55 protein-coding genes and 1 pseudogene (1 of these 56 cut by a window edge) are annotated in these 53,904 nt (G+C 64.6%); 24 read left to right on the forward strand and 32 right to left on the reverse strand.

Features of this window, described 5'->3' with window-relative positions:
• The 4 genes from VM94_RS07395 to VM94_RS07410 form a co-directional block, all read right to left on the reverse strand.
• Positions 1–969, reverse strand: partial view of a cation acetate symporter gene (locus VM94_RS07395; RefSeq protein ID WP_138829107.1) — the 5' portion only. Its footprint begins 714 nt before the window's first position; 969 of the gene's 1,683 nt are visible here — the first part of the coding sequence; it begins with the start codon at positions 967–969; its stop codon lies beyond the left edge, outside the window.
• The gene (locus VM94_RS07400; RefSeq protein ID WP_046682872.1) at positions 966–1,274 is read right to left on the reverse strand and encodes a DUF485 domain-containing protein; all 309 of its coding nucleotides are present in this window, start codon (positions 1,272–1,274) and stop codon (positions 966–968) included. Before VM94_RS07400 ends, VM94_RS07395 begins: the two co-directional genes overlap by 4 nt.
• A gap of 129 nt (positions 1,275–1,403) precedes the next feature.
• The gene (gene hmpA / locus VM94_RS07405) at positions 1,404–2,585 is read right to left on the reverse strand and encodes an NO-inducible flavohemoprotein (protein WP_046682873.1); all 1,182 of its coding nucleotides are present in this window, start codon (positions 2,583–2,585) and stop codon (positions 1,404–1,406) included.
• Between the two features lie 33 nt (positions 2,586–2,618).
• Positions 2,619–3,032 (reverse strand): hemerythrin domain-containing protein, encoded by a 414-nt coding sequence (locus VM94_RS07410; RefSeq protein ID WP_046682874.1) that lies wholly within the window; start codon positions 3,030–3,032, stop codon positions 2,619–2,621.
• 226 nt (positions 3,033–3,258) lie between these two features.
• On the opposite strand from VM94_RS07410, the gene VM94_RS07415 reads away from it, so the two are divergent.
• From VM94_RS07415 to VM94_RS07445, 7 genes are all read left to right on the forward strand, one after another.
• Positions 3,259–4,137 (forward strand): STAS domain-containing protein, encoded by an 879-nt coding sequence (locus VM94_RS07415; protein WP_046683105.1) that lies wholly within the window; start codon positions 3,259–3,261, stop codon positions 4,135–4,137.
• A gap of 7 nt (positions 4,138–4,144) precedes the next feature.
• Positions 4,145–4,507, forward strand: a complete 363-nt coding sequence (locus VM94_RS07420) for an STAS domain-containing protein (protein WP_046682875.1) — start codon at positions 4,145–4,147, stop codon at positions 4,505–4,507.
• A 10-nt stretch (positions 4,508–4,517) separates the two neighbouring features.
• Entirely contained in the window at positions 4,518–4,964 is a 447-nt protein-coding gene (locus tag VM94_RS07425) for an ATP-binding protein (protein WP_235432867.1), read from the forward strand.
• The gene (locus VM94_RS07430; protein ID WP_235432868.1) at positions 4,961–6,046 is read left to right on the forward strand and encodes an ATP-binding SpoIIE family protein phosphatase; all 1,086 of its coding nucleotides are present in this window, start codon (positions 4,961–4,963) and stop codon (positions 6,044–6,046) included. The genes VM94_RS07425 and VM94_RS07430 overlap by 4 nt, the downstream gene beginning before the upstream one ends.
• Positions 6,043–7,866, forward strand: a complete 1,824-nt coding sequence (locus VM94_RS07435) for an ATP-binding protein (RefSeq protein WP_082127613.1) — start codon at positions 6,043–6,045, stop codon at positions 7,864–7,866. The genes VM94_RS07430 and VM94_RS07435 overlap by 4 nt, the downstream gene beginning before the upstream one ends.
• Complete coding sequence (locus tag VM94_RS07440; RefSeq protein WP_052755665.1) at positions 7,853–9,367, forward strand: ATP-binding response regulator; 1,515 nt, start codon at positions 7,853–7,855, stop codon at positions 9,365–9,367. The genes VM94_RS07435 and VM94_RS07440 overlap by 14 nt, the downstream gene beginning before the upstream one ends.
• Before the next feature lie 72 nt (positions 9,368–9,439).
• Positions 9,440–10,561: a metallophosphoesterase gene (locus tag VM94_RS07445; protein WP_046682879.1), complete on the forward strand. Its 1,122-nt coding sequence runs from the start codon at positions 9,440–9,442 to the stop codon at positions 10,559–10,561.
• 3 nt (positions 10,562–10,564) lie between these two features.
• Here the strand turns inward: VM94_RS07445 and VM94_RS07450 are convergent, their stop codons facing one another.
• Both VM94_RS07450 and VM94_RS07455 read right to left on the reverse strand, forming a co-directional pair.
• The gene (locus VM94_RS07450) at positions 10,565–11,317 is read right to left on the reverse strand and encodes a DUF4303 domain-containing protein (RefSeq protein WP_052755602.1); all 753 of its coding nucleotides are present in this window, start codon (positions 11,315–11,317) and stop codon (positions 10,565–10,567) included.
• 15 nt (positions 11,318–11,332) lie between these two features.
• A complete protein-coding gene (locus VM94_RS07455) occupies positions 11,333–12,256 on the reverse strand; it encodes a LysR family transcriptional regulator (protein WP_046682880.1) in 924 nt (307 codons plus the stop codon).
• Positions 12,257–12,378: 122 nt separating this feature from the next.
• Here VM94_RS07455 and VM94_RS07460 point away from each other — a divergent pair, with 122 nt between their 5' ends.
• Positions 12,379–13,146, forward strand: coding sequence for an SDR family oxidoreductase (locus VM94_RS07460; RefSeq protein WP_046682881.1), 768 nt, complete (start codon positions 12,379–12,381; stop codon positions 13,144–13,146).
• Here the strand turns inward: VM94_RS07460 and VM94_RS07465 are convergent.
• From VM94_RS07465 to VM94_RS07505, 9 genes are all read right to left on the reverse strand, one after another.
• Positions 13,074–14,063 carry an NAD(P)/FAD-dependent oxidoreductase gene (locus VM94_RS07465; RefSeq protein ID WP_082127615.1) on the reverse strand — a complete coding sequence of 330 codons (990 nt, stop codon included), beginning with the start codon at positions 14,061–14,063 and terminating at the stop codon, positions 13,074–13,076. The genes VM94_RS07460 and VM94_RS07465 overlap by 73 nt on opposite strands.
• Positions 14,050–14,502, reverse strand: a complete 453-nt coding sequence (locus tag VM94_RS07470) for an RrF2 family transcriptional regulator (protein WP_046682882.1) — start codon at positions 14,500–14,502, stop codon at positions 14,050–14,052. The genes VM94_RS07465 and VM94_RS07470 overlap by 14 nt, the downstream gene beginning before the upstream one ends.
• A 113-nt stretch (positions 14,503–14,615) precedes the next feature.
• On the reverse strand, positions 14,616–16,022 hold the full coding sequence (locus VM94_RS07475; protein ID WP_138829108.1) for a cytochrome c: 1,407 nt from the start codon (positions 16,020–16,022) through the stop codon (positions 14,616–14,618).
• Positions 16,019–17,629 (reverse strand): GMC family oxidoreductase, encoded by a 1,611-nt coding sequence (locus VM94_RS07480; protein ID WP_046682884.1) that lies wholly within the window; start codon positions 17,627–17,629, stop codon positions 16,019–16,021. The genes VM94_RS07475 and VM94_RS07480 overlap by 4 nt, the downstream gene beginning before the upstream one ends.
• Before the next feature lie 9 nt (positions 17,630–17,638).
• Entirely contained in the window at positions 17,639–18,163 is a 525-nt protein-coding gene (locus VM94_RS07485) for a sorbitol dehydrogenase family protein (RefSeq protein ID WP_235432869.1), read from the reverse strand.
• 28 nt (positions 18,164–18,191) lie between these two features.
• Positions 18,192–19,358, reverse strand: coding sequence for a porin (locus VM94_RS07490; protein ID WP_046682886.1), 1,167 nt, complete (start codon positions 19,356–19,358; stop codon positions 18,192–18,194).
• A gap of 316 nt (positions 19,359–19,674) precedes the next feature.
• Positions 19,675–20,130, reverse strand: a complete 456-nt coding sequence (gene hpaR / locus VM94_RS07495; protein ID WP_223278727.1) for a homoprotocatechuate degradation operon regulator HpaR — start codon at positions 20,128–20,130, stop codon at positions 19,675–19,677.
• Positions 20,131–20,232: 102 nt separating this feature from the next.
• Positions 20,233–22,041: a DUF885 domain-containing protein gene (locus tag VM94_RS07500; RefSeq protein WP_052755604.1), complete on the reverse strand. Its 1,809-nt coding sequence runs from the start codon at positions 22,039–22,041 to the stop codon at positions 20,233–20,235.
• Between the two features lie 66 nt (positions 22,042–22,107).
• Positions 22,108–23,157: a LacI family DNA-binding transcriptional regulator gene (locus VM94_RS07505; RefSeq protein ID WP_046683110.1), complete on the reverse strand. Its 1,050-nt coding sequence runs from the start codon at positions 23,155–23,157 to the stop codon at positions 22,108–22,110.
• A 105-nt stretch (positions 23,158–23,262) separates the two neighbouring features.
• Here VM94_RS07505 and VM94_RS07510 point away from each other — a divergent pair, with 105 nt between their 5' ends.
• Together VM94_RS07510 and VM94_RS07515 are read left to right on the forward strand one after the other, a co-directional pair.
• Positions 23,263–24,450: a phytanoyl-CoA dioxygenase family protein gene (locus VM94_RS07510; RefSeq protein WP_046682887.1), complete on the forward strand. Its 1,188-nt coding sequence runs from the start codon at positions 23,263–23,265 to the stop codon at positions 24,448–24,450.
• Between the two features lie 31 nt (positions 24,451–24,481).
• Complete coding sequence (locus VM94_RS07515; RefSeq protein WP_046682888.1) at positions 24,482–25,600, forward strand: Gfo/Idh/MocA family protein; 1,119 nt, start codon at positions 24,482–24,484, stop codon at positions 25,598–25,600.
• Positions 25,601–25,606: 6 nt separating this feature from the next.
• Here the strand turns inward: VM94_RS07515 and VM94_RS07520 are convergent, their stop codons facing one another.
• Positions 25,607–27,616 (reverse strand): glycoside hydrolase family 3 protein, encoded by a 2,010-nt coding sequence (locus VM94_RS07520; protein WP_046682889.1) that lies wholly within the window; start codon positions 27,614–27,616, stop codon positions 25,607–25,609.
• 226 nt (positions 27,617–27,842) lie between these two features.
• Between VM94_RS07520 and VM94_RS07525 the strand changes: the two genes are divergently transcribed.
• The gene (locus VM94_RS07525; protein ID WP_160309280.1) at positions 27,843–28,880 is read left to right on the forward strand and encodes a helix-turn-helix transcriptional regulator; all 1,038 of its coding nucleotides are present in this window, start codon (positions 27,843–27,845) and stop codon (positions 28,878–28,880) included.
• Between the two features lie 221 nt (positions 28,881–29,101).
• Here VM94_RS07525 and VM94_RS07530 read toward each other — a convergent pair whose 3' ends face one another.
• The 3 genes from VM94_RS07530 to VM94_RS07540 all read right to left on the reverse strand — a co-directional run bounded on the left by VM94_RS07530 (position 29,102) and on the right by VM94_RS07540 (position 33,983).
• A complete protein-coding gene (locus tag VM94_RS07530) occupies positions 29,102–32,176 on the reverse strand; it encodes an efflux RND transporter permease subunit (protein ID WP_046682891.1) in 3,075 nt (1,024 codons plus the stop codon).
• Entirely contained in the window at positions 32,173–33,279 is a 1,107-nt protein-coding gene (locus VM94_RS07535; protein WP_046682892.1) for an efflux RND transporter periplasmic adaptor subunit, read from the reverse strand. Before VM94_RS07535 ends, VM94_RS07530 begins: the two co-directional genes overlap by 4 nt.
• Positions 33,280–33,362: 83 nt before the next feature.
• Positions 33,363–33,983 (reverse strand): TetR/AcrR family transcriptional regulator, encoded by a 621-nt coding sequence (locus VM94_RS07540; protein WP_046682893.1) that lies wholly within the window; start codon positions 33,981–33,983, stop codon positions 33,363–33,365.
• A gap of 93 nt (positions 33,984–34,076) precedes the next feature.
• Between VM94_RS07540 and VM94_RS07545 the strand changes: the two genes are divergently transcribed.
• Both VM94_RS07545 and VM94_RS07550 read left to right on the forward strand, forming a co-directional pair.
• The gene (locus VM94_RS07545) at positions 34,077–35,555 is read left to right on the forward strand and encodes an efflux transporter outer membrane subunit (protein WP_046682894.1); all 1,479 of its coding nucleotides are present in this window, start codon (positions 34,077–34,079) and stop codon (positions 35,553–35,555) included.
• Between the two features lie 124 nt (positions 35,556–35,679).
• Positions 35,680–36,135, forward strand: a complete 456-nt coding sequence (locus VM94_RS07550) for a GNAT family N-acetyltransferase (protein ID WP_046683111.1) — start codon at positions 35,680–35,682, stop codon at positions 36,133–36,135.
• Here VM94_RS07550 and VM94_RS07555 read toward each other — a convergent pair.
• The gene (locus VM94_RS07555) at positions 36,132–36,527 is read right to left on the reverse strand and encodes a winged helix-turn-helix transcriptional regulator (protein WP_046683112.1); all 396 of its coding nucleotides are present in this window, start codon (positions 36,525–36,527) and stop codon (positions 36,132–36,134) included. The two genes, VM94_RS07550 and VM94_RS07555, sit on opposite strands and share 4 nt — an antisense overlap.
• A 162-nt stretch (positions 36,528–36,689) precedes the next feature.
• On the opposite strand from VM94_RS07555, the gene VM94_RS07560 reads away from it, so the two are divergent.
• From VM94_RS07560 to VM94_RS07575, 4 genes are all read left to right on the forward strand, one after another.
• Entirely contained in the window at positions 36,690–37,262 is a 573-nt protein-coding gene (locus VM94_RS07560) for an FMN-dependent NADH-azoreductase (protein WP_046682895.1), read from the forward strand.
• A gap of 108 nt (positions 37,263–37,370) precedes the next feature.
• Entirely contained in the window at positions 37,371–37,658 is a 288-nt protein-coding gene (locus tag VM94_RS07565) for a putative quinol monooxygenase (protein WP_046682896.1), read from the forward strand.
• A gap of 79 nt (positions 37,659–37,737) precedes the next feature.
• Entirely contained in the window at positions 37,738–38,310 is a 573-nt protein-coding gene (locus VM94_RS07570) for a hypothetical protein (RefSeq protein WP_046683113.1), read from the forward strand.
• Entirely contained in the window at positions 38,310–39,041 is a 732-nt protein-coding gene (locus tag VM94_RS07575; RefSeq protein ID WP_052755606.1) for a hypothetical protein, read from the forward strand. The genes VM94_RS07570 and VM94_RS07575 overlap by 1 nt, the downstream gene beginning before the upstream one ends.
• A gap of 31 nt (positions 39,042–39,072) precedes the next feature.
• Here VM94_RS07575 and VM94_RS07580 read toward each other — a convergent pair whose 3' ends face one another.
• Both VM94_RS07580 and VM94_RS27735 read right to left on the reverse strand, forming a co-directional pair.
• A complete protein-coding gene (locus VM94_RS07580; RefSeq protein ID WP_046682897.1) occupies positions 39,073–39,318 on the reverse strand; it encodes a hypothetical protein in 246 nt (81 codons plus the stop codon).
• A 73-nt stretch (positions 39,319–39,391) separates the two neighbouring features.
• On the reverse strand, positions 39,392–39,955 hold the full coding sequence (locus tag VM94_RS27735; RefSeq protein WP_160309281.1) for a sigma-70 family RNA polymerase sigma factor: 564 nt from the start codon (positions 39,953–39,955) through the stop codon (positions 39,392–39,394).
• 348 nt (positions 39,956–40,303) lie between these two features.
• On the opposite strand from VM94_RS27735, the gene VM94_RS28140 reads away from it, so the two are divergent.
• Positions 40,304–40,576 carry a hypothetical protein gene (locus tag VM94_RS28140; RefSeq protein ID WP_138829109.1) on the forward strand — a complete coding sequence of 91 codons (273 nt, stop codon included), beginning with the start codon at positions 40,304–40,306 and terminating at the stop codon, positions 40,574–40,576.
• A gap of 14 nt (positions 40,577–40,590) precedes the next feature.
• Here the strand turns inward: VM94_RS28140 and VM94_RS07590 are convergent.
• The 6 genes and pseudogenes from VM94_RS07590 to folE2 form a co-directional block, all read right to left on the reverse strand.
• Positions 40,591–42,132, reverse strand: a pseudogene (locus VM94_RS07590) (cryptochrome/photolyase family protein).
• A 42-nt stretch (positions 42,133–42,174) separates the two neighbouring features.
• The gene (locus VM94_RS07595; protein WP_046682899.1) at positions 42,175–44,634 is read right to left on the reverse strand and encodes a penicillin-binding protein 1A; all 2,460 of its coding nucleotides are present in this window, start codon (positions 44,632–44,634) and stop codon (positions 42,175–42,177) included.
• 74 nt (positions 44,635–44,708) lie between these two features.
• Positions 44,709–45,104 carry a hypothetical protein gene (locus tag VM94_RS07600; RefSeq protein ID WP_052755607.1) on the reverse strand — a complete coding sequence of 132 codons (396 nt, stop codon included), beginning with the start codon at positions 45,102–45,104 and terminating at the stop codon, positions 44,709–44,711.
• Positions 45,101–45,919: a class D beta-lactamase gene (gene blaOXA / locus VM94_RS07605; protein WP_046682900.1), complete on the reverse strand. Its 819-nt coding sequence runs from the start codon at positions 45,917–45,919 to the stop codon at positions 45,101–45,103. Before blaOXA ends, VM94_RS07600 begins: the two co-directional genes overlap by 4 nt.
• Positions 45,920–46,014: 95 nt before the next feature.
• A complete protein-coding gene (locus VM94_RS28485) occupies positions 46,015–46,173 on the reverse strand; it encodes a hypothetical protein (RefSeq protein WP_160309282.1) in 159 nt (52 codons plus the stop codon).
• 33 nt (positions 46,174–46,206) lie between these two features.
• Positions 46,207–47,124, reverse strand: coding sequence for a GTP cyclohydrolase FolE2 (gene folE2 / locus VM94_RS07610; protein ID WP_138829110.1), 918 nt, complete (start codon positions 47,122–47,124; stop codon positions 46,207–46,209).
• Between the two features lie 121 nt (positions 47,125–47,245).
• On the opposite strand from folE2, the gene VM94_RS07615 reads away from it, so the two are divergent.
• Genes VM94_RS07615 through VM94_RS07625 form a run of 3 tightly spaced genes read left to right on the forward strand, consistent with a single transcriptional unit; the run spans position 47,246 to position 48,320 of the window.
• Positions 47,246–47,581, forward strand: a complete 336-nt coding sequence (locus VM94_RS07615) for an ArsR/SmtB family transcription factor (protein ID WP_046682901.1) — start codon at positions 47,246–47,248, stop codon at positions 47,579–47,581.
• Between the two features lie 15 nt (positions 47,582–47,596).
• The gene (locus VM94_RS07620) at positions 47,597–47,854 is read left to right on the forward strand and encodes a hypothetical protein (RefSeq protein WP_046682902.1); all 258 of its coding nucleotides are present in this window, start codon (positions 47,597–47,599) and stop codon (positions 47,852–47,854) included.
• A 34-nt stretch (positions 47,855–47,888) separates the two neighbouring features.
• Positions 47,889–48,320, forward strand: coding sequence for a hypothetical protein (locus tag VM94_RS07625; RefSeq protein WP_046682903.1), 432 nt, complete (start codon positions 47,889–47,891; stop codon positions 48,318–48,320).
• Here VM94_RS07625 and alkB read toward each other — a convergent pair.
• Positions 48,292–48,954 (reverse strand): DNA oxidative demethylase AlkB, encoded by a 663-nt coding sequence (gene alkB / locus VM94_RS07630; protein WP_046682904.1) that lies wholly within the window; start codon positions 48,952–48,954, stop codon positions 48,292–48,294. The genes VM94_RS07625 and alkB overlap by 29 nt on opposite strands.
• Positions 48,955–49,048: 94 nt before the next feature.
• Between alkB and VM94_RS07635 the strand changes: the two genes are divergently transcribed.
• A complete protein-coding gene (locus VM94_RS07635; RefSeq protein WP_046682905.1) occupies positions 49,049–49,519 on the forward strand; it encodes a heme-degrading domain-containing protein in 471 nt (156 codons plus the stop codon).
• Here VM94_RS07635 and VM94_RS07640 read toward each other — a convergent pair.
• Genes VM94_RS07640 through VM94_RS07650 form a run of 3 tightly spaced genes read right to left on the reverse strand, consistent with a single transcriptional unit; the run spans position 49,516 to position 51,678 of the window.
• Complete coding sequence (locus tag VM94_RS07640; protein ID WP_046682906.1) at positions 49,516–50,208, reverse strand: aspartate/glutamate racemase family protein; 693 nt, start codon at positions 50,206–50,208, stop codon at positions 49,516–49,518. The genes VM94_RS07635 and VM94_RS07640 overlap by 4 nt on opposite strands.
• A gap of 14 nt (positions 50,209–50,222) precedes the next feature.
• Positions 50,223–50,969, reverse strand: a complete 747-nt coding sequence (locus VM94_RS07645; protein ID WP_046682907.1) for an SDR family NAD(P)-dependent oxidoreductase — start codon at positions 50,967–50,969, stop codon at positions 50,223–50,225.
• Positions 50,953–51,678, reverse strand: coding sequence for a GntR family transcriptional regulator (locus VM94_RS07650; RefSeq protein WP_046682908.1), 726 nt, complete (start codon positions 51,676–51,678; stop codon positions 50,953–50,955). The genes VM94_RS07645 and VM94_RS07650 overlap by 17 nt, the downstream gene beginning before the upstream one ends.
• Before the next feature lie 135 nt (positions 51,679–51,813).
• Here VM94_RS07650 and VM94_RS07655 point away from each other — a divergent pair, with 135 nt between their 5' ends.
• Complete coding sequence (locus VM94_RS07655) at positions 51,814–52,269, forward strand: acyl-CoA thioesterase (RefSeq protein WP_200899202.1); 456 nt, start codon at positions 51,814–51,816, stop codon at positions 52,267–52,269.
• 138 nt (positions 52,270–52,407) lie between these two features.
• Complete coding sequence (locus tag VM94_RS07660; protein WP_046682909.1) at positions 52,408–53,772, forward strand: amino acid permease; 1,365 nt, start codon at positions 52,408–52,410, stop codon at positions 53,770–53,772.
• Positions 53,773–53,904: the final 132 nt, after the last annotated feature.

The raw sequence follows: 53,904 nt of genomic DNA on the forward strand, positions 1-53,904 counted from the left end.
GAAGGTCAGAATGTAGAAATAGGCGATCCAGGTGGTGGCCCAAAACACGGATTTGCGCGCTTCCTTGGCGCTCGGCACCGTGAAGAAACGCATCAAAATGTGCGGCAGGCCGGCCGTGCCGAACATCAGCGCCATGCCGAACGAGATGGCCGAAATCGGGTCCTTGATGAAGGAACCCGGGCCCATGATGGCTTCCTTGGTGGCGTGCACGTCCACCGACTTGGCGAACAGCGCTTCCGGGCTGAAGTTGAATTGCGCCAACACGGCCACTGCCATGAAGGTGGCGCCGCCCAGCAGCATCACGGCCTTGATGATCTGCACCCAGGTGGTGGCCGTCATGCCGCCGAACAGCACGTAAATCATCATCAATGTACCGACCAGGACAACAGCGATCCAGTATTCGAGGCCGAACAGCAGCTTGATCAGCTGGCCCGCGCCCACCATCTGCGCGATCAGGTAAAAGGCCACGACGACGAGGGTGCCGGAAGCCGAGAAAATGCGGATCGGCGCCTGCTTGAAACGGTAGGCGGCCACGTCGGCAAAGGTGAAGCGGCCCAGGTTGCGCAGGCGCTCGGCCATGAGGAAGGTGATGACGGGCCAGCCGACGAGAAAGCCGATGGCGTAGATCAGGCCATCGTAGCCGTTCAAAAAGACGGCGGCGGAAATGCCGAGAAACGATGCGGCCGACATATAGTCGCCCGCGATGGCCAGGCCGTTCTGGAAGCCCGTGATGCCGCCGCCGGCCGTGTAGAAATCGGAGGCCGATTTGGTCTTCTTGGCCGCCCACTTGGTGACGAACAGGGTGAAGATGACGAAGGCGGCGAACATGATGATCGCCGTCCAGTTGGTCGGTTGCTTGACTGCCTGGCCCAGGTCGGCGCCGGCCGCGAATGCGGCATTGCTGGCACCCAGCAATGCCAGGACACTCAGGCAAGACATGCCGCGCAGCGCATGCTTGGCGGCGCTCATGCCTGCACCCGTGCCTGGATGGCGCTGGTCAGGTCGTCGAATTGCTTGTTGGCGCGGCGCACATAGATGCCGGTGACGAGCACGGTAAATACGATGACGAACAGGCCGATCGGCATGCCCCAGGTCATCACGCCGGCGCCCGTTTTCGTGGCCAGGAATTCCTTGTTGAAGGCGATGAGCAGGATGTAGCCGTAGTACACGAGCATCATCAGGCCCGTCAGCGCCCAGCCGAAGCGGGAACGCACCTTGACCAGCTGATGGTAACTGGGGTCGCTCTTGATTTTTTGAACTAGATCGTCATGCATTGTGTTGCCTCCTGTTATGTAAAAGCGTGCTCTTTTGTGTGAGCTTGGATTCACAGTACAGCGCGAGGCTTACCCGCCCCTTACGGCAGCGTTTTTTCTCGCGGCGGCAACACAAGGCAGACAGAAAAATCAGTTCAATGCGGCAGCCGGTCCGAAGAATTCATGGTGCGTCTGCTGCTCCGGCACGCCCAGTTCGCGCAGGTATTGCTTGACGGCCCGCATGAATGGCTGCGGTCCCAGGAAATAGGCGTCGACGTCGCGCGAGGCCGGCAACCAGTTTTTCAGCTGCTCTTTATTCAGCAAGCCGACGGCGTCCGGCGCGTCCTGTTCACCGCCATGCTCCGCATAGCAGTAATAGCGCTGCAGCTGCGGATGTTGCGCGGCCAGTTCGTCGATCTGCGCGCGGAACGCATGCACGCCGTGGTTGCGCGCCGCATGGATGAAATGCACGGGACGCTTGCCGCGCAGGGCCGCCGTCAGCATGGCCAGGGTCGGCGTGATGCCCACGCCGCCGCTGATCAGCACGAGCGGCTTGTCGCCATCCCTCAGCACGAAGTCGCCCGATGGCGGCGTCAGCTGCACGGTGTCGCCCGCCTGCACGTGGTCGTGGAAGAAATTCGACACCTTGCCGCCCGCTTCGCGCTTGACGCTGATGCGGTAGGTCTGGCCATTGCTGGCGGCCGACAAGGAGTACTGGCGGCGCATGGGCACGCCATCGACGTTGGCCAGCACGCCGATATACTGGCCGGGCGCAAAGTCCAGCACGGGCTGGCCATCGGCGGGCGCCAGCAGGAAGGACGTGATCTCGCCGCTTTCCACCGTCTTGCTGCGCACCAGAAAATCGCGCGCGCCGCTCCAGCCGCCCGGTGCGGCCGCCTGCGCCTTGTAGATGCGTCCTTCCTCGCCGGCCAGGATGTCGGCCAGCTGGCCGTAGGCGGCGCCCCAGGCGTCGATGACGGCGTCGCTGGCGACCTCTTCGCCCAGCACTTCGCGGATCGCCTGCAGCAGGCTGGCGCCCACCAGCGGATAGTGCTCGGCGCGGATCTGCAAGGCCACGTGCTTGTTGACGATGGTGGCCACCAGGTCGCCCAGCGCATCCAGTTGATCGATATGTTTGGCATACATCAGCACGCCATTGGCCAGCGCGCGCTGCTGGTCGCCGCTGTGCTGGTGCGCCTGGTTAAAGTACGGCAGCACTTCGGGATGGTCGCGGAACAGATTCTTGTAGAAGTGGCGCGTCAGCGCTTCGCCACCCTGCTCGAGGATGGGGACGGTCGCGGTGATGATGGCGCGTTGTTCTTGGGTCAGCATGTAAAACTCCTGTGGGGATATGGGTAAGCGATCTCAGGCCAGAGATTCGATGGCCGGGTACAAATCATGGTCTTCGCGGCGCATGCGCTGGAACAGCGCGTGCAGGACGGTATTGGCTTCGCTGCGGAAGGCATCCGGCTCGGCTTCCAGGCGCACGGGCGTATTCCAGCGGCCGGCGAAATCCAGGTAGGCGCCGGCGATGCCGTGCATTTCGTTTTCGTACTGGCGCCCCTGCCGGGCCACCTTGGCCACGCCGGACGCTTGCGCGGCCGGATACAGGTAGCGCTGCTCGACGGCCAGGTGCAGCTTGATCAAGCCGCTCATGGCGACGATCTGTTCCGCGATGGCCTGCGCCTGCGCGGCCACACCGCCGCGCGCCAGCTGGCGCAAGTCGTCGATGGCGGCCAGGATGGCCAGGTGCTGCTGTTTGAATTTGTCGATATTCATGGCGTTTTTCTCTTGTTGAGTGTTCCCAGTGTAGCGGGATTTGCCTAAACATGCAAATCATATACATCTTTAATTCGCAAATGTTGCCACCAGGAATGTACGTCGACATGCGCCACTATGTGCGGCACAGAACACAAGCTTCCACGATGCCTGCCTATAATTTATTCATCACAGCGCGGGCCCGATTGCGGCCGTGCCGCACCCTCCACTCCATCCAAGGATGAGCATGAAAAACAAGACGGGCACGGGCCATTCGCAGCAACTGGCCAGCATCATCAACGAGCACCACACGGAACTGCTGGACGGCTGGATGGCCGGCCTGATCGCCCGCCTCGTGCGGCGCGACAAGATCGCCGAAAACGAGCTGCGCCAGCAGGCATCGCAATTCCTGCCCCTGCTGGCGGGCGCGCTGGAAAGCGGCGACTCGTTCGACATCGAAGGCGGCGCCTGGGACGATACGCGCCAGCTGATCGCGGAAATATCGCAGTCGCGCGTGCGCCAGGGCTATTCGCCGATCGACACGGCCAGCTTCATGTTCGCCTTGAAAGAGCCGCTGTTCGGCTACCTGCGCAAGGCAATCACGGCGCAGCCGGAGCTGCTGGGCGACGCCATCGTCAGCACCAGCAAGCTGTTCGACGAACTGGGCTTGCTGACCATCGCCATCTACCAGAAGGCGCGCGAACAGGTGATCCTGCGCCAGCAGCAGGAATTGCTGGAGCTGTCCACGCCCGTGGTGCAGCTGTGGCAAAACGTGCTGGCCCTGCCCCTTATCGGCACGCTCGACAGCGCCCGCACGCAGGTGGTGATGGAAAGCCTGCTGCAAAAGATCGTCGACACGGGCGCCCTGATCGCCATCATCGACATCACGGGCGTGCCGACCGTCGACACCCTGGTGGCGCAGCACCTGCTGAAAACCATCGCCGCCGCGCGCCTGATGGGCGCCGACTGCATCATCAGCGGCATCCGCCCGCAGATCGCGCAAACCATCGTGCACCTGGGCGTCAACCTGGAAGACGTGATGACCAAGGCCACCCTGGCCGACGCCTTCGTCGTGGCCCTGAAACGCACGGGCTCCAGCATCACCTACCAGCAGCAACCACACTGAGGCGCCTATGGAAAGAATCCCCATTTTACGCATGGGCCGGCTGCTGCTGGTGACGATCCAGGTGGACATGCATGACCGCCTGGCGATGACTTTGCAGGACGACCTGACCAACCGCATCGTGACTGACCGCGCCACGGGCGTGCTGATCGACATTTCAGCGCTCGACATCGTCGACTCCTTCATCGGCCGCATGATCAGCAACACGGCGGCGATGGCGAAAATCCTCGACGCGCGCACCGTCGTCGTCGGCATGCAGCCAGCCGTCGCCATCACCCTGGTGGAACTGGGGCTGACCCTGGAAGGCGTGAGCACGGCGCTCAACGTGGAGCTGGGCATCAAGATGCTGGAACGGGGCGGCGCATGCGCATGACGGGGGCGCCATGCTAGGCGCGCAGGCTCAGGAACGGGCGCAGGCGGGGGGACAGCAGATGCAGCAGATCCTGCCCCTGCACAGCGATGAAGACGTCGTGCGCTTGCGCAAGCAGGTGCGCGACAGCATGGTCGCCATGGGGTTTAGCCTGATCGAACAGACCAAGATCATCACGGCAGCCAGCGAGCTGGCGCGCAATACCTTGCGCTACGGCGGCGGCGGCGAAGCGCGCATCGCGCGCGTCTGCGATGGCGCGCGGCAGGGACTGGAGCTGCGCTTTGTCGATGCGGGACCGGGCATCGAAGATATCCCCCTGGCGCTGACCGATGGCTATACCAGCGGCGGCGGGCTGGGACTGGGGCTGGGCGGCGCCAAGCGCCTGGCCGACGCATTTCACATCGACACGGCGCCCGGCGCGGGCACCACCGTCACCATCGCGAAATGGAAGCTGTTTTGAACCACCAGGAACCACAGCCTGACATTCTCAGGCAAAGAAGTTTTCCCATCGGCGAACCGAGCGAGATCGCCGCGGCCCGCCGCGCCGGCAACGAACTGGCGCGCCGCATCGGTTTCGACGACGTGCGCACGGGCCAGCTGGCCATCATCATCAGCGAAGCGGCAACCAACATCGTCAAGCACGCGCAGCGCGGCGAAATCCTGCTGCGCAAGGTGCTGCGCGGCGGCACCAGCGGCATCGAAGTACTGGCCATCGACAACGGCCCCGGCATGGCCAATGTGCGCCAGCACATGCAGGATGGCCATTCCACCACGGGCACCTACGGCGTGGGGCTGGGCGCGATACGCCGCCTGGGCCAGGAATTCGACCTGTACACGGCGCCCGGCAAGGGCACGGTGCTGATGGTGGTGGTCTGGGGCCAGCACGCCAGCAGCGCCATTCCCGCCCATCCGAACTGGCGCATCGGCGCCGTGTGCCTGCCGCTTGCCTCGGAACAAGTGTGCGGCGACGCCTGGAACGTGGTCTGCGAAGGCCATGAACTGAGCCTGATGGTGGCCGATGGCCTGGGCCACGGCCCGCTGGCGGCGCGCGCCTCGGAACGCGCCAGCGCCCTGCTGGAAACCGACACGCCCGGCCTGCCGCCCCTGCCCGCCCCCTTCATCGAACTGGCCCACGGCGCTCTGCGCACGACGCGCGGCGCGGCCATGGCCGTGGCGCATATCGACAGCGCGCGCCGCGAATTGCGCTATGCGGGCGTGGGCAATATCGCCGCCTGCGCCTTCGATGCGCAGCAGCGCCGGCACCTGCTGTCGCATAACGGCATCGTCGGCAGCAACCTGCGCAAGGTGCAGGAATTCTGCTATCCGTGGCAGCTGGGCGCGACCTTGATCATGCACTCGGACGGCTTGCACACACGCTGGGACCTGGAACAGTATCCGGGCCTGGCGCAATGCCACCCCAGCCTCGTCGCCTCCGTGCTGTACCGCGATTTTGCGCGCGGACGCGACGACGTCACGGTGGTGGTGCTGCGCGAACATGAGGAATGCCAGGCCGTCGCCGAAGAAAGGAGCGAAACAACATGACGCAACGCATATTGACGGCCCATATCGGCAGCGAACTCGATGTGGTGGGCGCACGCCAGCGCGCGCGGCAGATCGCTGCCCTGTGCGGCTTCGGCGTGCAGGACCAGGTGCGCATCGCCACGGCCGTGTCGGAACTGGCGCGCAACGTCTACAACTACGCCGGCAGCGGCAAGGTGCACTTCGCCATCGATGGCCAGACGGCGCCGCAGGTACTCAGCATCCGCATCGAAGACCAGGGCCCCGGCATCGCGCAGCTCGACAAGATACTGGCCGGCACCTACCGCTCGCCGACGGGCATGGGCCTGGGCATCCTGGGCGCGCAGCGCCTGATGGACCGCTGCCATATCCACAGCACGCCGGGCGAAGGCACGCACATCACGCTGCACAAGCTGTTCCCGCGCGACGCGCCCCTGCTCGACGGCAGCATGATCGGCACGCTGTCCGGCAGCCTGCAGGCGCTGCCCTCGGATATCACGCTGTCCGAAGTGCAGCAGCAGAACCGCGAACTATTGACCACCCTGGCCGAACTCAAGACGCGCCAGGACGACCTGCTGCAGCTGACGCGCGAACTGGAAGACACCAACCGCGGCGTGGTGGCGCTGTTCGCGGAACTCGACGAAAAAGCCGACCACCTGCGCCGCGCCGACCAGATGAAATCGCGCTTCCTGTCGAACATGAGCCATGAATTCCGCACCCCGCTCAGCTCCATCCGCGCCCTGTCCAAGCTGCTGCTCGACCGCATCGACGGCGAGCTGTCCGAGGAACAGGAAAAGCAGGTGCTGTTCATCCTGCAAAGCGCCGTCAGCCTGAGCGACCTGGTCAACGACTTGCTGGACCTGGCCAAGATCGAGGCGGGCAAGGTCGACGTGCACGCCAACAGCTTCCAGGTGGCCGACCTGTTCAGCGCCCTGCGCGGCATGCTGCGCCCGCTGCTGGTGTCCGATACGCTCACCCTGACCTTCATTGACCCCGACCCGGCGCTGCACATCCACACGGATGAAGGCAAGCTGTCGCAAATCCTGCGCAACTTCATTTCCAACGCCCTCAAGTTCACCGAGGCCGGAGCCATCGTCGTCAGCGCCACACCCTTGCCGGAGCAGGACGCCATCCGCTTTTCCGTCTCCGATACGGGCCTGGGCATCGATGCCGAAGACGTGCAGCTGATTTTCGAGGAATTCAGCCAGGTGGAAAACCACATGCAGCGCAAGGTCAAGGGCACGGGCCTGGGCCTGCCCCTGTGCCGCAACCTGGCCACCTTGCTCAATGGCACGGTGAGCGTGGAAAGCACGCCGGGCCACGGTTCGCTGTTTTCCGTCGTCCTGCCCACCAGCTACCATGCGCCCGAAGGCAGCCTGCCGCCCAGCGCGCCGGCCAACGACAATGGCAACGACCAGCGCATCGGCGTGCTGGTGGTGGAAGACAATCCGCCCGTGCGCCTGCTGTATGAAAAATTTTTGGCCGGCAGCGAATTTCGCGTGGTCCCCGCGCGCAGCGTGCGCGAAGCGCAGGAGCGCTGGGAACAGCAGCGCCCCGCCGCCGTCATCCTCGACATCCTGCTGCACGGCGAAACGGCCTGGCACTGGCTGGCCGAGCTGAAAAACGACCCGCTGCGGCGCCAGGTACCCGTCATCGTCGCCACCGAGATCGACGACGTGCGCAAGGGCCTGGCCCTGGGCGCCGACGCCTACTACGTCAAGCCGCTGTCGCGCCAGCAATTGCTGGCGACCCTGCGCGCGCTGATCGGCAATACACACCACCGGCAAGAGCCGGTTCCGCCGCAAGGCACAACCACCTGGGACAATGCGCATGCTACCGGATAACAACAGCGATGCTCTGATCCTGAACGTCGATGACAGCGACGGCGCACGCTACGCCAAATCGCGCATCCTCAAACGCGCCGGTTTCAAGGTCATCGAAGCCTCGAACGGGGGCGACGCGCTGCTGCGCGCCCGCCAGGACCGCCCCAACCTGATCCTCCTCGACGTCAAGCTGCCGGACATCAACGGCCTGGAAGTGTGCCGCCAACTGAAGGGCGGCGACGAAACGAACACCATCCTCGTGCTGCAAACGTCCGCTTCCTGCATCGGCTCGGCCGACAAGATCCGCGCCCTCGACGGCGGCGCCGACAATTACCTGGTCGAGCCGATCGAGGCCGATGAACTGATCGCCAACGTCAGGGCGCTGCTGCGACTGGGACGGGTCGAGCGTGCGCTGCGCGACGTGGACCGCCGCAAGGACGAATTCCTGGCCACCCTGGCGCACGAATTGCGCAACCCGCTGGGTCCCATCCGCACGGCGCTGGCCCTGCTGTGCAAGCTCGACCCCGTCGTGCCGGCCGTGCAGGACAATGCGCGCCGCACCATCGGCCGCCACACGGACCACCTGGTGCGCCTGGTGGACGACCTGCTCGACGTGTCGCGCATCTCGCAGGGTAAAATCTCGCTGCAATGGGAAAGCGTGAGCCTGGCCAGCGTCATCCGCAGCGCGCTGGAGACGAGTTCGCACAGCGTCGAGGCGCGCGGCCATGCGCTGGACGTGAACCTGCCCAAGGAAGAACTGTGGGTCTGCGGCGACGCCGTGCGCCTGTCGCAGATCGTCGCCAACCTGCTGCTCAACGCGGCCAAGTTCACGGCGCCGGGCGGGCGCATCGCCATCACCGCCGTGCGCGACGGCGACAACGTGCGCATCCGCCTGAGCGACAACGGCATCGGCATCGCCGCCGCCAGCATCGACAGCATCTTCGGCCTGTTCGAGCAAAGCGGCCACTCGCCCGACCGGGTGCAGGACGGCCTGGGCATCGGCCTGTCGCTGGTGCGCAACCTGGTGACCTTGCATGGCGGCCAGGTCAGCGTGCACAGCCCGGGCGTGGGGCTGGGCAGCACCTTCGAAGTCATCCTGCCGCTCGACGCCAACGTGCCGCAACCGGCCGCGCCAGTGCCGGAAGCGGCCACCGGCGGCAGCCAGCGCATCCTCGTCGTCGACGACAACTGCGATGCGGCCGATACCCTGGCCGAATTGCTGGAAATGTACGGCCACACGGTGCGCACGGCCTACACGGGCACGCAAGCGACCGAGCGCACCTTGGAATTCAAGCCCGACATCGTCTTTCTCGACATCGGCCTGCCCGACATGAGCGGCTACGACGTGGCAATCAAAATGCGCCAGCTGCCGATACCGCAGCAATTCCTGCTCGTCGCGCTGACCGGCTATGGCCAGGAACACGACCGCCAGGCGGCCCTGGCGTCGGGTTTCAATGAGCACTTCGCCAAGCCCGTCGATTTCGGCAAGCTGGCCATGCTGGGATTGCATATCGCGCCATGAGCGGGGGTGGCGGCTGCGTGTTGCCGGGGCGTCCGCTATAATCGGCGGCCGCCTCACCTCTGGAACCATGACATGAAAACCCGCACGCCGCTGCTGCGCATCACCATGATACTGGGCGCCCTGCACGCCCTGCTGGGCTGGCTGCTGCTGCCTGCCCTGCCCGTCGGCCTGGCAGGCTGGCTGCTGGGCGGCGCCGTCTTGCTCGCCTCGACCATGCTCATGCCGATGACCATCTTCGCGCGCGCCGTCACCAACGATGGGCGCCTGGCCGACCGCTTGAGCTGGGCCGGCTCGCTGTGCATGGGCTTTTTTTCCTCGCTGTTCGTGCTCACCGTGCTGCGCGAGTTGCTGATGCTGATTCCCGCCACCCGCCCGCACGCACAGGCGTCCGCCGTGGCCGTCCTCGTTCTGGCACTGCTGGCCACCGCCGTCGGCTACCTCAACGCCCGCAGGGTGGCGCGCGTGCGCGAGGTCGACGTGCCCATCGCCGGCCTGCCGGCCGCCTTGCAGGGCTTGACCATCGTGCAACTGAGCGACATCCACGTGGGCGCCACCATCAAGCGCACCTATGTGGAAGCCATCGTCGCGCGCGCCAACGGCCTGCGGGCCGACATCGTCGCCATCACGGGCGACGTGGTCGACGGCACGGTGGCGCAACTGGCCAGCCATACGGCGCCGCTGGGCGAGCTGCGCGCGCGCCATGGCGTCTTCCTCGTGACGGGCAACCACGAATACTATTCGGGCGCCGCGCCGTGGGTGGCGGAGTTCCGCCGCCTGGGCCTGCGTGTGCTGATGAACGAACACACACTCCTTGAACACGACGGCGCGCGCCTGGCGCTGGCCGGCGTCACCGATTTCAATGCGGCCAGTTTCGACCCTGCCCAGAAAAGCGACCCGCAAGCGGCCATCGCCGGCGCGCCCGCCGATATCCCCCGCATCCTGCTGGCGCACCAGCCGCGCAGCGCGCCCGAGGCCGAAGCGGCAGGTTACGACCTGCAACTGTCGGGCCACACGCACGGCGGACAATTCTGGCCCTGGAATCTGTTCGTGCCGCTGCAACAGCCGTACGTGGCCGGCCTGCACCGGCAAGGCCGCTTGTGGATTTATGTCAGCCGCGGCACCGGTTACTGGGGCCCGCCGAAACGCATCGGCGCGCCGGCGGAGATTACGAGACTGAGGCTGGTGGCGGCGTAAGCGTTACTCCGCGCAGCTGGCCATCCACGCCGCGAAACGCGCCGCCACGGCCGGCGGATTCAATCGTTCCATCGCGCCTTCCACCGCTTCGCTGTCGCTGACCTCGAACAGCAGCACGAAATCGTCGCGCTGCGTGCTCCCACCAAAACAGCCTTCGGCGTCAAGCTGCGCCAGCGCGGCAATGCAGGCGTCGAACACGCCAGTGCGGAAGGTATCGAAATCGACGTCGAACGGCAAGCCGCGGTGCGCCTGCAGCAGTAATCGGTAGGCGCTGTCGAAATAGGCGACCCCGTCCTCAAACGCCCATTCGGCCGGATTCCACAACATCTCTTCGCCGTATTCCGACGCGGCCAGCGCTTCGTGGCTGTTGGCCGCCGGGCCGATGGTCATGGCGCTGTCGTCGCTGACCAGCGCGAAAGCGTTGATGTGTTGATCGGAATGGGCACGGCGCACGGCAGCGAAAGCACTGCGCGCGGCGTCCGCCACCAGGGTGTGCAGCAGCACGAAATCAAAGACGGCCGGGTCGATGAGCATGGCGCGCGCCAGGGTATAGCCATCGGCAACAGCCGCATCGCAGTGGGCCAGATAGGCGGCCTGCGCTTCGGCTACGCTCGCGTACTGCGTGCGCGTCTCCTCGCCCCAGGTCATGGCCGCGCCGCTGGCCGTCCACACGGTGGTGCCGAACACGCGCGCTTCCTGGAAGCGGGCCGGCTGGTCATGGTCAAAGGTGTAAAACAGGCTGTAGTTGTCAGGCATAAGATTTTTCATTGATTAATCGGGCCGTATCTGCGCGGCGAAATCGCGCTGGCGGAACTGTTCCAGCAAAAAATCGACGAACACGCGCGTCTTCGCGGGCAGCAGTTTCTTGCTGGGATAGTACACGGACAGGGGGCCGGAATCGGCATGCCAGCCGGGCAGCAGCCGGACCAGGGCGCCGCTGCGCAAGTGGGCCAGCGCGTGCGGCATGGGCAGCAGCGCCACGCCGACACCGAGGATGGCCGCCTGCGCCATCGCTTCCGGGTCGTCGAAGATGGCGCGCGGCCGGCATTCGGCCACGCCTTCGCCGCCCGCGCCATCGCGCAGTATCCAGCTGCGCAATCGGCCGCTGCCGGCCGAGCGGCGCGTTACGCCGTCGAATTGGGCCAGGTCCGACGGATGCGTGGGCATGGTTTTCCCCTGCATGAAGGCGGGTGACGCCGTGGCGACGATGTGGGCGTGGCCCAGTTCGCGCGCCACCACGCCCGGCGTCAGTTCGATGCCGCCGCCGATGGCGACATCGAACCCTTCGCCGACCAGGTCCACTTGCCGGTTGTCGAAATGGCAGTCGGGGATGACGCCAGGGTAGCGCGCGATGAAGTCGCCCAGCAAGGGCACCACATAGCTGCGCCCGAACGACGGCGCCATGCTGATTTTCAGTATGCCGGCTGGCTGGCCGCCCTCTTCCGCCACGCCGGCGATCGCCTCGCGCAAGGTGGACAGGGCGCCGCCGATCTGCTGCAGGAAACGCTCTCCCCCTTCCGTCAGGGTCAGGCGGCGCGTGCTGCGCTGGAACAGGCGCAGCCCCAGGCTCGCTTCCAGCCGCGCCACGTTCTTGCTGACGGCCGCCGGCGTCAGCCCCAGGCGGCGCGCGGCCGCCGAAAAGCTGCCCAGCTCGGCAGACAGCACGAACGATTGCAAGTGATTGAGGGCTTCCATGCGCCTATTCTACCCGCTCATTTGATACTCAAGGTTGAAAGTGATTGTAGCGATTCATGGCTAGCGCGACAGGAATGAAAGGCAGATACTGAATTCCTCGACTCCTCACACGAAAGTACATCATGCAAACCCAAGCCACCATCAGCACCTCCCTGCCACTGCAAGACAAGATCGCGTTTGTGACGGGCGGCTCGCGCGGCATCGGCGCCGCCATCGTACGCCGCCTTGCCAGCCAGGGCGCCAACGTCGTCTTCACCTATCAAAGTTCCGCCGCCGAAGCGCAGGCGCTGGCCGCCAAAGTGGAGGCGGCCGGCGGCAAGGCCCTGGGCGTGCAGGCCGATGCGGCCGACGCCTCCGCCCTGACGGCGGCCATCGCCAAGGTGGCGGCGCAGTTTGGCAGGATCGACATCCTCGTCAACAATGCGGGCGTGTTCCTGCCCGGCGCCATCGACGACTTTTCGCTGGAAGACTTCGACAAGACCTTGAACGTCAACGTGCGCGCCGTGTTCGTGGCCATCAAGGCGGCCGTGGCGCACATGCCAACGGGCGGGCGCATCATCAACATCGGCAGCACGAATGCGCACCGCATGCCCTTCGGCGGGGCGGCCGCCTACGCCATGAGCAAATCGGCGCTGAGCGGCCTGACGCAAGGCCTGTCGCGCGACCTGGGCCCGCGCGGCATCACCATCAACAACGTGGAACCGGGCCCGGTCGCCACGGACATGAATCCACCGACGGGCGACTTCGCCGACCTGATGCACGGCCTGATGGCCCTGCCCCGCCACGGCACGGCCGATGAAATCGCCGGCATGGTGGCTTACCTGGCCAGCGCGGAAGCGGCCTTCGTCACGGGCGCGGGATTGAAGATCGATGGCGGTTTTGCCGCCTGATCGAGTCCGAACATCAGCGAGCGGTGCGCCGCCACGCCTGCCATGGCGCCATCGGCCACCGCGAACGCCACGCTGCCCGCCATGCGGCCCGCGTCGCCGCAGCAAAAGACGCCGGGCACGCTGCTGGCCTTTTGCTCGTCGGTGCGCACGAACGGTCCCATGGGTCCCTCTTCCAGCAAGCAGCCCAACTCACTGGCCAGGGAACTGGCCAGGCGGGTACGGGTCGCCACGAACAGGCCGGCCATCGCGTGGCGGCTGCCGTCCGCCATGACCACGTCGGCCACGCCGTCGATCCGCGCCACGGGCGTGCGCACCAGCTTGACGCCGCGTGCCTCCAGTTGCGCCAGCTGCGCCGCATCGGGCTCGAACGCGCCATTCAGGAAAAAAGTCACCGTGCCCCAGTCGGGCAGCATCAGCGCATGGTGCATGGACAGGGGGCCGGTGGCCAGCACGCCGATGGCGCCCTGCTCCAGTTCATAGCCGTGACAGTACGGGCAATGAAAGACGCTGCCGCCCCAGCGCTCGGCCAGGCCGTCTACGGGCGGCAGTTCATCGATCACGCCGGTGGCCAGCAGCAGGCGGCGGCCATGGACGACACGGCCGTCCGCCAGGGTCACATCAAAACCATCGCCATCGCCGCTGGCCACTGCCCGCGCGGCCGTGCCATCCAGGCAGGTGACGGTGGCATACGCCATCAACTGCGCCTTGCCTTCGGCTGCGATGGCTGCCGTGCCGCTGCCGTCCCGGGTCAGGAAACCGTGGGAATGGCTGGCATAGCGGTTGCGGCGCTGGCCGCCGTCGATCACCAGCACGCGGCGGCGGGCGCGCGCCAGTTGCGTGGCGGCGGACAGGCCCGCGTAGCTGCCGCCGACGATGATGGCGTCGAACGGGACGCCAGGCGATTCAGGAATGTGCATGCGGTGCTCCTTTGTGGGTGGCGTATTGTTGGCTGAAACGGTCGGCCAGGTCGGCCAGGGTGACGGCGCCAAAACGCCGGATCAGCAGCGCCTCGGCTTCGTCGAAGGCGCCGGCCAGCGACTGGTTGACCACCTGCTCGACCAGGCAGCCCGGCTGATCGACGCGGTTGCCCATGGCGAAGATGGTGGGCGACCCCACGGCCACGTAGATGTCTTGCAAGGTCACCTTGTGCATGTCGCAGATGATGCGCCAGCCGCCGCCGTGGCCCTTGTCCGACGCCACGTAGCCACGCTCGCGCAAGCCGGCCATCACGCGCCGCACCAGCACGGGATTGGTGTCCAGGTAGCCGGAAAGTTCCTCGGACGTCATCGGGCGTCCCGCATGGGCCATGTGCAGCAGCACATGGAGGATCGATGATAGTTTGCTGTCGCGTCTCATGTAACTAATGATAGTACATAATTTTCACGAATGCAAACGAGTTGCAAAAATCTGTGTAAAAAAGGGTCAGACCCTGTCGGATCTGACCCCAGCCCTTGCTTCAGGGTGTATTTTTACGCTGCCGATGCTTCCTTTTGGCGCCGTCCGCGCCACCACAGCAGCAAGGCCAGCAGCACCAGAGCGCCGACGATGACGCCCGCGCGGGCCAGGCCGATCAGGTTCGACGGTGCCCCGCCGTTGCGCAAAGTCGTCACCTGTTCCGCCGTCACCTTGATGGCGGGATTGCCGTACATCCGCTGCACGTAATTGCCGAGGGTGACGATCTGCTCGTCCGACAGGGTCTGGCGGAAGGCGGGCATCAGGTGGCCGGCATGGCTACCCTTGCCGTCCCGCCGTTCGACCCCATCGAGGATCGCCATCACCAGGTTGTTGCTGTTGCCGCGCCCCGTCGCCGAATTGTGGAACAGCGGCGGCAAGCTGCCGTCGAAACTGCCCTCGCCCCTGGCCTGGTGGCAGCTGGCGCACTGCGCATCGTACAGCTGCGCACCCGACATCCTGTTCAGGTTTTGCGGCAGCGGCACGCCACGGATGCTGCTCAACTCGTCGCCCGCCTGGCCCCATTGCGTCACCGGTTTCACGTCGGCCTTGTCGCGGATGGCGGGCACGCTCTTGATGTAGTGCGCGATGGCGTTCAAGTCCGCGTCGCTCAGGTGCTTCAGGCTATGGTCGATGGCTTCGGCCATCGGGCCTGCCGCCTGCCCACGGTGCGCGGCGCGGCCCGTGCGCAGGTAGCCGGCCAGGTCTTGCTGGCTCCAGCTGCCGATGCCGCTGTTGACGTCCGACGTGATGTTCGGCGCGTACCAGGTGCCCAGGTCGGCCCCTCCCAACTCCTTCGACAGCTGCTCGGCCATCAGCGCATTGCGCGGCGTGTGGCACGTGGTGCAGTGGGCCAGGCCTTGCGCCAGGTAGGCGCCGCGGTTCCACTCCATGCTTTTCGACCTATCGGCCACGAACGGTTTTTTATCGAGGAAGAGCAGATTCCAGCCCGCCATCGACAGGCGGATGTTGAACGGGAACGGCAAATCCGTCTTGTGCGCCGGCGCCGTGTCCACGGCCGCCACACCATGCATGAAGTAGGCGTACAGGGCGGCCGTGTCGTCATCCGTCACCTTGGCGTAGGCCGTGTAGGGCATGGCCGGGTACAGATTGGCGCCGTCGGCCCGCACTCCATGGCGCACGGCGGCGGAAAACTGCGCCAGCGTGTAGTTGCCGATGCCATGCGTTTTCGAGGGCGTGATGTTGGTGGCGACGATGGCGCCCAATGGCGTGGCCAGGGCCAGGCCGCCCGCCATCGGCTTGCCGCCAGGCACGCTGTGGCAGGCGATGCAGTCGCCGGCCGTGGCCAGGTAGCGGCCACGTTCGATTGCCCGCACGTCCGCGCCCGGCGCTGGCGCCGCCAGCACGGGCAAGGCCAGGGACAACAAGGCGGCGCCGGCCGCCAGTCTGAAGACCGTCATCATGCCGTTCCTCCCTGTTGTTCGTCGAGAATATGCTTGACGGTGCGCAGCGCCACGGCCAGGCCGTTTTCCGTCGAATTGCAGGTACCGGACGTGGGCAGCACACCCGTGCTGCACAGGAACAGGTTGGTGTGGTCGAAGGTGCGGCCCCACTGGTCGCACACGGCCTTGGCCGGATCGGAACCCATCGACAGGGTGCCGCAGATGTGTTGGTTGTTGGCGAACACGCCTTCCTTGCTGTGGCGCAGATTGGTGCCGCCCATCAGCTTGGCGATGCGCTCGAAATCCTGCTTCGAGCGCTCGTGGCCCCGCTTCGTGTACTCGTCGATCGCATAATGCGCCTGCGGCTTGGGAATGCCCATGGCATCCTTTTCGCTGCTGAGGGTAATGCGGTTTTCCCGGTTCGGCAGCACTTCCAGCACGTTTTTCAAGCTCATTTCACGGGCCGAGCGGAAACGCAGCTGCTGTTCAAATGCTTCGCCGAAGACACCCTTGCCGATCAGTTCCTTCGATGCGCCGTCCACTCTCGAGATGTTCGTGAAATCCAGGCGGTACGGCGAATGCTGGCTGCGGAAATCGCCGTCGCGCATGGTGTTGATGGAATTGGGGCTTTGCGGGCCCCGGCCCAGCCACAGGTCTTCATCGGCGTCGAAGGTGATCGAGGTGCTCGGGTGATCCATCAGGTTGCGGCCCACCATGTCGCTGCTGTTGGCCAGGCCGTTCGGGTATTTATCCGAGGCGGAAACGAGCAGCAAACGGGGGCTTTCGATGCCGTTGGCCGCCAGAATAAACGTCTTGGCCGTGACCCGGTGGCTCTTCTTGTCCACGTCGTAGTACAGGGCAGCCGTGATGCGGCCCTGCGAGTCATGTTCCAGCTTGTAGACGTTGGCATTGCAGACGATCTTGACGCCAGCTTCTTCCGCCTGCACTGCGGCGATGCCGCCATGGTATTGCGCGTCGATGGGGCAGATCGGCTGGCAGCTGTTGTTGCCGCAGCAGGCCGGGCGGCCATCGTAGCTGACGCTGTTGCGCGCCACCGTGTTGCCGACGACCTTGAACGAGGGGTCGAGGCGCTCGCGGATACGGCGCATGGCGTACGGCTCCGTCACGGAGTCCATCGGGAATGCCTGCTTGCGCGGCGAACCCGTATTGTCGGCACCGGAGACGCCCATGATCTCTTCCGCTTCCTGGTAGAACGGCTCCAGGTCTGCATAGCTGATCGGCCAGTCGACGCCCACGCCATACAGGGTATGGATGCGGAAGTCGTTCGGCACGTTGCGCCACGCCTGGGCGGCCCAGTGCCACGAAGTGCCGCCGAACTGGCGGATGTATTCGGCGGGGTACGGATACGGGCCGGCCTGCACCAGGTAGCCGTTATCCTTCGGCTGGTAGATCGGGTGCGGCGCCGTGGCCACCGAGGGATACGGCGACATCCAGTCGCTGCGGCGCGTCGTGTTGCGGAAACGGGCAACGATTTCGCCGCGCGAGACGCGCGGGCCCGCTTCCAGGATCAGCACCGAGGCACCCGCCAGCGCGAGCTTGCGCGCGGCCAGGGAACCGATGATGCCGGAGCCGATCACCAGGTAATCGGCGGAGAGTTCTGCAGCCATGATGGCTCCTTAAATTGGTTTTCTGGCCCAGCTGCCGTAGGCGCCGTAGGAATACGTGGGAGGCTTGAGCACATCGGCCACGACGGCCGCGTTCAGCGCCTGCTCGTAGGCGACGCAGACGGCCGCCTCGCCCGTGCCGACGATGCCCAGGTACCAGGCGCTGGCGATCTGGCGCGGCAAGGCCGCCAGCGGCGACTGCGCGGGATCGAGTCCGTCGAGCGCTTCCTGCAGGCCGGCCGCCTGCAAGCCCTGCGCATTGATCAGGGCCAGCAGCGCGCGCACCTTCGTCGGGAAGCCAGCGTCCTGCGCCACCAGCGCGTCATACAGGCGCTTGGCCAGCACGGGGTCGAGCACCTGGCGCCCGACCAGCATGGCCGACACGCCGAGGAAGGCGCCCTGCTCCGCGCTGGCGACCGGTTCGGCCAGCGCCCAGGGAATCAGCGCCGCGGCCGACGCCGACAGCAAGCCGGCCAGCACCATGCGGCGGCCGGGATTCAGGGGGCCGCGGCCCTCCTTATTGTGTGTAGCGTCCAATTGAAGCTCCCGTGAGTTCAGCAACCGTTCAGAAAGAATGCTTGAGACCGACCATCACCACCGTCTGGCCGCCGTTCGACGACGGCGTGCCGTTTTGCGAATCGCCAACCGAGGCGACGGCGTTGACGATGCTGCCGTCCTGGCCCAGGGTCTGGCCGCGCGCCAGCTGGCGCGCTTCGATCAGGTAGATCGCCGTGCGCTTCGACAGCGCGTAAGTCTGTTCGAACGACAACTGGCGGTAGCGCGCGCGGTCGGCGATGCCGTTGGCGTGGCTGGCGAAGGTGTCGCTGTAGCCGGCGGACAGGAACCACTGCGGCGTCAGCTGGTAGCTCGAGATCAGGCCGGCTGTGTTGAAGATGGCCGTGTCGCGGAATGCCGAACGGCTGCCGGCCTGATATTGCACGTTGCTGGCATTGGCGCCCACCATCCACTTGCCCATGGTGTAGCGCGCGCTGGCGGCGATGAATGCTATGCTTTCCGCCGAGGCGTAGCCCTGGTTGAGGGCCGAGATGCCGAAGCTGCCCGATGCGTTGTCGCTCCAGCCGGCGCCGCTCTGCCCATTTTTCAGTTTCAAATAGCCAAGCGCGAATTCGGCTGGCGACGTGCTGTACTTGACGGCGGCGCTGAAGCTGCTGCCCACGGCCTTGCCGTCGGCCGCCTCGCCAAAGCCGTATTGCGCGCTGGCCTGCAAGCCACGCCATGCCGGCATGCTGTAGGTGACGGAATTGCTGATGCGCACGGTCGTATCGAGGCCGTCGATGTCGCCAGGATGAGCGCCGGTGGCACCCGTCAAGACATTGCTCGACGCCAGGGAACCCACGAGCAGGTAGTACGGCGTGTACTGGCGCCCGGCCGTCACGCTGCCGTAGGCTGCCGATTGCAAGCCTACGTAGGCCTGGCGGTTGAACAGGGCGCTGGCCGAACTTTGCGCGCCTGTATCGCTTTCAAAACCGTTTTCCAGCAGGAACAGCGCCTTCAGGTCGCCGCCCAGGTCTTCCACGCCCTGGAAACCGATCTTGCTGGCGGACAAGCTGCCGCTGCGCATATAGGTAATCGACTTGCCGCCCTGGTTGCTCGCGTACGCGGTGGCCGCGTCGACCACGCCGTAAATGGTGACATTGCTTTGTGCGCAAACGTTTGCGCCGATGAGCGTGGAGACGGCCAGCGCCGCAGCGCGCATGCATGGTGTGTTCATTTTTTTCCTGACTTTCCTGTTTTATCTGGCGAAATACGGGCGTGGCGCCACGTTGCCGCCCCATCCATCGATACGGGCGTCCGCTGCTCTTCTTGATTTGGATCAAGTGCGGCAAATTATACGCTTATTTACTCACATGTAAGTGATTGACTGTAGGGCTTAGTCTTATAGCAAATCTGGCAGGCGTGCGGGCGCACGCCCGGCAGCACGGGGAAATCACGGGGACAGGCATGGGGAAAGCAGCGGCGGCGCGTGTCGAAAAACACGCGCCCGATGAATAGTCAGGCAGGCAGAAAAACGGGAGAGGCTGGGAAAATCAGCGCAGAATGGCGGGCGCCACCGGCAGGGTTTCAAGAGCAATAAACGCTTCCAAGGCGCGGCGCATGTCCTCGAACACTTGCTTGCCGTAAGCCGCTTCCAGATGGGCATATTGCAGATCGATCAGCTTCCCCATCTGCATCAGCAAACTGGCGCCCGCTTCCGACAGATGCACCTTGCGGCGGCGCTGGTCGCCTTCGAACTTGCTGCGCCCGATCAAGCCGATTTCTTCCATGCGCGCGAGGATGCCGCTCATGCTGGGACTGGAAATCTGGCAGATCTCGCACAGCTCGCGCGGCTCCAGGGTCGGGCTTTCATTCAGCGCGCGCATGATGCGCCACTGCTGCTCCGTCACGCCGAAGTGATTGAGGATGGGACGAAAATGCTGGAGCAGGCTGTCGCGGGCCTTCAGCAGCAGTTGCGGCATGTTCGGATAACGGATCGGTAGCTGCAAGTGGAACTCCTGGGTGGGCCAGCACAATGAGCGTCATTATACGACTGGCCCGGGGACAATAGCGGCAAAATTCCCCATCCCTGCCGCTCCCGTGCCATGGCGTCAGCTTTTGGTTTTTCTCTGCTCCGGGATGAAGTGTTCACGCACGGCCTTGGCCAGCAAGTCCGGCGGCAGCAAGCCCTGCCCCAGCAGGAAGTTATTGAAGGCCAGGCGGTCAAATTTCTCGCCCAGCGCCAGCTCCGTTTCCGCGCGCAGCTGCAGGATGCGCGTATAGCCATAGAAATAACTGCCCGCCTGGCCCGGCATGTTGAAGGTGTAGCGGTCCAGTTCCTGGCGCGCCATCGGTTTCGACAGCATCACTTCATCCGTCAGGATGCGCCCCGCTTCCTCGCGCGTGACCTGCCCCAGGTTCAGCATCGGGTCGAGCATGGCGCGCGCCGCGCGCAGCATGCGGAACTGCAGCGCGATAAACTGGCCTTCGGCCGGCTCGTACGGGATCATCTCCGCTTCCGCGTACAGGGCCCAGCCTTCCACGTTGACGCTGTTGAACGCATACAGGCTGCGCGCCTGCGACACGCCCCGCTCCACCATGGCGCTGAACTGCAGCTCGTGGCCTGGACGGCCTTCATGCGCGCTCAGGGTCCAGGCGGCGCCCGCGAAATTGAAATCGTCATACGCCTCGCCCTTGCCGCTGGCGGCCGGATTGCTGACGGGCAGAACGAACTGGCCGTGTTCTCCCGTATTGCCGATCAGCGGAGGCGGACGCATGTGCGGCGCCGGCTGTGCCGCCGATTCCGCGGCGGACGCCAGGCGCATGGTCATGGCGCGCGCCGGAATATCGACCACGCGCCGCTGTGCGATGCGCTGTTCCAGTTGCGTATTGACGCCCTTGTAGTGCGCCTCAAGCTGTTCGTTGGGAATCGAATCGCTTTTCAGCGCGCGCAGCACCTGGCGGTAGTCCGTGCCGTCGACGCCCTTCAATGCCAGCTTGGCCGCCACCACGGGCGCCAGCGCCTGCATGGCCGCGCGCGTTTCCAGGTAAGCCACCTGCGCCTGTTCGACCAGGGCGCGCGGCTCGATGTCGATGCCCACCTGTTTCAGGCGAAACGCATACAGCTCGGGCGCCATGCGGAAATCCGTGCGCGCCAACGGCAGCACCACTTGCTTTTCCCACGTCGCGTATTCGTTCAGCTGCTGCTCCATGGCCGCCAGCGCGCTTTCCGCACCCTTGATCCTCATGTCGGCGAACAGCTTGCGGATGCCGGCGATATACGTCGGCACGTTTTCCAGCGACTGCTGCACCTGCAGGCGCACGGGTCCCGCCAGGCCAGGCTGGCCGATTTTTTCCGTGAAGCGCGCCTTGGCCTGCTGCGTGATCGGCGTGCTGCCCGGGAACTGGCCCACGTAACGTTGCAGGCGTTCGAGCGCCTTGGCGCGGCGCGCGGCCGGACGCTGCTCCTGCAGCAGGCTTTGCATGCTGCCAAAGACCAATTGCGGCACATCGACCCACGGCAGGGTGTATTTGGCTTCCAGCTGGGTGCCCATGATTTCCTGGTCGACGGCGCCGATCAGGATTTCCAGGTCCTGGCGTATGCGCTCGTCGCGTTCCAGTTCCAGCTTTTGCTGCAATTGCGCGCGCGCCTTCTGCATGGCCGCCACATGGCGCTCGGTGATGTTCGGCCCCAGGTCGGCGGCCAGGCCGTCGTACTGGGCCAGGCCCGTATCGGAGGCGTCTTCGGGCGAAAACTGCGCCTGCGCCGCCAGCACGATGGCCGCATTGCGGTTGCTCGCTTCAACCCAGGCCGATGAAGCGCCGACAGTTGCAGGGACGGCGGCCATGGCGGGCATGGTAAACGCGATGGAGAGTGCGGCTACCAGCACGGTCTTGCACAATTGCGGAGTGACGGACATCGGGGGATTCCTTCCTGAGGTGAACGATGAGCGAAGCGGCGAGTATCGGCCAGCCCCGGGTAACTGTCAATTCACCCCGTTCAGCGCGGGCAGGTTCCATGGCGTGACGATCTGGATGGCGGACAAGGGCGGCACCTGCGCCAGGGCCGGCAGCGCGCCCTGCGCCCGCAGTATCTCTTGGCAGGCGCGGCGCATGTCCTGGCCCAGGTCATGGTGCAGCACGGCGTGGATGGCGCCCGACTTGAGCAGCGCCACGTTGTCCGCATCGAGGTCGTGGCCAATGAAGACCCGGCAAGGCCGGCCCGCCTGCGCGAATGCCTGCACGATGGCGGCATTGCCGCCGCCGATGGAATACACGGCGGCGATGCCTGGATGTCCGGCCAGGGCCTGGCGCACCAGCGCACCCGTGGCGCCGTCGATGCCGTGGCCCTCGCTCACTTCGACGATGGATAAATGGCGGTGCCGTTCGCGCAGCGCGCGGCGAAAACCGATCTCGCGCTCTTCCTCACCATGAAAACGGTTGCTGCTCAAAGTCACCAGTACCTGCTGTTTTCTGGGCCGCTGGCCCGCGCCCAGCCACTGGCCGATCAGGCAGGCGGCCGTCTCGCCCGCCGCGCGGTTATCCATGCCGACATAGCTGCGGCGCGCGGAGGACGGTAAATCCGTCACCAGCGTCACCACGGGAATGCCGGCCGCCGCCAGCCGGTTCACCGCCTCGGCCACCGGAGGCAAGTCCGGCGCTTTCAGCAGCACGCCGTGGCTGCCATTCTTGCGGATGCGTTCCAGCTGGTCGACGATGCCGTCCGCGTCCAGCGTTTCATGCAGGTGAAAGCGCGAGCGCAGCACGGCCGGATGCAGGGACGGCAGCTCCGATTCGAGTGCGGTGCGCGCGGCATCGGTAAAGCGGCGCGGCGCCACCATCAGCACGTCGAGCATGAATTTTCTGCCCGCCAGGCCCACCTGCGTGCTTTGCCGCGCCAGTTCATCGAGTGCCTGCATCACGCGGCGCACCGTATTGGCGTGCACGCCCCCGCGCTGCTTGATCACGCGGTCGACGGTCGCCACGCTGACGCCGGCCTGCAGCGCCACGACCTTGACGGGAAACGGATGCGTCATGCGATGTCCATTGTAATTGATGGTTTTTTGATGGATTTCCTGATGAAAAATGCGGATTTTCATCCCTATACTGATTCTACAACTTAAAACATCAGGAGACACCGCATGATCACCCAAGACGCCGCGCCGCCCGCCCCCTTCTGGCTGTCGCAGCAGGATTGCCGGCTCGATGATTTCATCCGCACCGTCAGCCAACGCACGGCGCTGGCCGACTATCCCCACGCCGTTGCGGTGGAAGACAATATCCTCGTCTACGATTGCGACAAGGTGCGTGCGCTGGCCGCCAGTACCGCGTCGCTACTCGCGCTGCAGGCAGAATGGGGCAAGGCGCTAATGGATGGCCCCGGCGTCGTCGTGCTCCAGCGCGCCGTCGACGACACGGGGACGCTGGAACAGGTGAGCAGCGTGTTTCGCGCGCTGATCGCCGAACAGCATGCGAGCGGCCAGGCGGGCGGCGACCATTTCGCCAAGCCAGGCGCGAACGACCGCATCTGGAACGCCCAGCAAAAACTGTGCATCCGCGCGCCCGAGGCGTTCGCGCGCTACTACGCCAATCCCGTGTTTGCGTGGATAGCCCAGGCGTGGCTGGGCCCCGCCTACCAGATGACGGCGCAAGTCAACGTCGTCAACCCGGGCGGCGCGGCCCAGGCGCCGCACCGCGACTATCACCTGGGCTTCCAGAGCGCCGCCGCCTGCACCTCCTACCCGGCGCCCGTGCACCAGATGTCGGCCCTATTGACCTTGCAGGGCGCCGTCGCCCACTGCGACATGCCGGTCGAGTCCGGTCCCACCCTGTACCTGCCGTATTCGCAGCGCTACGGGGCCGGTTTCCTCGCCTGGCAGCAACCGCCCTTCCACGATTATTTCGCCCGGCATTGCGTGCAATTGCCGCTGTCACAAGGCGACGCCGTCTTCTTCAACCCCGCCCTGTTCCATGCGGCGGGCCATAACCGTTCATCCGACATCCGCCGCATGGCCAATCTGCTGCAAGTGTCGTCGCCGTTCGGGCGCGCGATGGAAGCGCTGGACCGCCGCGCCATGAGCGCCGCGCTGTATCCGGCGCTGCAGACCTTGCGCGCGCAGGGAGTCCTGTCCGCCGCCGGCATTGTTCACGCGATAGCCGCCTGCGCCGAAGGCTACGCCTTCCCCAGCAACCTCGATCGCGACCAGCCTATAGACGGCATGGCGCCGCCCACGCAGCAGCAGATCATGCACGAAGCGCTGGCGCAGGACTGGCCCGCCGCCCGCTTCCTCGACGCGCTGGACAGCCACGCCTGGCGCCAGCAAGCTTGATCCCCTATCGCGACACCCTCGGAGACTCCCTATGCAAGACATCAACATCGGCCTGATCGGCGCCGGCTACATGGGCAAGGCCCACACCATCGCCTACAAGGCCGTGCGCAGCATTTTCCCCACGGCCTTGAACCCCGTGTGCGAATGCATCAGCACCAGCAGCGAAGCAGGCGCCGCCCGCAGCGCCCAGGAACTGGGCTGGAACCGCTCCACGGGCGACTGGCGCGCGCTGGTCAATGATCGCGCCATCGACGCCATCGTCGTCGCCACGCCGCCGGCCACGCACAAGGACATCGTGCTGGCCGCACTGGCCTTGGGCAAGCCCGTGTTCTGCGAAAAGCCGCTGGGCATGACGGCCGCCGAATCCCTGCTGCTGGCGCAGGCGGCGGAAATAGCGGGCGTGGCCAACATGGTGGGCTACAACTACATCCGCACGCCGGCCAGCCAGCTGGCGCGGCAGATCATCGAATCGGGCGAAATCGGCGAGATCATCCACGTCGCCGCCGAACACGTGGAAGACTATCTGCACGACCCGGGCGCGCCTGCCTCGTGGCGCACGCGCGAAGCGACAGCGACGCGTGCCGGCGCGCTGGCCGACGTGGGCTCGCACCTGCTCAACCTGGCCCTGCGCCTGGGCGGCCCCGTCGACTCGCTCGTGGCCGACATGAATACCGTGCACGCGCAGCGCCAAGGGCCAGCTGGCATGGAGGCAGTGGAGAATGACGACCAGGGGAATGTGATGCTGCGCTTTGCCAGCGGCGCGCTAGGCGCCCTGACCTTCAGCCGCGTGGCGGCCGGGCGCAAGATGGGGTACACCTACCGCATCACGGGGACGAAAGGCGCGATCGCCTTCGACCAGGAAAACCAGAATGAACTCTGGCTGTACGACGCCGGCCGCCCCGCGCAGCGCCAGGGTTTCCAGCGCCTGCTGATGGGACCCGCCCACCCCGACTACCTGGCGTTCAGCCAGGGCGCCGGGCACGGCACCGGCTACAACGAGCAGATCGTCATCGAAGCGCGCGATTTTCTGCAAGCGATCGCCGGCGGCCAGCCGGTCTGGCCCACCTTCCGCGACGGCTACGAGGTGGACCGGCTGATAGCCGCGGCGCTGCGCTCTGTGCAGGAGCGCAGCTGGATTACCGTACGTTGAACGGCTTTAGTAGGCCAGTCCGTAACCGAACTTGTACAGCGGATGGGCTGTGTCATACGGCACGTCCGATTTCTGCACCTGCACTTCGGCCATCGACGATGGCAATTCGAACGGCAGCTTGCCTTGCGGCTTGGCCTTGCCTGTCAGGACATCGAACAGCGCGCCGTCGCTCACGCCGAAGTTGGCGAGGATGGCGCTGGCCTTGTCCTGCACGTTGCCGAGGATGGCCGGGCGGTCCAGGTACACGGTGACCACCGTCTTCGGCGCGAATTTCGCCGCGTTCTTGATCGCCTCGTAGTCGGCGTCGCCATCGGCGTAGTTCAACCTTCCCTCATGCTGCATGCTGCCGAAGATGTAATTCGGGTGCAGGATTTCATACGGCGCGGCCACGCGCAGCAGGGCCACGTCCGCTTCCTGCGGCGTGGCGACCACCGTGTAGCCATACTGCTTCGCCACGGCCGCATCGATGCCGTACAGGTAGACCTTCTTGACGGTGGCCGCCAGCGGCAAGACCTTGTCCTTGTTTTCCAGCAGGACCAGCGAACGGCGTTGCGCATCCAGGCCCGCCTCGATGAAGTCCGCCTTGCCCACGGTGGTGGCCGCCTTGGCCGCATCGACGAAAGGATGCTCGAACAGGCCCTGCTTGAATTTCTGGATCAGGATACGGCGCGCCGACGCGTTGATGCGCTCCTCCGTCAGCTGGCCACGCTGCACGGCTTGCGTCAGGTACGGCGCTTCCGTCACGCCGCCAAACTGGTCCATCCCTGCCGTGACGGCTTTCACATAGCGCTCGGCCTTGGTGGCGTTTTCCATGCCCCACGGCGTGCCGAAGCCCATGAAGGAAGGCGCGACGCCTGGCGCCGTGCCGTTGCGGCAGTTGGCGTCGCAGTCGGAGGTGATGCCCCAGTCGGACAGGATCACCCCCTCGAAACCGTATTTTCCGCGCAGCAGATCCGTCAGCATGGTCTTGCTGAAGCCGGCCGCCACCTGTTCCAGGGTGATGCCGTCGATGGTGATATTGCCGTCCGGCAGAGCGTAGGTCGGCATGACGGAAGCCGCCTTGGCCGTGAAGGCGCCTTCGAACGGTTTCACGTGGTAGGCGAAGTTGTTGCCCGGGTAAGTCATGTAGCGGCCATAGTAATTGTGGCCGTCGTAGCCCTCTTTCGTGGCGCCGTAGCCGACCCAGTGCTTGACGACAGCCACCACGCTGCCGTCATGCAGACCCGTGTTCCCGTCCTGGAAACCTTCGATATAGTGCTGCACCATGCGCTTGGCCAGGTCCGCGTCTTCGCCAAAGGTGCCGTTGATGCGCGACCAGCGCGGCTCGGTGGCCAGGTCGGCCTGCGGCGACAGCGCTTGCGTGATGCCGACGGCCAGGTATTCCTGGCGCGCGATGTCGCCGAAGCGGCGTACCAGCGCATCGTCGCCGATGGCGGCCAGGCCCAGGGTTTCAGGCCACTGCGAAAAGCCCTTGGTGCCGGCGCTGGCGCCCACCGTGTACTGGAAATGGTGGCGCGGATCCGTGCTGATGGAGACGGGGATGCCGTGGCGCGACGTTTCGCTCAGGGCTTGCACCTTGTTGTACTGGGTCGCCATATTGGCCGTGTCGCCCGCCATGCGCGTGATGAAGGTGTTGACGTACTGCTTGACGATCAGGTCTTGCAGGGCCGTCAAGTCGTAGGCGCCGCCCTGGCCGATGCCGGTGGGGTCGGCCACGGTGGGCGCCGTTCCGTGCATCATCAGGCCCGCTTTTTCATCGAGGCTCATGCGCGACAACAGGTCGTCCGCGCGCGCCTCGGCCGACAGGCGCCAATCCTCATACGGATCGATCTTGCCGTTGCGGTTCATGTCCTTGAAAGTATAGGCGTCGAGCCTGAGCTGGGCATAGGTGGTGGCGCCGAACACGGGCTGCTTGTATTCCTCGCTGACGGTGTCGTTGCCGCAGGCGGCCAGGGCAAGCGTGGCGACGCAGCCGGCGACCAGGCGGGCCATCGGTTTCAAAGTGCAATTCATCATTATCTCCAAGACTGTTTTTGTAGGTATCAAGGCGCGGCAGCAAGGCCGGCCGAAAACAATATAGCGTGAGAATGCGTGAGTTTCTTGACCGCGCAGCACGCGTTTTATACCCGCGAGAACAATTTTTGGTTAGATGGCACAACAACCAACAATCTCCTACAAAGTGCTAATATTTGTGAAAAATTACTACAACAAGCAGAATAAGCAGAATAAGCAGGAGGCAGCCTTGCACAAACCCGACACGCGCACGGTTTCGAACCGGATCGCGCAGCAATGCGCGCGCGCCATGCAGGCCGATGGCCACGACCCCGCCGAGTTTTTTCAGCGCACGGGCATCACGCCGGCGCAGCTGGACGAACCGGGCGGCCGCATCAACGCCGAGCGGCACCGCCGCATGACGGCCTACGCCCAGCAACTGCCGCAGCACCGCGGCTTGCTCGACCTCGACGTGACGCACTGGTTCGCGCATTACTCGGGCATCGCCCACGTCTGCTTCAACCGCCCCACCCTGCGCAGCGCCCTGCACGAGCTGCTGCACTTGCGGGGATTGATCGGCGAATTCGATTTCATGCTGATGAGTGAAAATGGCACGCGCATCGAGATCGAATACCTGTCCGAGTTCTGCCCCTCGGGCGGCGCCATGCAGGCGCTGGCCAATTTCCGCATGCTGTCGCTGGTGGCGCGCGCCTACGACGATGGCGCGCCCACCGCCTTCCATGCCGGCTTCCAGGGCAAGGCGCCATGGTTCGCGCCGGCCATTTCCGAGTGTTTCGGCGCAGCCGCCACATTCGGTCAGGCGCGCAATACATTGACCTTCGACGCGCCGGCGCTGGACCGGCCCTTCGCCCAGTTCAACGCCATGCTGGCGCCGCACGCGCTGCGGCACGCGCAGGGGCAATTGCAGCAGCTGCAGGGAGCGCAGCTGTTTTCGGCCCGCGTGGAGCAAGCCATCATCGATCTGCTGGGCCAGCAAGGCTCGGGCGACGCCGATAGCGCCTCGCTGCTGCCGGCCCTGTGCGACGGCCTGGCGATGAACCGCTGGACCCTGCAACGCCAGCTGCAGCAGGAACAGACCTCGTTCCGCGCGCTGGAACTGCGCGCCAAGAGCCGCGAATCGCGCCGCCTGCTGCGTGAAACGAGCCTGAGCGTGGCGGAAATAGGCGACCGCCTGGGCTTTTCCTCGCAAAGCGCGTTCACCCGCTTCTTCAAGAACCAGTTCGAACTGCCGCCGGCGCGCTACCGGCAGGATGCCACAGGCGCCTAGAGAAGAGACAAACAACAAACAACAAGAAACAAGAAACAAGCAAACCGGCAACCCACGAAACGGCCCAAGTCAAGGAGACAGGCCCCCCCGGGCCAAGCGAGCCTGAAAAATGTCGAGAGCAAGGCGCAGCGACGCAGACAGTACGCAAGTACGGCAAGGAAGCTGCAACGCCGCCATCGGCATTTTCTCAGGCCCGCGTCTCCGGCCCGCTGTTTAAAGCGCTAGTCTGCCACCACCCCTGCCTGCCCCCGTATCCGAAACCAGATCGCATACATGGCGGGCAGGAAGACCAAAGTCAGCACCGTACCGGCAAACGTGCCGCCGATCAGGGTATAGGCCAAGGTACCCCAGAAAACCGAATGTGTCAGCGGAATAAATGCCAGGATGGCCGCCAGCGCCGTGAGGATCACGGGTCGCGCGCGCTGCACGGTCGCTTCGACCACGGCGTCGAACGGCGCCAGGCCGGCCGCCTCGTTCTGGTGGATCTGGCCGATCAGGATCAGGGTATTGCGCATCAAAATGCCCGACAGCGCGATCAGGCCAACGAGCGCATTGATGCCGAACGGCTGCTGGAACAGCAGCAAGGTAGGCACCACGCCGATCAAGCCCAGGGGGCTGGTGAGGAACACCATCACCATCGCCGAAATCGAACGCACCTGCAGGATAATCATCAACAAGGTCAATGCCAGCATGATGGGGAACAGCGGCAGCATCGCTTGCGTGGCCTTGGCCGATTCCTCGATGGAGCCGGCCTGCTCGATGCGGTAGCCGGCTGGCAGCTTGTCGATGACCGTTTGCAGCTGCGCCGTGATGGCGCCCGAGACGTCGGGCGGCTGCATGCCGTCGGCGATGTCGCCGCGCACGGTAATCGTCGGCTGGCGGTCGCGCCGGCGCATCACGGGTTCTTCCGAGCGCACCTCCACGCTGCCCACCTGCGACAGCGCGATGCGTTCGCCATTCGCGCCGGCCAGGGTCAGGTCGGCGATGCGCGCCGGGTCCAGCCGCACGTCGCCGGCCGCGCGCGCCACCACCTGCACCGTGCGAATATCTTCGCGCACGGCCGTGACAGGCACGCCGCTAAGCAAAAACTGCAGCTGCTGCGCCACCGCGGACGACGTCAATCCCATCGCCTGCAAGCGCTCCTGCTGCAGGCTGAAATGCAGGGTCGGCGTGCGCGTGCCCCAGTCGGTGTTCACGGTCCGCATCATCGGGCTGGCCTGCATCACGGCTTGCACCTGGCCGGCGATGCCGCGCAATACCTCGGGATCGGGGCCGCTGACCCGGTAGGCGACGGGGAACGGCGAATACGGGCCGAACACCAGTTGCGTGACGCGCACGCGTGCTTCGGGCGCCAGACCGGCGGCGACTGCCTCGCGCAAGCGCTGCTTCAGGGCGTCGCGCGCCTGCTGGCTGTCGGTGCGCACGACGATCTTGGCAAACGACGGATCGGGCAATTCCGGTCCCATCGCCAGGTAAAAGCGCGGCGCGCCCTGGCCCACATAGGCCGTGACGATCTTCGCCTCGCTCTGGCGCGCCAGCCACGCTTCCACCTTGGCCGCCGCGCCGCTGGTCTGTCCGATCGCGCTGCCGTACGGCAGTTGCACTTCGATCAGCACTTCAGGACGGTCTGAAATCGGGAAAAACTGCTTCTTGACGATGGCCATGCCCAGCACCGCCAGCACGAACAGGCCGATCACGGTACAGAACACCAACCATTTGCGGGCGATCACGCTTCCCAGCAACCGGCGAAAACGGTGGTAGCGCGGCGTGTCGTACAGCGCGTCATGGCCGCCGGCGACGTGCTTGAGTTCAGGCAGCAGCTTCACGCCCAGGTAGGGAGTGAACACCACCGCAACCACCCACGAGGCGATCAGCGCGATGCCGACGATCCAGAACATATTGCTCGTGTATTCACCGGCGCTGGAACGGGCAAAACCGTTCGGCATGAAACCGACGGCCGTGACCAGGGTACCGGCCAGCATGGGCGCGGCCGTGTGGCTCCAGGCATAGGCGGAGGCGGCGATGCGGCTGTAGCCCTCTTCCATTTTCACCACCATCATTTCGATGGCGATGATGGCGTCGTCCACCAGCAGCCCCAGGCCCAAAATCAGGGAACCGAGGGTGATGCGGTCGAAGTTCTTGCCGGTGGCCGCCATCACGATGAATACCACGGCCAACGTCAATGGCACGGCGGCGGCCACCACGATGCCAACGCGCCAGCCCATGCTGACAAAGCACACCAGCATCACCACCAGCAGCGCGGCGAGGAACTTGAGCATGAATTCGTCGACGGCCGCGCCGATATTGACTGCCTGGTCGGTGACCTTGGCCAGGCTCATGCCCAGCGGCATGGCGGCGCCGATGGCCGTCACTTCCCCGTCCAGCGCCTTGCCCAGATCCAGCCCGTTCCAGCCGTCGCGCATGACCACGCCCAAGAGCAGCGCCGGCTCGCCGCCATTGCGCACCATGAAACTGGCCGGGTCTTCCTGGCCACGGCGCACGGTGGCGATATCGGACAGGGTCAAGGTGCGCCCCTGCGCCACCACGGGCGTATCGCGGATCTTTTGCAGCGCATCGAGCGCGCCGTCGAGGCGGATGAATACTTGCGGTCCGCGCGTCTCGACCGAGCCGGCCGGGCTCAAGGCGTTCTGGCCGTTCAGCGCCGCGAACACGTCCTGTGCCCGCACGCCCAGTGTGGCCAGACGCTCCTGCGAAAACTCCACGTAGATGCGTTCGGCCTGCTCGCCGATGATATTGACCTTTTTTACGCCCGGCACATGCAGCAGCCGCTGGCGCAGGGTTTCCGCCTCGCGCACCAGCAGGCGCTGCGGCTCGCCCTTGGCTTTCAGCGCATACAAGGCAAAGGTGACGTCGGCGTATTCGTCATTGATCATGGGACCGATCACGCCGGCGGGCAAATTGGCCGCCTCGTCGCCCGCCTTCTTGCGCGCCTGGTAAAACTCGGCCTGCACCTGCTCGGGCGGCGTGCCGTCGAGCAGGGTCAGTGTCGTGAAGGCCAGACCGGGCGTCGTATAGGTCTCGGCCCGTTCATACCAGCGCAGCTCCTGCAGGCGCTTTTCGATCTTCTCGGCCACCTGGTCCTGCATTTCGCGCGCGCTGGCGCCTGGCCAGGCGGTGACGATGGTCATCACCTTGACCGTGAAGGCCGGGTCTTCCGCGCGCCCCAGCTTGAAGAACGACAGCAGGCCGGCCAGCGAAATGAGGCAGATCAGGAACAGGGTGACGGAACGCTCGCGCACGGCCAGCGCCGACAGGTTGAAGCGGGCCGCGCTCATGGACGCGCTCCCGCGGCGGCTGCCGCTGGCGCCTGTTCGACCCTGACCTGCTGGCCCTGGCGCAGCAGATGGGCGCCCAGCGCAACGATGCGTTCGCCCGCCTTCAGGCCATCCACGTCGGCGCCGTCATCGTGCAGACCTTGCACCTTCACGGGCCGCCAGGTCACTTGGGCCGGCGTGCCGCCGATCACCCACACGCCCTGCCCCTTGCCTGCGTCATGCAGGGCCGCCAGCGGCACTTGCACGGTGCCGCCGGCCGCTTGCGCACCGGGCAGGCGCAAGGTGACGGTGGCCCCCAGCGGCGCCTTCGACAACGCCGCATCGAGCACATAGCGCGCCTCGAAGGTGCGCGTTTGCCGGTCCGCCGTCTGCGACAGCTGGCGCAAGGTGGCCGGCACGCCGGCGCCCGGCCTGCCGAACAAGGTGGCCTGGCCGGTGGAGCCGAGCGCGGGACGCAAGGTTTCAGGCAGCTGGATCGCCGCTTCGCGCCGGCCGTCATGGGCCAGGCGCACCACCACCTGCCCGGCCGCGACCACCTGGCCCGGTTCGGCCAGGGTGTCCATGACAACGCCGTCGGCGTCGGCCAGCAGCACCGCGTACTGCAGCGCATTGCGCGCCACCCCGGCCTGGGCTTCGGACGCCTTGAGCTGGGCGCCGGCCGCGTCAGCCGCCGCCTTCACCTGGTCGTAGCTGGATGCCGAGATGGCGCCCGTGCCGCGCAAGTCGCGGTAGCGCGCTTCCTCGTCCACCGCCTGGCGCGCGCGGGCGCGGTCGGCGATGACTGTTTCGTGGCGCGCCTGCGCCAGCAGCTGAAGGTCGTCGGCGTCGAGGCGCATCAATGGCTGGCCACGGCGCACGGCCTGGCCGGCGTCGACCAGCCGTTCGCGCACCTTGCCGGCCACGCGAAAACCGAGATCGCTCTGCACGCGCGGCGCGACCACGCCCGTGAAGCTGCGCATGCCCGCCTCGGCGCCCTGCACCGCGACGGCGCGCACCAGCGGCGTGGCCGCGCGCGGATCGGCCTGCGCCTTGTCGGCGCAGGCGCTCAAGGCCAGGGGTAAAGTGGAAATGACAACAGATGAAGCGAGGCGGCGCCAGCGCATAGGAATTCCATGAATGAGTGATCAGAGCCCTCATTCTGGTACTAGTGACCAATTAAGTCAACCGTCACTTATCATTGAAGCGCTTACGGCGACAAACTGCGCAACACCAGACTGGACAGCTGCACCACGGCCGTTTCGCTGCTGTCGACGCTGTGTTGCAGCAGCAAGGGATTGACGTAGGGGCGCATCACCAGGTAGATGGCGCTGGCCGTTTCGTCGAGCGGCGTCTTGCGTTCAAAGTCGCCCGTCTTGCGCCCCTGCTGCAAGATATCCTGCAGCAAGGCGCCCATCGCCAGCTCGTAGGCCTGCACGGCCGGCCAGCGCTCGGTGGCGGCCGAGGCGGCGATGTCGTACAGCTTGCGGTCCTGGAAAAACAATCGCAAGCTGGCCTCGACGCTGGCCCTGAACATGCGCCGCAGCTGCTCTGGCGGCCGCCCGGCCGCCGCGACGGCCGCCTTCACCTCCGTCTCGATCTGGTGCAGGCAGTTGCCGCAGATATGCTCGCCGATGGCTTGCTTCGATTCGAAGAACTTGTAGATATAGGCCTTGGAAAAGCCGATCGCCCTGGCCAGGTCGGAGACGGTCGTCTTTTCATAGCCGTAGCGGCTGAAGTAATCGGTGGCGGCGGCAACGATCTGGTCGCGCACGTCGTGGCCGGCGGGGCCGCGTGCTGGGCTGGGGGTGTCGGGTGTGGTGGAATTCATGGCGACAGCTTAACGCGCCGCGCTGGAATACACAATAAGTGACCGAAATGTATTATAGTCACACATTATTCTCTTTTGAACTGGAAGACCACCATGCCACTGCCACGCCTGCGCCTCCCCTTTCTGCTGATCGCCGCCGGCCTGGCCGCCACCGGCTGCACCGTCGGTGGCGATTACCGCCGGCCCGAGCTGCCGCAAGCGGCGCAGTACCTGCACCAGGCGGCGCTCGGCGCGCGCGAGGGTACCAATGCCGCCAACGTTGCCGAACTGCGGCAGTGGTGGACGGCCTTCGGCGACCCGCGCCTGACCCGCCTGGTAACGGTGGCGCTGGCGCAAAACCTCGACCTGGCGCAAGCGCAGGCCAGGGTCAGCCAGGCGCGGGCGGCCATCGGTGCGGCCGACGCCACGCTGCTGCCGTTGGCCAGCCTTGGCGGCCAGGCGGCGCGCGCCTACCAGTCCGTGCAAACGCCGCTGGGCCAGGTCTTGAATGCCACGCCAGGCCATGACCGCGCAGGCAGCGCGCGCGAATTGAACCTGCAGGCGTCGTGGGAACTCGACCTGTTCGGCGGCCTGCGCCGCGAACGCGAAGCGGCGCAGGCCGATTACGCAGCCAGCGAAGCGGGATGGGCCGCGACGCGCCTGGCCGTGGCGGCGCAAACGGCCGACCTGTACCTGACGATCCAGGGTTTGCAGGCGCGGCTGGAGCTGGCGCGCCGCCAGGTCGACACCGACGCGGCGTTGCTGGAACTGGCCACGCTGTTATATGGCAAGGGATTGGCGAACGAGCCGGTGCTGCGGCAGGCCGAAGCGTCGCTGGCGCAGGCGCGCGCCGTCGTGCCCGGCCTGGACGCGGCCCACGAAGTGGCGCTGCATGCGCTCGACGTGATGCTGGGCGCGGCGCCAGGCACCTATGGCGATGACATGGCCGCCGCCGGCGTGATGGCGCGCGCGCCGCGCATCACGGCCGGCGGCTCGCCGGGCGAACTGCTTCGGAGGCGGCCCGATCTGATCGCCGCCGAACGGCGCCTGGCCGCCGCCAGCGCGCGCACCGGAGCGGCCGTCGCCGAGTACTACCCGAAACTGAGCCTGGGCGCGCTGTTTGGCAGCGCCACGGCCGGTGGTGCCCTGTTCGGCAGCGGCTCCGGCCAGGCCGCCGGCATGCTGGGCCTGCGCTGGCGCCTGTTCGATTTCGGCCGCATCGACGCGCAGATCGAAGCTTCCCGCGGCCAGGAAGCCGAGCTGCTGGCGGCTTACCGGCTCGCAGCGCTGCACGCCGCCGAAGACGTGGAAAACGCCGGCTCGGCCCTGCTGCGCCACGAAGAACAGGCCGCGTTGCTGGCGCAAAGCGTGGAATCGCTAGCGCGCGCCCGCGCCGCCTCGCTGGCCGCCTACGAAAAAGGCGCGGTCAGCCGGCTTGACGTACTGCAGGCCGACACCAGGCTGTTGCGCGCAGCGGACGCGCGTGCGCAGGCGCAAACGGCATCAGCGCGCGCGGCCGTCGCCACTTACCGGGCGCTGGGCGGCGGCTGGCAGGCGCCGCAAGACGAAACGCAGGCGGTGGCCAGCAGGTAAATGCGGATGGCAGTCATGCCCTCATTGTTCCACCGCTGTCTGGCGCGGACGGTGGAACAGCATTGCCAATTGAGTAATTTTTCCCCATACTGCCAGGCCTTGCCCTTGCATCCCATCTTTGAACATGACCATCAGCCTGCGTCCCGTTACCGCCGACAATTTCGACATCATCAGCGAACTGCCCCTGCTACCGCAGCAGCGCGACTATCTGGCCAGCAATGACTATTCGATTGCGCAGGCCAGCTTCTACCCCGCCACCATGCATACGCGCGCCGTGTATTGCGATGAGGAGGTGATCGGCTTCCTGATGTTTGTCTCGCCCGATGCCGACGACCCGCCCGGCTATTACCAGATCTGGCGCTTCATGGTCGACCACCGGCGCCAGGGGCAAGGCCATGGACGAGCCGCGCTCGCCTTGGCGCTGGCGGAAATCCGCGCCCGCCCGGATGCGCGCAGCATTGAAATTTGCTACAAGCCCGGCAATGCCAACGCGAAACAGTTTTATGCCAGCATGGGATTCGTGGAAAAAGGCATGGATGCCGATGGCAACGACATGCTGGCCGTCATCGATCTGGCTTAATCGCCGGCGGCTAGCTGGTCCGATGTCCTGGCATCGAACGCCAGCCGCGCCGCATCAATGGCGTCGCGGTGGCCATGGGCCCAGGCGCCCAGCGCGCTGATGGGAATCAACAGCGAACGGCCCAGGTCCGTCAAGGCGTAATCGACGCGCGGCGGCACGGTGGGAAACACGGTGCGCGTCACGAGGCCGTCGCGCTCGAGCCCGCGCAAGGTCAGGGTCAGCATGCGCTGCGAAATACCGCCGATCAGGCGGCGCATCTCGTTGAATCGCTTGGTGCCATTGCCCAGCAAGATCACCACCATCACGCTCCATTTGTCGCCCACCCGCGTGAGGATATCCGTGATCGGGCGGCAGGAAGCGGCCACGCCCGCATGGCCGCCTTCGTCGCGCATGCGCCGTTCCAGCTCCGCCCCTTGCGCGGCGGCGTCGCCAATAGTCACATCCATGTGCCCCAGTGTGGAAAAAGTGCCTTCTTGTGCGTTCATTTGATAGTCACTATATTTAACTCGGTTACAAAAACATACCACCCGATCATACCACCCAAGAAGGCTTACATGAACATCCTGCACATCGATTCGAGCATCCTCGGCGAGCATTCCATCAGCCGCCAGTTGTCCGCCGCCATCGCCACCCGCCTGCAAGCGGCCGCGCCTGGCGCCACCGTCCAGTACCGCGACCTGGCGGCGCAACCGCTGCCGCAATTTACAGCCGCCCCCAGCGACGCCGACGGCGCAACGCTGGCCGGCGCGCTCGAGCAAGTGCTGGCCGCCGACGTCATCGTCATCGGCGCGCCCATGTACAACTTCGCCATCCCCAGCCAGCTGAAATCGTGGCTCGACGCGCTGGCTGTGCCCGGCAAAACTTTCCAGTACGGCGCCAATGGCCCCGAAGGTTTGCTCGGCAGCAAGCGCGTGATCATCGCCTCGACGCGCGGCGGCTACTATGGCGCCGACACGCCGATGGCCAGCCTGGAACACCAGGAAAGCCATCTGCGCGCCTTCCTCGGTTTCCTCGGCGTCACGCAGATCGAGATCGTGCGCGCCGAAGGCGTCAAGGTCAGCGACGCAGCCAGGGCGCAAGCATTGACGGGCGCTTTCGAGCAGATCGGCGCGCTGCAAGCCGCGTAAGGGATCGCCGGCTGCGCCGCGAACCGTTGCGGCGCAGCCCATGGTGGCCGGCCGGCAAGGAAGCGCCAGATGCGCTAAGCTGCCGGAACCCCAACCACAAGGACCAACATGACCCTGATCATCGTCGCCACCATCGATGCCCAAGCCCAACATATCGACGCCGTGCGCGCCGCCCTGGAAGCCGTCGTACCGCCGAGCCGCGCGGAAAGCGCCTGCCTGCGCTACGAACTGCACCTCGACAACAAGATTCCCACGCGCTTCATCATGCTGGAAGAGTGGACCGACAAGGCTGGCCACACGGCGCATGAAGCGACACCGCACTTCAAGACGCTGGTCTCCGCCGTGGGCGACAAGGTCGTCAAGATCGACATCGCGGAATTGAGCAAGCTGAAGTAACGGCCAGCGGGTCGCGCAAGCGCGCGACCATCTTGGCAAGTTGCCATCTATAATATGGCAACTTTTCTTTATGGCCATCATGACTCCATTTTCCAAGATACAAAGCGCCCTTGCGGCCGCCGCCTTGACCCTCTGCATCAGCGCTTCGGCGCAAGCTCCTCTTCCTCTGACCAAGCTGGTGGGCGAATACAATCTGGCCTCGTCGGCGACCGTGCCGGCCAGTACCTGGGGCTATTCCAAGGGACGCATTTTGGTCAAGCAGCTCGATGACCGGCATCTGATGATCGTCCTGTCCTGCGAGTGGAAACGCGAACCGAAGGCCGTCTGCGGCGATTATTTCTATGCCCAGCAACGCGACGACGGCCTGTATTTGCAGGACATGAATACCTTCGCCATGCGCCTGTACTTCGATCCCGCCTCGCGCAAACTCACCATCATTTCGCGCGGCGCCGACGCAAAACAGAGCGTACGGCATGACGTGTTCGCCACCACCACCGCGCCACTCACGGACCCCGCCCTCGTGCGGCGCATGAAGCGCGAGCTGTCGAATGCCGACAGCAAGGAGAACCGGCGCGTGTTCGGGCCCTACACCAAGTGGGACTACCAGGAAAACCGCATCGAATTCCAGCGCCAGGACTTGACGACACCGTAATGGCGCACCTGCTCCAGCCCCTGCGGCGCCAGTTGCTGCGCCTCGCCGGTGTCCTGCTGTGCTCGCCCCTGCTGGCGCGCGCGGCAGACAACGACCTGCCCCGCGCCGTGCGCCAGCGCATCGTGGCCACCCTCGACGCACCGCCGCCCAAGGTGCTCAATGTGCACCATCTGGCGCTGATACGGCGTTTCAACATCGGCTGGTCGCCCGTGGAAAGCGGCGCGCCCATGCTGAACCCGGCGTACCCGCTGGGCAAAGGCGATACCCTGGCGCTGGCCATGCAGGCGATCGCCGGCAAGGATGCGGCGCTGGCCGCCCAGCGCCTGATGGAAGCGGCCCTGCTGCTGCCCCACTTCGTGCAGATGGCCGACCTGAAAGCGGGCAGCTATGCCAACGGCAAGACGCCGTTCACCTTGACGGCCCGGCATCTGATACTGCTGCGCCAGCAGTCGTGGATGTCGGTGGAGATGCTGGGCATGGGTGCGGAAGACTACCTGGCCGAAGGCTATTGGCCGACCCCGTCCGTCGACGGCAAGCGGCCATACGGCGAATTCACGAACTACCCGGTGGAAATGGCGCAGGCACTGGACTTGCCCGTGCGCCAGCAAGCGAACGGCAGCTTGTCCATCACGCCCGCGCTGAGAGACGAACTGAAAGTGCTGCACCAGCAAACCATGCCGGCGCTGCAAGTGTTCGTGCGGGAAGCCGGGTTGCGGCGCAATACGGTCTGATACGCAAGCAGCCTGTATGGGCGCAATGGACCTACCCTTTTTCAATGCCAATCATTTTTGGCGACGACGGGTCTTTTCTGCGCTCGCAGACCAATACGCGCAATGCGACAGATAGCGGCACGCCATTGGTGTGCAAATATTTGGCGGCAACAGCGGTGCCAAGCATTTCCTGGAAAATAATCGCCACATCTATTTTTTGTGCTGTCAATGCATCGATCCGCCTGGGATAATCAAGCGCAACCTGCGCGAGGCTACCGATGTAGTTTTTATTTACCATGTAAATTCATATCAAGTATGGGACAAGCACCGTATGCTTCCGCTTCGGACTACCGCAATTCGGCAGGCCGCATTCATTGATCCTTTTTCAGTATCTTGCGCATCTCCGCTCTTACTCTGTGAATACGGCTTCGCACTGCTCCCATCGGGCATCCCATCTTTATTGCAATCTCTTCATAGCTCATCCCTTCATCCTCGCGCAACAATAATGCCTTTTTCAAGGGAGGCGGCAAATTGGCGATTCGTCGAATAATTTCCATTCCAGTTTCCATTGCACTACATATCTCTTCCGGACTATCCTCATGAAACATGCTCAATGCATCAATGGAATAATCTGCATCATCAATTACATCAAGCAAGCCCGACTTAACGCCTCCCGTATGGCAGCAATAATTTTTTATACTATTCGATGCCATTGAATATAACTTCGAATAAAACATCGAACATCCACAACATTTTTCAAACCATCGAAAGACATTGAGAAATATAATCTGAACCATGTCATCAATATCTTCCTCGCGATGAATATCATGACTTACCATATTTCTTATCTGGCCACGATATCTGATATACAGCACATGAAATACCTCTGCAGTATCCGCACAAGTAATTTCCATTAAGTAATTTTCATTCCCCATGGGCATGCACCACTCACTGAAGCCACAGTTGATCCTATATCCTAGCAGCAAGAATATATCTTCAATCCAATACACAAAAAACATTGATTTATATCAATAGGATAATGCAATAGGATAAATGTTATGAAAAGTTAAATGCATGTTCTTTCGAGAAATAATTTACATGGAACATTTTTCCAACACAAGAACAGGGAAAAATGGTCCATTTAGGGAATTCTAATTTATTAAAATAAATAAATATTTCCCATTTGAAATTCTTACCAGTGAAAGATTGTTGATGTGTTCACCTTCGTGCGCTAGGGCAAATTTTTATGTAGTAATATTTAAAAAATATTCAAAGCATTCTGGGTGAGCATTTCCAATGATAAAAAAACAAGCACTTCATACGTCATCGAGTTTACGCAACGAACGACGCGGGTCTTAAAGTCGCTCAATGCTGAGTCTGGACGAATGAAGATTGATATCAAAGACACGGCGATGCCGTTCGACACGCGTATAGTCGATGCCTGGGTCAGCATCGAAGACGGCATCCTGTGGCTGGAGCACGAAACGGGAGAGGACTATACGGTGAAAATCAGGCTTGCCACGGTGCTACGCTGGTCACGTGAACCTAAATGGTAGCCAGGCTGCCGGCGTTACAAGGAATCGAGGTTTGCCAGTATCTTGCGCGCCTGTTCCTTGAAATCGGTGATCGCCGCCTCGTCCATCTTCTCCAGCTGGCGGTACGCCATGCCTATGCGGGGATGGCGTTCCAAGGTGTCCGCGTTGCGATGGAAAAAATCCCAGTACAGGGCATTGAAGGGACAGGCGAGCTCGCCGATGCGCGCCTTTTTATCGTAATGGCAGCCTTTGCAATAGTCGCTCATGCGGTCGATATACGCGGCACTGGAGACATACGGCTTGGTGGCCAGCTGCCCCCCATCGGCGAACTGGCTCATGCCGACTGTGTTGGGCAGCTCCACCCACTCGAAGGCGTCGATATAAATGCCAAGGTACCAGCCATGCACCTTGGCCGGATCGATGCCGGCCAGCAGCGCGAAATTGCCGATCACCATCAGGCGCTGGATATGATGCGCATGGGCCTGTTCCAGCGACTGGGTAATCGCCTGCGACATGCAATGCATCTTAGTCTTGCCATCCCAGAACCATGACGGCAGCGGGCGCGCATGGCCAAAGAAATTCTTTTCGGCATACCCTGGCATCTGGGCCCAGTAGACGCCGCGCACATATTCGCGCCATCCCAGGACCTCGCGTATAAAGCCCTCCACCGCAGCCAAGGGGGCATGGCCGGCGTGATAAGCCGCTTGCGCCCTGGCGACGACTTCGCGGGGATTGAGCATTTTCACGTTCAGAGCGAACGACAGCAGGGAATGAAACAAGCGCCACGCCTTGACGCTCATCGCATCCTGAAAGTCGCCAAAATGCGGCAAGGCCCGCTCGATGAAGGCGTCGAGCTGCTGCAGCGCCTCCTCCCGGTTCAGCGCCCACGCCAGCCGGTCCGCACGCGGCGCGCCAAAGCTCTTCACGCCCGCATCGATAATGCTTTGCCATAGCGAAGAATGGTCATGCACGCTGCGTGGATCCTGTGGCTCGGCGGGCGTGCCGCGCCAGGGCTTGCGGTTGTCGTGATCGAAGTTCCACTGCCCGCCGACGGGTTTTTTCGCGTCTTCCATCAGCACTTGGTGCGTGCTGCGCATCTGGCGGTAGAAAAACTCCATCAGCCATTGCTTGCGCCCGGCGAAAATATCGGCTGCCTCGTGGCGGGCCGTGTAGAAATGGTCGCTGTCGACCATCAGCCATGGAATGCGCGAGCGGCGCCCGGCCTGGTACAACTGCTGGTCGAGGCGCCACTCGTCGGGCGCCTGATATTCGAAGCCGGCGGCGTCATAGCGAAGAATCAGCGTCTCGATATTCTCCGGTATCGAGCGCGTACTTGCCACGTCGTCGATGGCGATGTAATGCACGGTGTGGCCGCGCTGGCGCAGCTGGCGCGCCAGCTCGCGCATGGCGGCGAAGATCGCCAGGATTTTCTGCGCATGGTGCAGCACATAGTCGGTTTCCTGCCGCACCTCCATCTAGACATAGATGGTGGCGTCATCGACTTCGGTGAACCAGCGGTGCTGCGCATTGAGCTGGTCACCGAGTATCAGGCGCAGCGTAGGCTTCGGCGAGGTCATGATTAATATGTGCGATGGTTAAATTCGCCGTGGCGGCGGCGCTTATCCCTGCGGCGCCGGCACCGGCTGCGGTACGGGAGCGGGCGCAGGCGCCGCCTCCGGCACCGCCTTGCCATGCGACTCCTGTCCGCCATCGCCCTCGGCCGGCATGGCCAGCGGCGCTGGCGGCGCACCCTCTTGCAGCAAATCTCCCGGCTCTTCCACCGGTTCGTCCTGCGGTTCCTCGACCGGTTCCACGTGGCGCAGCGGCGGTGGCGGCTTACCGCCGGGGAAGATGGCGTCACGCGACAGCTTGCCCGTGTCGAGCGCCGTCTTGAAAAAGTCGCCCACCACCAGCACGGCGTTGTGGCCGCCCTGGCCCCAATAATTGCTGCGCATGGTGACGCGCGCGTCATTGAAGCCTACCCAGGCGCCGCCCACCAGTTCCGGATGCATGAGGATGAACCAGCCGTCCGCATTGTTTTGCGTCGTGCCGCTCTTGCCGGCCACGTCGGAACGGATGCCGAAGCGGCTGCGGATGGCCGTGCCCGTGCCGCGGTCGATGACGCCGCGCATCATGTCCGTCAGCGTGGCGGCCGATTCGGCCTGCATGGCGCGCTTGGGCTTGTCTTCGCCGAAACGGGCGATGACCTTGCCTTCGCGGTCGGTAATATGCGTGACGACAAACGGCAGGCGCGCTTCGCCCTGTGCCGCGATGCTGGCGTAGGCGTTGACCATTTCCAGCAAGGTGACGGGACTGGTGCCCAGCGCCAGCGACGGCACTTTTTCCAGCTTGCTGTCGCGGATGCCGAGCGCGCGCGCCAGCTTGATGATCGGCGGCAAGCCGACATCCTGCATCACTTGCGCCGTGATCGTGTTTTTCGAGTAGACGAGACCGTCGCGCATGGTCATGTCGCGTCCCGTCGTGCCGCTCATGTCCGTCGGGCGCCATTTCGTGCCGTCGGCCGCCTTGATATCCATCACGGCATCGCGGTAGACGTGTTCAGGACTGAGCCCCTTTTCCAGCGCCGCGCCATACACGATGGGTTTGAAGGTGGAGCCGGGTTGGCGCGCCGCCTGCGATACGTGATCGAACTGTTCGCGCGCAAAGTCGCGGCTGCCTACCCAGGCGCGCACGGCGCCCGTGGCCGGGTCCATGGCAGCAAAGCCCGCTTCCAGGCGCGTCTTCGATTTGCGCAGGGCCCCCATGAAGGCGCGGTCGCCCTTCAGCTGCGCCAGCGCCGCCTCGGGCGTGCCGCCGGCCGCCGTCAGCTTGCGGTAGTCGGCCGATTCGCGCACGAAGGCGTCGAGCAAGGCCGGATGCGACTTCCAGAAATAATCGAAGGCCACGCTGCCGCCCTGCATGCCCGCGTACATGCCCGTCGAGGTGGACGACGGCACGCCCGCGCGGCTCCATTCCACATCGGCGATCGCCTGCAAGGCATTCGCCTGGCGCTCGACGGCGCGCTCGGCCGCCTGCTGCAAGTCGTAATCGAGCGTGGTGTGCACCACAAGGGCGTCCAGCTCCAGGTTGTAGTCGTTTTCATCAGCCCACTCAATCAGCCACTTGCGCACATAGGCCGTGAAGTGGCTGTCCGACTGCGCCCGCTCGCTCTGGCGCTCGAAATGCAGGCGCAGCGGGCGTTTGATCAACTGTTTGTAGCGCGCCTCGTCGATGACGTCGTGCTTGCGCATCTGCCCCAGCACCACGTTGCGGCGCTGCAGGGAGCGCTCGGGATTGCCGACGGGATTATAGTAATTCGTTCCCTTGAGCATGCCAACCAGGGTGGCACTTTCCAGGATATCGAGGCGCGACGCGGGCTTGTCGAAATACGTGCGGGCCGCCATCTCGATGCCGTAGGTGTTGTACAGGAAAGGCACCGTATTCAAATACGCTTCCAGGATTTCCGTCTTGCTGTAGGTGGCCTCGATCTTCAGGGCCGTGATCAGCTCCTTCAGCTTGCGGTTCAGGTTGCGCGAACGGCCGATTTCCTCAGGGAACATATTGCGCGCCAGCTGCTGCGTGATGGTGGAACCGCCCTGCGGGTTGCCGCTCGCCGTGTGCAGGATGGCGCCTGCCGTGCGCGTGAAATCGACGCCGTGGTGGTCGTAGAAGCGGTGGTCCTCCGTCGAGATCAGCGCGCTGATCACGTTCGGCGAAATCTGCTTTAACGTGACCCGTTCCTGCAAGCCCTGGTCGAAGCGGGCCAATTCCTTGCCGTCGGCGCTGACCATGGTGCTCGGCGCGGCCGCGCGCGCCTGGCGCAAGTCGTGGATGCTCGGCGTCAGAGGGATCAGCAGCAGCATGTAGAAGGTCAGCAGCGCCAGCACGGCCAGGAATGACCATAAGCCCAGCACCAGCGCGCGCCGCACGGGCGGCAAGGTCATCAGGTGCGCGTGGCCGCGCCGGTAGAGCGCCACTGCTCTCACCCACGCCACGCCCGCCACGCGCAAGGCCTGCGCGCGCGTCCATGTCCATGCCTGTGTTGCTTTTTCCTGAAACTGCTCCATGCCTGATGCCATGCTTGTAACCTTGTCTGATGCCGGAAAATCCGTTTCAGCAAGTATATAGGGCGGGCAACAAAGCGGGCCGGAATTTACGCCAGGCAAGCATCGAGGCGGGCCACAGTGACGCCGACATACGCGCCCACGCAGCGCCCGTCATGCGTCGTAAACGGGTTTTCCAGTTGCAGCAGGCCGCAATCGCAGATGACGGGATCGACCTGGGTCACGACGCCCAGCGCCAGGTAGCGCCAGCCGTCAAGCCGGCGCAGTCCCTTTTCCCGATCGGGGTTGGCGCGGAAGATGGCGTCCCAGTCGTCCATCTCGCCGGGCATGGGCCACAGTTCGAGCTGGACTTGCGTGCCAGCGGCCATCCGCCCGCCGCCGAACTCGTCCATCACATGCAGGCGCTGGCCGCCCACTTCGATGACGGCTTCCAGGTACTCGCCATCGGAGGCGATGAAAGTGGCGGCAACGATGCTGGCCGTCACTTCTGCGCCTGCTCCAGCAGGGCCGGCAATTCTTTCAGCATCGCTTCGCGCGTGCGCAGGCCTGCCGACTGCTGGCCCTTCTGCTCGTCCTGCACCAGACGCGCGAACACGATGCTGCGCTCGCCCTTGCTGGCCCAGCCCACGAACCAGCCATAGCCATGCGCTTCGTCGAAGCTGCCGTCGGCCTTGCGCGGGAAAGCCGCGCCCGTCTTGCCGTGCACTTGCCAGCCGTCCACATCGGCCAGGCGCGTCAGGCGCCGCGTCTGTTCCATGGCCTGCTTGGAGACGGGCAATTGATCGTTGACCAGCTTGCGCAGGAAGCCCAACTGCTCGAGCGGCGAAATTTTCAGCGAGGAGCTGATCCACGAGCGCTCCAGGCTGTTGTCCTTGCCCTTGTCGCCCGACACGTCCGCATTGCCATAGCGCAAAGCCTTCGCGTATTTCTGGAAACGCTCGGCGCCCAGCGCCTGCGTGATCTGCTGCGAATACCAGACGACGGAATACTGCATCCAGCGCGACGGGTCCGTGTCCTGGCGCCAGGCTTCGCCGCCCCAGTCCACATAGCCCTGGCGGTATGGCAGGCTGGGCTTGTGCTCGTCCTTGAGGAAACCGGCGTCATAGCCCATCAGGCTGAGCGCGATCTTGAATGTGGATGCGGGCGTGACGCGGTCGAGACAATTGCCCTCCTGCAGCAAGACCGTGCCTGTCTTGGCGTCGGCCATGGCCGTGCAGATGGTGGCGGAATGGGCTTGCGAGGCGGCCAGAACGGCGCCTGTCAGACCGAGGACAAACTGGAAGAATGCGCGATATTTCATGGGCCTCCGGGGTTGGGGGAGTAGGGGTTGGGGGAGTAGGCGAAATTGTACCGGGCGGCGCGGCGCGATGCCAGCGCGGATGCGTCACCTTGACGTTAGTGACCGCCCGGCTGGCGCTCCCGCCTCAGCCTCTCCTCTTCCAGCTCATCCATGCCCAGCTTTTCCTCGTCGATCAGTGCATGCTCGCGCCGTTCGCGTTCCAGTTCTTCTTCCAGGCTGTCGTCGTCCACTTCCCGCTCGTTTTTCTCCGGCATGCTGTCTTCCTCCACGGTGGTTGAGTGAAAAGCTCAGGCAAGCTTGCCCGCCTGCGCCATGGCATCGTGCGGATGCAGGCTTTCCATGTGCCGTACGGTAACACGCGCTTGCGCATAACGCGGCTGCAGCGCCGCCTGCACGCGGCGGGCCGCGTCTTCCACATACATGAGGTTAGCACCATTCAAGCGCGCGAACGCCTGCTCGTCGGCCCGTTTCACTGCCGTCTGCAGCGGCGTCGCCAGCGCCGCTTCCACCAGGTCGATGAGGGGAAACAGGTCCAGCTCCGCCTGTTCCATCAATGGCACGGTGACCGTCGCCGTGCTGCGCTGGCTGTGCGGCGTGGCCAGGCTCCCGTGCTCCTGCAGCCATGCGCGCACGGCCGCACCGTCGATGCCGCCCGCGCCGAACCTCGCCGCAAAGGCGTCGACCAGCAGTTGCCGCGCCAGCGCCGCCGAACACGGGCAGGTCGACGAGTAGCCGATCTCCACCGTCAGGGACAGGGCAAAGCCCTGCGGCGACCAGCTGGCCTGCAGGCGCACGGGATACGATTTCCAGCCCGCCAGCCCCGCCGTCAGCAGCGCCGGCTGGCGCCGCAGCACGGGAAACGCCAGCGCCAGGCGCGCCTGCGTGCTGCCGCAATCGGCGTGGCTGTCCACCATGCGCCGCAGCAAGGCGGCCAGCGCGCTGGCATCGAGCGGCTGCGCGGCGGCAAACGCATCGAGCAGCAGATACAAACGCGACATGTGGATGCCCTTGACTGCCGGATCGGGCAGATCGACCTGCACGTCGGCCCAGGCATGGACTTGCTGCGCTTGCCCGCCCTCTTCCAGCCACAAGGGCAAGGCGATGCCCTGCATGCCCACCCACTCGAGCGGCAAGGGACTGCCCAGATGGGGGCCGGCCGCCACGTCGGGCAAGGGAGAGGAAATCGAATCGCGCTTCATGGTCATGGCCCCATATGCAAACAAGTTGCATATAATGGAGAAAAGCCGCCATATTTGCAAGTATATTGCATTAAAGTGATGCGATATTTTTCTTGACGCGCTAACACATGTCAGATAATGTTGACATATGACAGACATCAACACACCACCGACCGGCGAGCGCTTGCTGCTCATGCTGGCGGCGCTCGACAACCCGCACCGGCTGCGCATCATCGCGGCGCTGGCCAGCGGCGGGCGCAATTACATCAGCCAGCTGGCGCGCGACCTGGGCATCAGCCGGCCCCTGCTGCATTTGCACCTGCAAAAACTGGAACACGCGGGACTCGTCACCAGCCAGCTGGAGCTGTCGCACGACGGCAAGGCCCTCAATTACTTCGAGGCCAGCCCATTTGAATTGCGGCTGACGCCGGCCAGCATCGCCGCGGCGGCGTCCTCGCTCACCCCCAACCCGGATCAATCCTGAACTGTAGAGGCCATCATGTCTGAAAATATCTTTTTTGCCGCCTTCTTCTTCCCCTGCACGGCCGCCGTCATCATCTTCGCCCTCAAATACACGTCCGGCATCGTGCAGGCGCGCGCCAGGCTGGCGCAGGACGGCGCCTACCAGGAGCTGGCCAAATCGATGGCCGCCGCGCAGGTGGAAACGGCAGCGTCGCTGGCCGCATTGAGCGCGTCCGTGGCGCAAATCCAGGCGCGCCTGGGCAGCCTGGAAACCATCCTCAAGGAAGTCGAATAAACCCTTTCCCCTAACGTGAGCAGGAGACCGCACCATGAATACCGTATCGACCGCCCGTCTGTATGCGCTGCGCGCCATGTATCTGCTGGTCGTCGTGGGCCTCGGCAGCGTGCTGTGGCCCGGCATCGTCACCCCGCACGCGCCGTGGGAACTGATGCGCGGCACCGTGAACTGCATGCTGGCCGCGTTTTCATTGCTGTGTTTGCTGGGCTTGCGCTATCCGCTGCAGATGCTGCCCGTGCTGCTGTGGGAAGCGCTGTGGAAGACCCTGTGGCTGCTGCTCGTGGCGCTGCCGCAATGGCTGCACGGCGGCCTGGATCCCGCCACCGCGCAATACGTGTTCGAGATTTCGTTCGTCGTGCTCGTCTACCTGGCCATTCCGTGGCGCTACGTACATACCCAGTACGTACGCAAGCCAGGTACGCCATGGCGCCAGCTCAGGCAGCCTTGCGAAACGTCAAATTGATGCGCTGCGCGCCCAGCACCACGTGTTCGCCTTCCTTCAGCGGCGCCACGCCGTGGAAGCGCAGGCGATCTACGCCGCCCCACACCACGACGTCGCCATGCAGCAGGCCGATGCGGGCCGCCTTGTCGGCCCGCTCGGCGCCGCCGAACAGGAAGGTGGCGGGCAAGCCCAGCGAGACGGAAACGATGGGCGCGTTGAAATCGCATTCATCGCGGTCCTGGTGCAGGGCCATGCGTGCTCCGGGCGCATAGCGGTTGACCAGGCAGGCGTCGGGAACAAAGCCCGGATAGCCGGCGGCCAGCGCCGCCGCCTGCGCCAGGCGCAGGAACACGAGCGGCATGGGAGGCCAAGGCAAACCGCTGGCCGGATCGAGGCGCGCGTAGCGGTAGCCGCGTCCATCCGTGACCCAGCCAAGAGGGCCGCAATTGCTCATGGCAACCGACATGCGCAAGCCGCCCGGCGTGGCCATGTGGCGCAGGGGCGCCGCCAGCACGATGGCGTCCAGCGCCGGCAGCACCTCATCCAGGTAAGGCAGCGCAAAACCGCGCAGCAGGACGGACGCGGACGAGCCCGGCACCAGCGGCGCGGGGCCGGCCGGGACTTGCTCTTCATCGGCGAACAGGGACAGGTTCATGTTGCCTATTTTAGCCGCGCCACACAAAAAGCGCGCGCGGCTGTCCCATGGTGCGCTACAGTAGCGCTTCCAGCCACTACCGCCCTCTTTCACGATGGATCATTACGCCGATTTGCTGCAAACCCTGGCGCAACAGGAAGAATCCCTGCAATTCGAACGCTTCGACAACGATGCCGCGCTGGCCGTGGGCCTGTGGATCGTCGAAGAAGTGCGCAAGCGGGGCAAGGCCGTCACCGTCAACATCACGCGCAATGGCCAAGTGCTGTTCCACCACGCCATGACGGGCGCCACGGCCGACCAGGCGGACTGGATACGCCGCAAGAACAACACGGTGCAGCGCTTTTGCCGCAGCTCCTATTACATGGGCATCTCGTATAAAAGCCGCGGCAGCACCTTTGAAGACGTGAAATACCTCGATGACATCGAGTACGCGGGCCACGGCGGCGCCTTTCCCCTGCTGATACGCGGCGTGGGACTGGTGGGCACGGTAACCGTGTCCGGCCTGGCGCAGGCCGACGACCACGCGCTCGTGGTGGCCGCGCTGCAGGCGCAACTGGAACGCTAGCTTTCCAGCGCCCTGCGCAAGGCGGCGCGCGCCAGCAGCCGCGTGGAGTCCAGAGTCGGCAGCGGCGAATTGGCGTCGCTGATGATCAGCGGGATTTCCGTGCAGCCGAGGATGACGGCGTCGCAACCCTGCTCGCGCAAGCCGCCGATGATGGCCTGAAAGCGCGCCACGCTGTCTTGCTTGACCACGCCCGGCACCAGTTCTTCCATGATGATGCGGTTGATCTCGCTGCGTTCGTCCTCGCCGGGCCGCACGCAAGCGATGGCGCGCGCGGCCAGCTTGCCCGGATACACGGCGCTGTCGACCAGCCAGCGCGTGCCCGTCAAGCCCACCTTCTTGAAACCACGCGCGGCCGCTTCGGTGGCCACCACGTCGGCGATATGCAACCATGGCAACGGCGAACGGGGCGCCATCAGCTCGAATGCCTGGTGGATGGTGTTGTCGGGGCAGATCAGGAATTCGGCGCCAGCCGCGTGCAGCTTGCGCGCCGACGCCAGCATCAGCTCGGCCACGCCGGCCAGATCGCCCCCGTTCAGGCACTCCACGTAACGCGCCAGCGGCGGCGTGTGCACCGTTACTTCCGGGTGCTCATACGCCCCCAGCGCATGCGCGCCCTCTTCGCAGATCGTGCGGTAGCACAGGGCCGCCCCTTCGGCCGAACAGCCGACGATGCCGATATGTTTGCTCATGCTCTTCTTCCTCCTTAAATGCGCTGGCCGCCGTCGATGGGAATTTCCGCGCCCGTGATGTACGAGGCGCGCTCGCTGCACAGGAACTCCACCAGATCCGCTACTTCGGCCGTCGTGCCCAGGCGGCGCAAGGGGATTTGCGTGTCGACGATGTGCGAAGTGCCCGGCGACAGGATGGCCGTGTCGATCTCGCCCGGTGCGATGGCGTTGACGCGCACGTTCAGCGGCGCCATGTCATTCGCCATTTCGCGCGTCAGCGACGCCAGCGCCGCCTTCGAACTGGCGTAGGCGGAACCGGCAAACGGGTGCACGCGGTAGCCGGCGATCGAGCACAGGTTCACGACGGAGCCATGCGCGTTCGACAATTCCTGCGCAAAGCCGCGCGTGAGCGCCAGCGGCGCGAAGAAATTCGTGTTGTACATTTCCTGCCACGTCTGCATGTCGGTGGTCAGCGAATTGACGCGCGAGCCGCCCGGCCCCTTCGGCGACACGCCCGCATTGTTCACCAGCGCGTGCAATTTCGAGTCACCCAGCATGGGGCGCAGGGTGTCGACCATCTGACCGATCTGGCTCAGGTCCGACAAATCCATGCACACATGCGTGTTGTGCTCCTGGCTGCGCGGACAGCCGCCGGGAATCGGGCTGCGCGAGACGGTGATGACCCGCCAGCCCAGGCTGCGGAAGCGTTCGGCCACCGCATGGCCGATGCCGCGGCTGGCGCCCGTGACGATGGCGGTTTTCTGTTCAGTCTTGTGCTTCATGTTCTTTCTCGTCCTTTTCTTTCTGTGTTGCACCGGCGTGCATGCGCTCCTGGCGCATGACATAGGCGAGCATTTGCGCGCCGCCGTCGAGGATGTCCTGTTCGATGGCGCGCCGCGCGGCCGCGCCGTCGCGCTGGCGCAGCGCGCCGATGATGGCGTGATGGTGGCCCACCCGCATGTCGGGCGAAAAGCTGGCATAGCCGGCGGCGATCAGCGGCGCCGTCTGCATCCACAGATGGTCGACGAAGCGTTTCAATGTCGGCATGCCGGCCGCCTGTGCCAGGCCCAGGTGGAACGCCTGATTGCATTGCAGTGCCGCCGCCAAGTCGTGGCGCGCGATGGCTTCTTCGTTCGCCTGCAGCAGGCGCTCGAGGTCGGCCAGGGTGGCGTCGTCGATGCGCTGCGCCGCCTCGAACGCGCCCAAGCCTTCCAGTTCCAGGCGCAGCGCGCGGATTTCCAGGTAGCGCGACACGCTCAGCACGGGCACGCGGAAGTCGCGCGGCGAGCGCAGCACCAGCGCCTCTTCCTGCACCAGCTGCAGCATGGCGTCGCGCACGGGCGTCACGCTCGTGCCCAGCTGCAGCGCCAGTTCGCGGATGCGCAGCCGGTCATTCGGCTGGAAGCGCCCGGCCGCCAGCGCCTCCCGCAGCATCGCATACACGGACTTGCCCAGATTGACGTGCACCAGGCTGTCCAGGGGTTGGTTCATAGGTATTTTCACGCTCAGTAAATTATGATGCATCATACATCAATGGATAAAACAGTGTTTTTCCATACGTGCACCGCAGACACGATGCAGCGCAAGCACGTACAATCAGCCGCCACCGTATCGAAAGGAACGCACTTGAACTGGGATTATTCGCACGCCCACACCCTGCCCGTCACGCCGGAACCGGGCGACATCGACGGCTTGCAGCACACCAACAACGCCGTCTACGTGCGCTGGTGCGAACATATCGCCTGGCACCACTCGGCCATGCTGGGGCTGGACCTCGACGATTACCGGCGCCTGGACCGGGCCATGGCGATACGCCGCGGCGAATACGATTACCTGCTGCCGACGCGGGCCGGCGAAGCGCTGACCCTGGCCACCTGGCTGTGCGCCAGCGATGGCCGCTCCAGCATGGAACGGCGCTTTCAGCTGGTCCGCGACAGCGACGGCGCCACCGTCGTGCGCGGACGCTGGGACTTGATCTGCATCGAACTGAGCAGCGGCCGCGCGCGCCGCTTGCCGCCCGAGTTTTTGGCCGTGTACGAACCGGCCATCGTCGCGACCGGTGCGCAGGACACAGAGGCCTAGACCGCCGTTTGCGCGCCGTTCGGCGAAGATGCGAGGCTTTTCTTGCGCCCCCGCAGTGCAACATGCATTTCGCTCCTGCTTTGCCCGTCCATGCTTTAGAATCAGCGACCTCAGCCCCGTAAAAACAGGATAAAAGATATGACGGCAGTCGGGATTACAGAACCACAAGAGCTCAAACGCGGCCTGAAAAGCCGCCACATCCAGCTCATCGCCCTGGGCGGCGCCATCGGCACCGGCCTGTTTCTGGGCATCGCGCAAACCATCAAGATGGCAGGACCTTCCGTGCTGCTGGGCTACGGCATCGCCGGCGTCATCGCCTTTTTGATCATGCGCCAGCTGGGCGAGATGGTGGTCGACGAACCCGTCGCCGGCTCCTTCAGCTATTTCGCCGACAAATACTGCGGCCACCTGCCCGGCTTTTTGTCGGGCTGGAATTACTGGGTGCTGTATGTGCTCGTCAGCATGGCCGAACTGACGGCCGTCGGCATCTACGTGCAGTACTGGTGGCCGGGCGTGCCCACCTGGGTTTCGGCCCTGGTCTTCTTTTGCGCCATCAACGCCGTCAGCCTGCTCAATGTGAAGGCCTTCGGCGAGATGGAATTCTGGTTCGCCATCATCAAGGTGGTCGCCATCATCGGCATGATCGTCTTCGGCTCGTACCTGCTCGCTTCCGGCGACGCGGGCCCGCAAGCGTCGGTGGCCAACCTGTGGCAGCACGGCGGCTTCTTCCCGAATGGCTGGCAAGGCCTGGTGATGGCCATGGCCGTCATCATGTTCTCGTTCGGCGGTCTGGAACTGGTCGGTATCACGGCGGCCGAGGCGGATGACCCGAGCACGACGATCCCGCGCGCCACCAACCAGGCCATCTACCGCATCCTGATTTTCTATATCGGCGCGCTGGGCATTTTGCTGTCGCTGTACCCGTGGCAAAACGTCGTCACTGGCGGCAGCCCGTTCGTGCTGATCTTCCATGCGCTCGACAGCAACCTGGTGGCCACGGCCCTGAACGTGGTGGTGCTGACGGCCGCCCTGTCCGTGTACAACAGCGGCGTGTACTGCAACACACGCATGCTGTTCGGCCTGGCCAAGCAAGGCAATGCGCCGCGCGCGCTGCTGCGCCTGAACCGCCGCGGCGTGCCGCTGGCGGCGCTGGGCGTGTCCGCGCTGGCGACGGGCGCCTGCGTGGTGGTCAATTACTTCATGCCGGGCGAAGCGTTCGAAGTGCTGATGGGCCTCGTTGTTTCGGCCCTAATCATCAACTGGGCCATGATCAGCTGGATCCATTTGCGCTTCCGCGCGCAGAAGAAGGCCGAGGGCAAGACGACCCTGTTCCAGAGCCTGGGCTACCCGTTCACCAACTACCTGTGCCTGGTCTTCCTGGCCGGCATCCTGGTGATCATGTATTTGACGCCGGGCCTGCGCATCTCCGTCTACCTGATCCCCGTGTGGCTCGCCGCGCTGGGCATCGGCTACTGGATCAAGCAAAACAAGGCCAAGGCATAGGCTTGCGCTGTATTCTGCAATCAGCAAACAAAAAGCCCGTCTTCGCAGACGGGCTTTTTGCATCAAGCGCTGCCGTTTTTAAGCGGCGGCGGCCTCGCCTGCATCCGGTTGCACATCGGCTCGCCACAAGCC

The organism is Janthinobacterium sp. KBS0711 (genome assembly GCF_000988085.1).
Classification (GTDB): Bacteria; Pseudomonadota; Gammaproteobacteria; order Burkholderiales; family Burkholderiaceae_D; genus Janthinobacterium; species Janthinobacterium lividum_E.

Excerpts from the sequence above, each read along its gene's own strand:
- VM94_RS07400 (WP_046682872.1), bottom strand. The coding sequence starts at position 1,274 with ATGCATGACGATCTAGTTCAAAAAATCAAGAGCGACCCCAGTTACCAT.
- hmpA (WP_046682873.1), bottom strand. The coding sequence starts at position 2,585 with ATGCTGACCCAAGAACAACGCGCCATCATCACCGCGACCGTCCCCATC.
- VM94_RS07410 (WP_046682874.1), bottom strand. The coding sequence starts at position 3,032 with ATGAATATCGACAAATTCAAACAGCAGCACCTGGCCATCCTGGCCGCC.
- VM94_RS07415 (WP_046683105.1), top strand. The coding sequence starts at position 3,259 with ATGAAAAACAAGACGGGCACGGGCCATTCGCAGCAACTGGCCAGCATC.
- VM94_RS07420 (WP_046682875.1), top strand. The coding sequence starts at position 4,145 with ATGGAAAGAATCCCCATTTTACGCATGGGCCGGCTGCTGCTGGTGACG.
- VM94_RS07425 (WP_235432867.1), top strand. The coding sequence starts at position 4,518 with ATGCTAGGCGCGCAGGCTCAGGAACGGGCGCAGGCGGGGGGACAGCAG.
- VM94_RS07435 (WP_082127613.1), top strand. The coding sequence starts at position 6,043 with ATGACGCAACGCATATTGACGGCCCATATCGGCAGCGAACTCGATGTG.
- VM94_RS07440 (WP_052755665.1), top strand. The coding sequence starts at position 7,853 with ATGCTACCGGATAACAACAGCGATGCTCTGATCCTGAACGTCGATGAC.
- VM94_RS07445 (WP_046682879.1), top strand. The coding sequence starts at position 9,440 with ATGAAAACCCGCACGCCGCTGCTGCGCATCACCATGATACTGGGCGCC.
- VM94_RS07450 (WP_052755602.1), bottom strand. The coding sequence starts at position 11,317 with ATGCCTGACAACTACAGCCTGTTTTACACCTTTGACCATGACCAGCCG.
- VM94_RS07455 (WP_046682880.1), bottom strand. The coding sequence starts at position 12,256 with ATGGAAGCCCTCAATCACTTGCAATCGTTCGTGCTGTCTGCCGAGCTG.
- VM94_RS07460 (WP_046682881.1), top strand. The coding sequence starts at position 12,379 with ATGCAAACCCAAGCCACCATCAGCACCTCCCTGCCACTGCAAGACAAG.
- VM94_RS07465 (WP_082127615.1), bottom strand. The coding sequence starts at position 14,063 with ATGCACATTCCTGAATCGCCTGGCGTCCCGTTCGACGCCATCATCGTC.
- VM94_RS07470 (WP_046682882.1), bottom strand. The coding sequence starts at position 14,502 with ATGAGACGCGACAGCAAACTATCATCGATCCTCCATGTGCTGCTGCAC.
- VM94_RS07475 (WP_138829108.1), bottom strand. The coding sequence starts at position 16,022 with ATGATGACGGTCTTCAGACTGGCGGCCGGCGCCGCCTTGTTGTCCCTG.
- VM94_RS07480 (WP_046682884.1), bottom strand. The coding sequence starts at position 17,629 with ATGGCTGCAGAACTCTCCGCCGATTACCTGGTGATCGGCTCCGGCATC.
- VM94_RS07490 (WP_046682886.1), bottom strand. The coding sequence starts at position 19,358 with ATGAACACACCATGCATGCGCGCTGCGGCGCTGGCCGTCTCCACGCTC.
- VM94_RS07500 (WP_052755604.1), bottom strand. The coding sequence starts at position 22,041 with ATGTCCGTCACTCCGCAATTGTGCAAGACCGTGCTGGTAGCCGCACTC.
- VM94_RS07505 (WP_046683110.1), bottom strand. The coding sequence starts at position 23,157 with ATGACGCATCCGTTTCCCGTCAAGGTCGTGGCGCTGCAGGCCGGCGTC.
- VM94_RS07510 (WP_046682887.1), top strand. The coding sequence starts at position 23,263 with ATGATCACCCAAGACGCCGCGCCGCCCGCCCCCTTCTGGCTGTCGCAG.
- VM94_RS07515 (WP_046682888.1), top strand. The coding sequence starts at position 24,482 with ATGCAAGACATCAACATCGGCCTGATCGGCGCCGGCTACATGGGCAAG.
- VM94_RS07520 (WP_046682889.1), bottom strand. The coding sequence starts at position 27,616 with ATGATGAATTGCACTTTGAAACCGATGGCCCGCCTGGTCGCCGGCTGC.
- VM94_RS07530 (WP_046682891.1), bottom strand. The coding sequence starts at position 32,176 with ATGAGCGCGGCCCGCTTCAACCTGTCGGCGCTGGCCGTGCGCGAGCGT.
- VM94_RS07535 (WP_046682892.1), bottom strand. The coding sequence starts at position 33,279 with ATGCGCTGGCGCCGCCTCGCTTCATCTGTTGTCATTTCCACTTTACCC.
- VM94_RS07540 (WP_046682893.1), bottom strand. The coding sequence starts at position 33,983 with ATGAATTCCACCACACCCGACACCCCCAGCCCAGCACGCGGCCCCGCC.
- VM94_RS07545 (WP_046682894.1), top strand. The coding sequence starts at position 34,077 with ATGCCACTGCCACGCCTGCGCCTCCCCTTTCTGCTGATCGCCGCCGGC.
- VM94_RS07550 (WP_046683111.1), top strand. The coding sequence starts at position 35,680 with ATGACCATCAGCCTGCGTCCCGTTACCGCCGACAATTTCGACATCATC.
- VM94_RS07555 (WP_046683112.1), bottom strand. The coding sequence starts at position 36,527 with ATGCGCGACGAAGGCGGCCATGCGGGCGTGGCCGCTTCCTGCCGCCCG.
- VM94_RS07560 (WP_046682895.1), top strand. The coding sequence starts at position 36,690 with ATGAACATCCTGCACATCGATTCGAGCATCCTCGGCGAGCATTCCATC.
- VM94_RS07565 (WP_046682896.1), top strand. The coding sequence starts at position 37,371 with ATGACCCTGATCATCGTCGCCACCATCGATGCCCAAGCCCAACATATC.
- VM94_RS07570 (WP_046683113.1), top strand. The coding sequence starts at position 37,738 with ATGACTCCATTTTCCAAGATACAAAGCGCCCTTGCGGCCGCCGCCTTG.
- VM94_RS07575 (WP_052755606.1), top strand. The coding sequence starts at position 38,310 with ATGGCGCACCTGCTCCAGCCCCTGCGGCGCCAGTTGCTGCGCCTCGCC.
- VM94_RS07580 (WP_046682897.1), bottom strand. The coding sequence starts at position 39,318 with ATGGTAAATAAAAACTACATCGGTAGCCTCGCGCAGGTTGCGCTTGAT.
- VM94_RS27735 (WP_160309281.1), bottom strand. The coding sequence starts at position 39,955 with ATGGGGAATGAAAATTACTTAATGGAAATTACTTGTGCGGATACTGCA.
- VM94_RS07595 (WP_046682899.1), bottom strand. The coding sequence starts at position 44,634 with ATGGCATCAGGCATGGAGCAGTTTCAGGAAAAAGCAACACAGGCATGG.
- blaOXA (WP_046682900.1), bottom strand. The coding sequence starts at position 45,919 with ATGAAATATCGCGCATTCTTCCAGTTTGTCCTCGGTCTGACAGGCGCC.
- VM94_RS28485 (WP_160309282.1), bottom strand. The coding sequence starts at position 46,173 with ATGCCGGAGAAAAACGAGCGGGAAGTGGACGACGACAGCCTGGAAGAA.
- folE2 (WP_138829110.1), bottom strand. The coding sequence starts at position 47,124 with ATGACCATGAAGCGCGATTCGATTTCCTCTCCCTTGCCCGACGTGGCG.
- VM94_RS07615 (WP_046682901.1), top strand. The coding sequence starts at position 47,246 with ATGACAGACATCAACACACCACCGACCGGCGAGCGCTTGCTGCTCATG.
- VM94_RS07620 (WP_046682902.1), top strand. The coding sequence starts at position 47,597 with ATGTCTGAAAATATCTTTTTTGCCGCCTTCTTCTTCCCCTGCACGGCC.
- VM94_RS07625 (WP_046682903.1), top strand. The coding sequence starts at position 47,889 with ATGAATACCGTATCGACCGCCCGTCTGTATGCGCTGCGCGCCATGTAT.
- alkB (WP_046682904.1), bottom strand. The coding sequence starts at position 48,954 with ATGAACCTGTCCCTGTTCGCCGATGAAGAGCAAGTCCCGGCCGGCCCC.
- VM94_RS07635 (WP_046682905.1), top strand. The coding sequence starts at position 49,049 with ATGGATCATTACGCCGATTTGCTGCAAACCCTGGCGCAACAGGAAGAA.
- VM94_RS07640 (WP_046682906.1), bottom strand. The coding sequence starts at position 50,208 with ATGAGCAAACATATCGGCATCGTCGGCTGTTCGGCCGAAGGGGCGGCC.
- VM94_RS07645 (WP_046682907.1), bottom strand. The coding sequence starts at position 50,969 with ATGAAGCACAAGACTGAACAGAAAACCGCCATCGTCACGGGCGCCAGC.
- VM94_RS07650 (WP_046682908.1), bottom strand. The coding sequence starts at position 51,678 with ATGAACCAACCCCTGGACAGCCTGGTGCACGTCAATCTGGGCAAGTCC.
- VM94_RS07660 (WP_046682909.1), top strand. The coding sequence starts at position 52,408 with ATGACGGCAGTCGGGATTACAGAACCACAAGAGCTCAAACGCGGCCTG.